The following is a 57,671-nucleotide window of genomic DNA, read 5'->3' as shown; positions in this document are numbered from 1 at the left end:
GCGAAATAGCGAAGATTTACTCTCGTGGCACAAGCCTGACTTTAACCCTGTGCTCACAAATGAACATCATGGTGACCTGAAAGTAACGGAGTGGCGCGACCCATACGTCTGGAAAGAACAGGACGGGTGGAAAATGATCACCGGCGGCATTCATGAGGGTAAAGGCGTTGCGCTGATCTATCATTCCGACAATTTGGAAGCGTGGCGCTTTGACCGGATTTACTATAAAGGCGAAGAGGCGATTTTTGAATGTCCGCATATCTTCCGATTCGATGATAAAGCAGTTCTGTTCTATTCCCCAAGTGCACCGGTGCAATATGTGACTGGCCCGTGGAGCGCCGATGGGCTGACAGAAGTGGAAGGTCGCGGAACCGTAGATCCTGGCGGCTGGGATGGATATTACGCCTCAACAGGCTTCGTTGACGAAGCGGGCCGCCGCATTCTGCTCGGCTGGATGCCGGAGTGCAGAGGAGAGAATTTCCCTGTAGAGCTGGACTGGAACGGGGCGCTAGCGCTGCCGCGAGTTGTTGAGCTGAAGCCAAATGGCCGCATTGCGATGACTCCGGTTCCGGAGCTAGCGTCGCTGCGGGGCGAGAGTGTAACATTTGCCGATGTAGTCATTAGTCAGGAACAGCCGCTCGATACGAGTGTATCCTCGACCACCTTCGAAGCTGCGATTGAAATCAAGAAGCCTGCTGCAGATGCTCCTCAGGTGGTGACGATCTCCGTTCTAGCTTCTGCTGATGGGCGGGAGCATACCGATGTGCGGATTGACTTTGCGGCGGGTACAGTTACGCTGGATCGTTCTCATTCGAGTCTGTTCAGCGGCGTACGCAAAGCCGATCTGGTGTCCGAGCTGAACTTGCAAGAAGATGCGGAAGCATTGCAGCTGCGTCTATTCGTCGATCAATCGGTCGTTGAGCTGTTTGCCGGCGATGAAGTCTGTATTACTGGGCGCGTCTATCCTTCCTTGGAAGACAGCAACCGTATTCGTGTGCAATCCAGTGGGGAAATTCAAATCTCCAGCTTGGAGATTTGGGAGATGCGAGCAGCGAACATCGGCTAGGAATAGGAGATCAAGATGGAATCAGCTGGATTGTTTCGACCTCGGATTCATTTTGCAGCAGAAGCGCATGGCGGGATTGGCGAACGAATTGATTTCTATTACGAGGATGAGCAGGGTCATTGGTGCTTCGAATTCACATATGCGGATGGTTCAGGAGCGGGAGCTGCGGTCAGTAGGGATCTCGTCCACTGGCATGAGGCATCAGTGCAGACGGAGCGAGAGTGGGCTAGCGCAAGGGAGAGTCGCCTAGTCGAGCTGCCGATTGAGAACGAGCCGACTCTTACAAAATGGCTCCGCCTCCACGAGAATCACACATACGTAATCGGTGATTGGGACGGCGAGTCTTTCACCTCGGCTAGCGAGTCTGCTGCTCTGTGGCATGGCGTGGATACGGAAGTGCTGGCTTGCGGGCAAGGACGAGTCATCCTTGCGGGACTTGTTCACGGAAGCAGTGGTGGGCAGCTCGTACTTGCGGAGCTGAGTTTGCTTAGGTCGGCAGAGGGTACTGTCCAGCTTCATGCTGCACCAGTTAGCGCACTGTACAACTTGCGTGTATGGCAAAGAGAATGGATGGTTGCTGATCTGAACGAACAGCATCATTTTGAAGAAAGCTTGCTGTTTCGCATCGCCCCGGGCGAATGGCCAGATATTTGTATTCTGCCTGCGGAGGAGGATGGCGAGCCGAGTGCAATAACATCGGATTTGCTGGACGTTCATCTGGATATTAGCTCGATTGAAAATGAGGGCGATTTGCTCGAGATCACGCTCTATGGGGTCAAGATTGCGGTGGAGATGAGCGAGCGCGCATTATCCATTGCATGTAACGGTGCAGCGGTTTCGTTATCGAAGCGCGAAGGCAGCCTCAAGCTGCGATTGTTGCTGGACCAAGCCTCGATAGTTATATTCGGGGGCGACGGTGAGGCGGTGCTGGCTGTTCCAGTTGCGACTGGTCATGTGCAGCAGCGCTATCTCAAATTGCATGCTCAGAGCGGAATGATACAGTCGGTGGCCGTACTCGTATATGGTCTGCGCGGCACAGAGCCAAGTCCGCCAGAACGGCTGCTTATCGAAGCGGCTCATCCGGCAGAAGACAGGACCATTTACCAATCGGAGAGCTATACGATCTATAGCCATCGTGTTGAAGATGCCGTCTATGGCGAGCCGCCGGCATACGTGCCCGACCGCAATACGATTCTATCGCCGACTCGTGCGGTGGAAGAATTCGTGTGGCGCAAGAATTGGGCGAATGATATGACCCGCGTCATTGATCGCGGGAATGTCTGGCATCCGCAGCCTGAGATCGCGAAGCTTCCGGATGTTCACACCGGACATGCGACGATTGATGCTGCGTACCGGCTCGCCGCAGATGTCTTCTATCGGTGCGGCTCGCCAGAGTTTGCTCGTCCTGGCGAGGAAGGGATGTGGACCGCGGGACAGTTCCAAGGTCCGGGGGAAGGCTTCGGCGTCTGGGTGCGGGATACGACGCATATCGCGATTCGTTCCGGCAATTTGCTGGACCCGGCAGGCGCAAGGGCATCGCTGCTCTTCACGACGAAGGACGGCTTCGACAATGGCGTAGACGGAACGGCGATGCCGATCGTCGGCATATGGGACTATTACTTGGCGACGGGCGATCTGACTTTGATCCAGCAAACATGGCCGAATCTCAAGAGCCGGATTGCGAAGCTTGATGAGAGCTTTGATCCCGAGCAAGGCTTAGTTCCGGCTGATCAGTCGACCTCCAATGATGCGTTCCCCGAACCTGAAGCCGGCGGATTCTGCTTGGCGACGGAAACCTATTTCATGGAGTCGTTCGCGGCGATGTCGCGCATGGGCGTTCTGATGGGAGAATCGGAGGAACAGGTAAAGAGCTGGGCGGAGAGAGGCGAATTGCTGCTTCGAAGCATTCAGCGGCAATATTGGAACGACGAAGCGGGTTATTTCACTAGCGGGCCGATTGGAAGCGAGAGCTACCGTGAAGGCTACTGGGAATCCGCCGGAGCAGAGATGGCGATGTGGCCGAGGTACGGCATTGCCACGCCGGAGCAGCGTCAGCGCATGTTGGATCGACTGCCAGAGGTGGCGATGAACGAGTTCGGCGTGAACGTCTTCCCGTATCGCGAGGAGATCAACCATTTTGCTGGCGCGGCTTGGGTCGTCTGGACGAGCGGGATGGCTGCCGCTGCGGGGCGCGAAGGCAGGCTTGATCTGCTCATGACGCTCATTGCTCAGCAAGTCCGCAATAGCGTAATGACGAAGACATTCTACGAAGTGATCGATTACCGTACGGGAAAAGCATGGCGTTGGCCAGGTCAGCTCTGGCATGCCGCCGGCTTCATCTCTTACTTCTACTTCGGCGTCCTCGGGATTGTGTACGACGAGAAGGGGATGACGATTACGCCTGCCGTTCCGGAGACGCTACGTGACATCCGGTTAGACAATCTGCGCTACCGGGAGGCTGTGCTGGATATTGCCGTTCATGGCTTCGGAACGAAGTTCCGGATGACTTGCGATGGAGAACAAGTCGATGTTATACCGACGAGTGTGAAAGGCAAGCATAGTATCGAGTTGTGGTCTATAGAGTAGAAATGAAGAACCCCTTCGCATGAACGCGAAGGGGTTCCGTTTTTAAGGTGCAAACCATCGAATGGACATACGAACTGACGCGCTTTACCCATCCGCCTACTTCGAATAACGCGCTAACGAATCGTAGAGCGCTTATGTAGCGCATATCGGATTATCAAATCGGCCAAAAGCCCCCTCCGCAATAACGCGAAGGGGGCTCCGTTATGTTCAACTAATTAAGGCGTTACGCTGCGCAGCACAGTCAAATGTCCGTCCAGCTCGTAGCCGCCAAGGCTGGCAGGGAGCAGGAAGCATTCGCCTGCTTTGACCTCTTGCTTGCCGCCGTCCCAGCTCAGAGAGCCGTTTCCTTCGGCAATAACCAGAATGACGAAAGACTCCTGCGTCGTAGACAGCTTCCACGGTGCGCGAACAAGACCTTTCTCTACGACGAAGTACGGCGATTCCGCAATGGTGAGCCATTCATTGTCACCGATTGCATCGGTCTTCATGCGGCTAGCGCCTGCGCCTTCATAAGCCGTTACGTTGAGAGAATCCTCTACGTGAAGCTCGCGAAGCTTGCCGTCCAGGCCCGGACGGTTGTAGTCGAACACACGGTAAGTCGTGTCGGAGTTCTGCTGAATCTCAGCGACGACAACGCCTGCGCATAACGCGTGAACCGTACCTGCCGGTATGTAGAATGCATCGCCGGCTTCGACGGAAACCTCTTGCAGGCAGTCCATTACGCGGCCTTCTTCGATTGCGGAAGCGAGCGCTGCACGGTCTACGCCTTCTTTTAACCCGTAGATGATCTTAGCACCCGGCTTGGCAGCAAGAATGTACCACATTTCGGTTTTGCCAAGCTCGCCTTTTGGCAGCCCTGCATACGAATCAGTCGGATGTACTTGAATCGACAGGTCGTCGTTGCAGTCCAGCAGCTTGATAAGCAGCGGGAATCGGCCATCCTCGGAGTAGCCTTTCGTACCGAAGAACTCGCGACCGTATTGCATGCGAATCTCGTCCAGTCCAAGTCCGGCGAGAGCACCGTTCATGACTTTGGTTGTGCCGTTCGGATGGTCGCCGATCATCCAGCCTTCACCGATTGCGCCTTCCGGCAGTTCAAGGCCGAATTGCGCAAGCGCTTGGCCTCCCCATACTCGTTCTTTCATCTCTGGTTTAAATTGCAGCGGATATGCTTGTGTCAATGTATCTCTCTCCTTACGAGGTAATCGCCGTATATGCGTATTTGTTAGGCTTTGCTTGCAGGCTGGAACATCTCGAGGTACTCGCGGTCCGGGCCGTAGAAGAAGAAGTAGCGCGCGCCGTTAGACAGCGTCGTAATTTCCGTTTCTTTCAGCGGTACGCCAAGGCCTTGGATCCGTTCAAACTCCGCTTCAACATCATCCACCGTAAAAGCAAGATGGTGCGTGCGGCCTTCTTCGGCAAGCTCGCCAGGGTAGCCTTCGATCAGCTCGACTTCGGACTCCTGCCCGTCTGCGCCTGCGAGGAAGCCGAGACGAATAACGCCATTGTTGTGCGTCAATGTGTACAGATATTTGAGTCCAACTACTTCGGTGTAGAACTTGATCGAATTCTCTAGATTGCTAACCATAACGCCAACATGCTCCAATTTACGAACTGCCATGAATAAAGACCTCCTTGGAAAATGAAATTCGTTAGACTGCTCTTACTCTTAACCTACCGCTTCTCAATCGCTAACAAAAAAGGTGCTTCTGCTTTCTGCGCCATTCGGTACAGCACAGCCTGCGCAAGCATCTGCGGCAGCTCGGAAGCGAATCGAGTAACAGCATCCGCTTCTTCACCGCCGCCTGGATGACCAGGGTAGAGGACGACGGTTAAGATACCGCCTTTGCGCAGAAGGGCAATCGCAGCTACAAGTGCGGCAATCGTCCCGTCTGTTGTTGTGATGATGCTCTGATCGGCACCAGGCAAGTAGCCGAGATTGAACATAATCGCAGCGACCTTGCCATGGGCATCGGCAGCAACATGCTTGTCCATCTCGGCATGGCTTGCGTGCACGAGTTGCAGCTTCGCTATGCGATCCGCCTCAGTGTTGTCCCCGGACAGCCGCATCCGCGTACGTTCCAGCGCCTCCGCCTGAATATCGAAGGCATAGACAACGCCGCGCGGTCCGACCAGCTCGCATAGAAACTGCGTATCGACGCCATTGCCGCAAGTAGCGTCAATAACGATATCGCCGCTCGCTGCGCGCTCCTTCACTAGCTTGTGCGCCATGCTGAGCACGCTGAGGAAGCCCATCTTACTGAGCCTCCCACAACCGACCTTGCCATGTCTCGCGCCCAGCCAGTTCATGGTCGATGCTGTTCAGCACTTCCCATTTCTTGAGGCTCCACATCGGGCCGATAAGCAGATCACGCGGCGCATCGCCGGTGAGCCGGTGCACGATCATCTCCGGCGGCAGAAGCTCCAGCGTATCGACGATCAGCTTCACATACTCATCCTGATCGAGGAAACGGAGCAAGCCTGCTTCGTACTGCTTCACCATCGGCGTCTTGCGCATGAGATGGAGCAGGTGGATCTTGACGCCTTGCACATCCATCGCCGCAACCGCTTTGCCCGTATCGAGCATCATTTCGTGCGTCTCTTGCGGCAAGCCATAAATAATATGCGCACATACGCGGATGCCTCTGGCACGAAGCCGCTTGACGGCATCTTCGTAGCAAGCAGTATCATGCGCACGGTTGATGAGCTCCGACGTCGATTCGTGAATCGTCTGCAGGCCCATCTCTATCCATAAATACGTGCGCTCGTTCAGCTCCGCCAAGTAATCGACAACGTCATCCGGCAGACAGTCCGGCCGGGTTGCGATCGATAGGCCGACTACGCCGGGCTGAGCGAGAATGGCTTCATAATATTCCCGCAGCTCCTCTACAGGCGCATACGTATTCGTATAAGCCTGGAAATAGCCGATGTATTGCGCTGCCGGCCATTTCTGATGCTGCAGGTCTCGAATCGTATTAAACTGGGTCACCAGGTCGTCCCGCCGGCTGCCGGCGAAGTCGCCTGAGCCGCGCGCGCTGCAGAACGTGCAGCCGCCCTTCGCGATCGAGCCGTCGCGGTTCGGACAAGTGAACCCGGCATCGAGCATCACTTTAAACACTTTGCTGCCGAATTGCTCTCGCATTTCGTAATTCCATGTATGAAACCGCTTGTCGTTCCATAGCCTAGGCGTAGTGGTAACGGCATCCGTTTCAGGTTGAACCTTCATCATAGTAGCTCCTCTTGCTTGTAGTTCTCGAGATTGACTAAGTACAATCATAACGAAATTCCGAGCAAAACGCCATCTTTAAGGCGTGGACAAGCTGGAAGAAAGAACGAAAAAAAGAGCGGATATTTCTCGAAAAGGGCTTGCAATACCTAACATGACCTGTTATATTAAAAGAGCGACAGATCAATGAAAACTACAATTTTCGACCCCTCTTCATAACACTTTTCATGTAAGGTTTCTATTTGGAAATTCGTTTTTGAAAAAACCAGTTGAGGTGATGAGGAATGAATAATCAAGTAAAGATCCCTAATGGCGACGAGAAGGTAACTGTTGAATTGACGAGAAAAGAGCTCATGTCGCTTGCCGGCATTCGTTTCTACGATAACCATAAAGTCGAGGTATCCGCACGCAAGAAGCTGCATGACCTGCTGGAAGCGCAAGAAGGCACTGCTCGTCAGCTGCTGAACTAACTTTGGAATAAAGATGAAGCTGAGCAGCGTCCATGGACGTCCTCGGCTTTTTTGTTTTTTCTAGACTACTTGCCAGTGCTTACTTTACAAGCAGCACGGAATTCGGGCACAATAAGGACTAGTTAACGCGGTAACCTGCGATCAATACGTGGAGGAATCAATTGATATGCGTCTTAGAGGAAGAAAAGGAATTTTGGAAAGTATCGAAGCACAGCCGGAGCTTGTCGTACTGGATGCAGCGCCGCACAAAGGCCGCTGGAAGGAGTTCTTCGGCAATGACAATCCGATTTATATTGAGCTTGGCATGGGGAAAGGCCGCTTCATCAGCGACATGAGCGTGCGCAATCCGCATATTAACTTTATTGGCGTCGACATGTACGACGAGCTTATCCGTCGCGCCAGCGACAAAGCTAGAGCAGCATGGGAAGCGCAGGGGGTAGACAGCCCGCCGAACCTCGCGCTGCTGCGCGCAAATATCGAAGGCATTGAGAATATGTTCGCGCCTGACGAAATTCAGCGTATTCATCTGAACTTCAGTGATCCGTGGCCGAAAGCGAAGCATGCGCGCAGAAGGCTCACGCACCCTCGCTTCGTGGCCAAATATATGGAGATTCTTAACGAGTACGGGGAAATTCATTTCAAGACAGACTCGCAGTCGTTATTTGAATTCTCGCTCAACAGCTTTGCGGATATGGAGCTTCATATGCGTAATATTGCACTTCATCTTCACAAGGAAACGCTGCGCGATGACCTCGTGCTGACGGAATATGAGTCGAAATTCGTGGAGCGCGGCAACAACATTCACCGCGTTGAAGTCGTTATCGGCGAGAAAGCCATTGCGGCGCATAAAGAAGCGAAGCTCGCTGCTCAGAAGAAGGACCAAGAAGCAGAGATCAATAATGAAGTGGACGAGCCGAGTATGGCGCCGACAGCAACGTCGGAAGGATAATGCAAGCCGAGGTACATCCGTGACCAGCCTACGGATATGCCTAATAAGATGGCGATTGGCAGCAGAATCGGAAGCAGTGCTGCATCAATGAACAACCATGGCATCAGCCAAGCGAATATAGCCGTTGTGTGACCCCATGGGAAAGAGGAGTCGCATAGCGGCTTTTTGCATGCATTCACGCTTGCGAGGGCTTGATAGGGGCGCAGCCGGCTGAACTTGCGTTTCACGATTGCGACAGGAATATGGCTGATTGCGGTAGCGGTTAGGGATTGCCAGCCCGCGGTGCTCCAGGAGCCTGATCCAAGCAGGGCGATTAGCATAGCAGTGGTGAGCGTAAACGTTGCTCCGCCTGTATGCGTAATCGTACCGAGCCATCTGCTAAGCCACACGTTAAGTCCTCGATGCGACGGCCTGCGGTTTGCCCACATTAATAAACGCTGATCATGCGTAAGGACCCAGAACATCATATTGACCATTCTTTTTCCCTCCCAGTTGTAAACGGCTATCGTCATCCTGTGCCTTGGATCCAGTGTAACGGGAAATTGTTTGCGCCATATCAACGGTTTGATAAGCGATTATGAATTCTTAACGATCCCTTCATGAACAATTGATATGGCGGTAATACAGCCTCCATATACTGGTAGTATAAGCTGGCTGCGCAAATCGCGGCATAAGCAAATGGAGGCGATAAGATATGCGTCTTGCCTTGTTTACAGACACTTATGCACCCGATGTCAACGGAGTGGCGCGAACCCTTGAGAAATGGGAACATTTTCTGCGCAAGCGGGATATTCCTTGCCTAGTATTTGCCCCGAATCCTGCAGCCGTCGCCCAGCGGGAATCCTCGCCGTTCGTGGAACGGTTCATGAGCATGCCCTTCGTCCTCTATCCGGAATGCCGCCTCGCGCTGCCGAATCCTCTTCATATGCGTCGAGCGCTGGAGCAATTTCAGCCCACCTTAATCCACGTCGCAACGCCGTTCAACATGGGCCTTTGCGGCGTTCATTATGCCCGAAAACACCACATTCCGCTGGTTGCTTCATATCATACTCATTTTGACCGTTATTTGGCGTTTTACAATATCCATTGGATGGTTAAGATGTTATGGAGGTACCTTGAATGGTTCCATCAGGACTGCAGGCGCATCTTCGTGCCTTCCGCCTCGACTTTGCATGGTCTTGCTGAGCGCGGCTGGGATGAGGAACGTCTCACAGTATGGACACGCGGCATCGAAACGAAGCATTTTCATCCGATTGTTGATCGACCTGCACTGCTCGCGGATCAAGGGATTGCAGGCCATCAGTTTGTCGTTCTCTATGTTGGCAGGATGGCCCCGGAGAAAAATGTGGATACAGCCGTAGCTGCATTCGCAAAGTTCCAGCGTGAGGTGAATCGAGATGCCGTATTCGTGCTGGCCGGAGACGGTCCGCAGATGCAGCAGCTGAAGCAGCAGGCGACGCGCGAGGGCATTAACACGCGGTTCCTTGGCTTTACGGGCATGCCGAAACTTCAACAGTGGTATGCGGCAGCGGATGTATTGCTGTTCCCTTCGCCAACGGAAACGTTCGGTAATGTCGTGCTTGAAGCGATGGCATGCGGCACGCCAGTCATCTGTGCAGACAGCGGCGGTGTCGTCGATACGGTCAATCACGAGTGGAACGGACTGCTCTGCGAGCCGGGTAATGCTGAAGCGTTCTGCGAGGCGTTAGAGCGTGTCTATCTTGATCAAGAACTGAGAAAAAGGTTGGTCGCAAGAGGTCTTGCGCACAGTATGAGACAATCTTGGGACGCCATATTCGAGGAACTGCTATCGAACATGGAGCAGGCGGCACTGCAGCCGGCTATAAGTTCATCAATTCGTCACATTGGCAGATGACTCGGACGAAACCAAATCGCTTTTAAAATCGTTTTATTGAGAGTGAGTGCAGTGAATTAATTGTAAATGTATGAAATACGGGTGAAATGGCAGGAAAGCAGCATTACCTTCCGTTAAAGTCCCAATGCAAGCGCTTTTCTCCGATTTATTGGCGCTTGAAAGGCAATTTCTACTTTTGACAAACAGACGCATTGTGTGGAAAATCATTAAGGTTGCGGTATAAATAAAAAAACAGAGCCGCGGCCACAGTCACCAAGAATAAAGAACGTATACAAAAACTAGAGAGAAGATAAAAATGGGGTCTCAAGGGGGCAGTACAAGTTAATGTTCAACACGATTATTATTATGTTTCAAGTCTTTCTGGCGTTTGTCGGCGTGTATCAGTTTGTTATTTCCTTGTTCGGAATTGTAAGGAAACGGAAGGAAACGAAGCATGATCCGCAGAAGTCGTTCGCGGTTCTCGTCGCAGCTCACAATGAAGCGCAAGTCGTTGGGGCGCTGATCGAGAATTTGAAGAACCTCGACTACCCGAAAGAGCTTTACGATATCTTTGTAATTTGCGATAACTGCACGGACAATACGGCAGACATCGCGCGCAGCATGGGCGTTCATGCGATGGAGCGCAAGAATCCGCATCTTCGCGGCAAAGGCCACGCTATTGAGTGGATGCTGAAGGAACTGTGGGCAATGCCTCGCCAATATGACGGTATTGTCATGTTCGACGCAGATAACCTGGTCGGCAATGACTTCTTGATTCATATGAATAACGACCTGTGCGAAGGCCGTAAGGTCATCCAAGGTTACTTGGATACGAAGAATCCTACAGATTCGTGGGTTACCGCTTCGTATGCAATCACTTACTGGTATTGCAACCGTCTGTGGCAGCTGTCCCGTAGAAACTTGAACATGGCCAACTACCTTGGCGGCACGGGCATGTGCTTCGAAGCCGGCCTGCTTAAGGAAATGGGCTGGGGAGCAACAAGCCTCGTAGAAGACTTGGAGTTCTCGATGCGCTGCGTGAAGCGCGGCATTCATCCTGTTCTGAACTACGATGCGAAAGTATATGACGAGAAACCGCTAAGCTTCAAGGCTTCGTCCAGACAGCGCCTGCGCTGGATGCAGGGTCACTTTACTGTAGCCCGCAGCTATTTCTTCCCGCTGCTCTGGGCGAGTATCAAAGAACGCAGCTTCGTGAAATTCGACGCGGCGCTGTACTCGATATCGGTTTACAATACGTTCCTTGGTTTTATCGTAACAGCGATGCTCTGGATGGATAACATCATTCCGGCAGACAATATATTTACATCGATTTATTATTACGCGCCGAGCTGGCTTGCGCCGCTGGCGATCTTCCTGACGGCGATTATGTTCCCGCTTGTTATGGCGCTCGAAGGCATCAAGTCGCCAAAAATGTACGCGCACCTGTTCTCCATGGTGTTCTTCCAGCTTTCGTGGCTGCCGATCACATGCTATGCATTCTTCACGCAGAACAACAAGCAATGGAGCCATACGCAGCATACGCGTGTGCTTCGTCTGGATGAAGTGCAGAGCAAGCAGATTTAGATTTAGTATGCATGGTGTCGTGCTACGTATCGAACATTGCGATGATCACTCCCGTTGTGCTGCGCACAAAAGTCGTTCCCATTCGCAATTTCGATGCTTCGCCTCATATGCCTAACAAACAGCTTGACAGCTAAATCTACACCGTGCTATATTATTTCAGTAACATCTCTTGAACAACCTCATAAGATGTGTACGCACAAGCAGAAGCACCCGCTTCTCACCTACTCGGCCAATGGCTGAATGGTTCGCGATCATTGATTGTAACCGGCAGCAACATCATGTTGCTTTTGAAAGCCTACGATCTTGGTTATTGGAATGCGGGTCCTCAGCGGATCCGCATTTTTTGTTTTTTGCCTGGCTAATACCCGGCAAAGGTGTTTTTGCTTGATTCATAATTTTTGGAGGTGGCAGGTTATTAGCAGGGAACATCAAATCAACGATGAAATTCGGGCCAGAGAAGTGCGCGTCGTCGGTGCAGAGGGCGAGCAACTTGGCATTAAGCCTTTCCGCGAAGCACTGCAATTGGCAATCGATTTGAACATGGACCTGGTGAACGTTGCACCGACAGCGAAGCCGCCGGTGTGCAGAATCATGGACTATGGCAAATTCCGTTATGAGCAGCAGAAGAAAGATAAAGAAGCGCGCAAGAATCAGAAAATTGTAGACACGAAAGAAGTTTGGTTCCGTGCTAACATTGACGAGAACGACTACCAAACGAAATTCCGGAATGTCGTGAAGTTTCTGGGTGAAGGCGATAAAGTGAAATGTTCTGTTCGTTTCCGCGGACGTGAAATTACACATGCATCAGTCGGTCAGAAGATTCTGGATCGGCTTGCAACAGAAGTGGCTGATTTGTGCGTCATGGAGCGTGTACCGAAGCTTGAGGGCCGTAGCATGATCATGATTCTAGCACCGAAGGCGACTTAATAATCAATCATTGAGGAGGATCATCACATGCCTAAAATGAAAACACACAGCAGTCTTAAAGACCGTTTCAAAATCACAGGTACAGGTAAAGTAATTCGTTACAAAGCTTACAAAAACCACCTTCTTTCCGGTAAATCGTCCCGTCAGAAGCGTGTACTGAACACTCAACCAAACTTGGCTAACGGCGATTACAAACGTCTGCAACAAGGCCTTGCAAACATCAAAGGTTAATTAGAACGATCTAATTTCGTATAAATATTACTCGGGAGGTTTCTACTCATGGCAAGAGTTAAAGGCGGATTCGTCCGCGCACGTCGTCGTAAAAGAATTTTGAAGCTAGCGAAAGGTTATTTCGGTTCAAAGCATCGCCTGTTTAAAACAGCGAAAGAGCAAGTAATGAAATCCTTGCTTTATGCATACCGTGACCGTCGTCAACACAAACGTGACATCCGCAAACTGTGGATCGTTCGTATCAATGCTGCAGCTCGCCAAAACGGCCTGTCCTACAGCAAATTTATGTACGGTTTGAAGCTTGCGGGCATTGAAGTAAACCGCAAAATGCTTGCTGACCTTGCAGTGAACGATATCAACTCGTTCAACTCGTTCGCAAACCTTGCAAAACAAAAAGTAAACGCGTAAGCTACCGCTTATACGTTTCATGATAGAGAGCGCCTTTCTGCTATGCAGAAGGGCGCTCTTTTTTTTGGATAAACGTCATAGGGACAAAGATACAAGCGGAAACTGCTGCTAGCGAATAGAGTATAGGACAACGACATTTACACTCTCGAGACAGATGACAGTAATGGTCAATTGCCGTGGAAGGTCATTGCAGCTTGGTAGTCTAAAGCTGAGAGGAGGGATATTATGCAACGTCAACGTCAACGCCAACGCGTGTCGCAGCAGCAAGTGCAGCAGCTCGTTGGTAAAACAATCTATGCAGTCCGCAAGGACGGCTCTGTCGTAACCGGCAAGCTCGTTCATGCCCATAATAGTAAGCTTCTCGTCAGTCCGCTAGATGCTGATAAGAAAGCAGGAACAAGAGCAATCATCCCGCTCGTTCTGTTCGACCTGCTCGTCATCGGCCTGCTCGCAGGCGGCGGTTGGGGAGGTGGCTGGGGAGGCGGCTGGGGCGGCGGTGGTGGTTACCCAGGAGGGTATCCAGGCGGCTACCCAGGTGGATTCCCAGGCGGAGTTGGTGGAATAGGCGGTATTGGTGGACCAGGAGGACCAGGAGGACCTGGCTGCGATACATGCGGCCCGCAATTTGGCGGCTACAACAATCAGCCTTTCTATTAATCAGAGATGCTTTAACATTTCGTAACAACGAAGATCATGATAAGCTCGAACAGTCTGAAAGCCCAGCCGCGAATAGAGCCGCTGGGCTCTTGGATTGGAATAATCGACGAACAAGGTAGCCGATCTGCAGCCAGCATTGCGCGCAAGCTCTTCGGCTTTGCACAGGAGCTTCGTACCGATCTGTTTGCCCCGATGCTTGGGATGTACGACGAGCATATCGAGCAGCAGTCGGTCGCCTCGCGTATAGAAATGAATGAAGCCTTGCGGCAAGCTGGACTTGAACCGGGAACTGACAAGTGTCACACCATCGCTAAGCCGCCGGGGCAGCTCGCGTATCGTTTGCGCGTCTCGTGGAGAGGCTGTGTGGGAGAGCGGAATGAGCTCGCACTTAATGAGACGGATAATTTCATCGTCATCCATACGAGCGCGTCTGTCTCGAATCATGGGGAACCCTGCTTTCTGACCAATAGGATTCTACATTCTATGCGGATGTCATAAGACGCGCGATTGGGTGGAAGATAAGGGTACATAACTTTTTCACAATAAGTTGATCCTAAGTTTTGAAATATCAGAAAGTAATTAATTTTTGTTCATTGTTTTGCTTGACGAATGAAACCTGTACGCATATAATAAGCGATAAGCTAATAAGTGAACGGCTATGAAGAGGACGAAGTGTTAAGGGCTCTTTTGCTCCAGAGAGCGTTCGGAACTGCTGAAACCGACGCCAAAACCCCTTTCCAACGAGCTCACCTCGGAGCTGTTTCCCTGAAAAGGAACGCATAAGCGAACCGCATTAGGGGAAATCGTAAGGCACACGTTAATGTGCCAAGGTAGAACGATTCTTCGTTCTAACCTTATGAGGTTATGCGCTGTGAGGCGTATAACATATTTGGGTGGTACCACGGAAGCTAAACCTTTCGTCCCTAGGCGATATGCTCGCTCTAGGAACGAAAGGTTTTTTTGTTTTATTCAAACTTAAGCTCTTGCCGTCAGAAGTCGGCGACAGCCGTTTACACTTGGAAGGGAGGACGACTTAATGGACGCTCAACATGCAACGTTAAGGTCAAAAGAAGAAATTAAAGAAAACCTGAAGAAACCGGAGGTCATTACCGGTTCAGAAATTTTGCTTCGCAGCTTGGTGCTGGAGGATGTGGAGTGCGTCTTCGGTTACCCGGGCGGCGCAGTATTGTACATCTACGATGCTATGCATGGATTCTCGGACTTCCACCATCTGCTGACCCGTCACGAGCAAGGCGCCATTCATGCGGCCGACGGTTATGCGCGGGCTAGCGGTAAAGTTGGCGTATGTATTGCAACATCGGGACCGGGAGCTACAAACCTCGTCACAGGGATCGCGACTGCGTATATGGACTCGGTGCCGCTTGTCGTCATTACCGGCAACGTAGCGACTTCGCTGATCGGAACGGATGCATTCCAAGAAGCAGATATTACAGGCATCACGATGCCGATTACGAAACACAGCTATCTGGTGCGCAAGGCAGCGGATCTGCCTCGTATCATTCATGAAGCGTTCCATATCGCGAACACTGGCCGTAAAGGTCCGGTATTGATCGATATTCCGAAGGACGTTTCGGCTGAGCTCACGCTGTTCGAGCCAGCAACCGAAGTGAATATCCGCGGCTACAACCCGACAGTAACGCCGAACAAGCTGCAAATTGACAAGATGATCAAGGCAATCGCAGAAGCAGAGCGCCCGATCGTATTGGCAGGCGGCGGCGTTGTTTACTCCGGTGGCCATGAAGAATTGCACGAATTCATTATTAAGTCGGGTATTCCCGTTACGACGACATTGCTCGGACTTGGCGCTTTCCCAAGCGGCGAAGACCTGTGGCTCGGCATGCCGGGTATGCACGGCACGTACACTTCGAACACAGCCATTCAAGATGCTGACCTTCTGATCAACATCGGCGCACGTTTCGATGACCGCGTAACAGGTAAGCTGTCCGGCTTCGCGCCGAAGGCGAAGATCGTTCACGTTGATATTGATCCAGCTGAGATCGGCAAGAACGTTCCGACGGACATTCCGATTGTTGGCGATGTGAAGACAGTGCTTCAACTGGTGAACAAAGAAGTGCAGTATACGGCGAAAGCTGATGCATGGCGCGCTAAGCTTGCTGCTTCCAAAGCAGAGAAGCCTTACAGCTACACGGATTCGGACGTAGAACTGAAGCCGCAATGGGTTATCGAGATGCTGTATGAGGAATCCAAAGGTGAAGCAATTGTAACGACTGACGTGGGCCAACACCAAATGTGGGCAGCGCAGTATTACAAATTCAAGCAGCCGCGCTCGTGGGTAACATCCGGCGGTCTTGGAACAATGGGCTTCGGCTTCCCTTCGGCAATCGGTGCTCAGATGGCGAACCCGGATCGTCTCGTTATCTCGATTAACGGCGACGGCGGTATGCAGATGTGTGCGCAAGAGCTCGCGATCTGTGCCATCAACAAAATTCCGGTTAAAGTCGTTATCATTAACAATCAAGTGCTCGGCATGGTTCGCCAATGGCAGGAACTGATCTACGATAACCGTTACAGCCATATCGACCTTTCGGGCAGCCCGGATTTCGTGAAATTGGCTGAAGCTTACGGCGTTCGCGGCTTCCGCGCTTCGAACAAGGAAGATGCTCGCGCTGTATGGCAAGAAGCAATGAATCATGATGGTCCGGCAGTTGTGGAGTTCGTCGTTCGCAAGCACGAGAACGTGTATCCGATGGTTACACAAGGCTCCACAATTGATCAAATGTTAATGGGGGATGCGGAATGAAGAGACATACGGTAGCAGTACTCGTAAACGACCAGCCAGGCGTCCTCCAACGCGTATCCGGATTGTTCGGACGCCGCGGCTTCAATATTGAGAGCATCACCGTCGGGACAAGTGAGGAAGCCGGCTTGTCCCGGATGGTCATCGTTACAACCGGCGATGACAACACGCTGGAGCAAGTAACGAAACAGCTGTACAAGCTCATCGACGTTATTAAAGTCGTTGATCTTAGCGCGAATCCGATGGTAGGCCGCGAGCTGGCGCTCATTAAAGTAACGGCTGATCCGACTGCGCGTCCAGAGATTCTTGGCGTGGTAGAGACGTTCCGCGCAGCAGTTGTTGATATCGGCACAACTTCGCTGATGGTACAAGTCGTTGGCGATTCCGAGAAGATTGATGCGATGATCGAGCTAATGAAGCCATATGGCATTCGCGAGCTTTCTCGTACGGGCGTTACGGCGATGGTCCGTGGCAACGCTAGATAGATAACAAGTTCATAGGATAGCAGTCAAAGTTAGCAATAAGTCTTGGCAGCAAGATCAATCATAAGGTTCACACCGCTTTTGAGCGGGGGTTAGAGTGAGGGAATGTCGCAGGAGCAAGGCTGAAGTGAATGCTGATGCTGGTCTTGCTTGAGATATGCCACCGCCGAGCTCCCTTCTGTAACACCCGCTCAAAAGGGTTAAATTAAAGGAGGCTTCATTTACATGGCAGTTACATTGTACTATGAAAAAGATGCAGACCAAAGCGTTCTGCAAAGCAAAACAATCGCAGTTATCGGTTACGGTAGTCAAGGTCATGCTCAAGCACAAAACTTGCGCGACAGCGGTCTGAAAGTCATCATCGGCCTTCGCCCTGGTAAATCCGCAGAGAAAGCTAAGAACGACGGTTTCGAAGTTCTGGCAGTTAGCGAAGCTGTAAAGCTTGCTGATGTTGTTCAAATCTTGATGCCGGACGAGACTCAAGCACGCGTGTACAAAGAAGAAATCGAGCCGAACCTGAAACAAGGCGCAGCTCTGATGTTCTCCCACGGTTTCAACGTTCACTTTGGTCAAATCAAACCTCGTAAAGATACAGACGTATTGCTCGTTGCTCCTAAATCGCCGGGCCACATGGTTCGTCGTACGTACGTGGAAGGCTTCGGCGTTCCTGGCCTGATCGCTATCGAGCAGGACGCTACTGGCAACGCGAAAGCAATCGGTCTTGCATATGCAAAAGGTATCGGCTGTACTCGTGCAGGCGTTATCGAAACTTCCTTCAAAGAAGAAACAGAAACAGACTTGTTCGGTGAGCAAGCAGTTCTCTGCGGCGGTGCTACTGCACTCGTTAAAGCAGGTTTCGAAACATTGGTTGAAGCTGGCTACGCTCCAGAAATGGCATACTTCGAGTGTCTGCATGAGCTGAAGCTCATCGTTGACCTGATGTATGAAGGCGGTCTTGCTACAATGCGCGACTCCATCTCGAACACAGCTGAATACGGCGACTATGTAACTGGTCCTCGTATCGTTACTGACGAGACGAAGAAAGCGATGAAAGCCGTTCTGACTGATATCCAACAAGGTAAATTCGCTCGCGACTTCATCTTGGAGAACCAATCGAACAATGCATTCATGACAGCAACTCGCCGTAACGAAGCAGCTCACCCAATCGAAGTGGTTGGCGGTCAACTTCGTGAATTGATGCACTGGATCAAGAAATAATTTTCCTGAACGTATAATGCCCGGATAAGCGTACCGGTCCCTGCGTCTCCCCTAGGAGGCGTCAGGGCCGTTTCGCTATCCGGGAACAAATAATTCTTGAGGCTCGAGGTGCAGCTAATGCGTAAAATTTATATTTTCGATACGACGCTTCGTGACGGTGAGCAATCTCCTGGCGTGAACTTGAATACGAAGGAAAAGCTTGAGATCGCTTACCAGCTAGAGAAGCTGGGCGTTGATCGGATCGAAGCCGGCTTCCCAGCGGCTTCCCCGGGCGATCTGGCTGCGGTGAACGCTGTTGCCCGCGCGGTCAAGAATGCCTCTGTCATCGGTCTGGCGCGTTCCCGCGAGCAGGACATCGATGCAGTGGTTGAAGCGCTGAAGGGCGCGCAAGATCCTTGCTTGCATCTGTTCCTCGCGACGAGCCCGATCCACCGCAAGCACAAGCTGCGCATGGAGAAGGAACAGGTGCTGGAAACAGCGGAGCGTGCGATCCGGTATGCGAAGCAATATTTTAGCAAAATCGAATTTTCGGCGGAGGATGCAGGCCGTACCGAGCTTGATTTCTTATGCCAAGTAACGGATATGGCGATTCGCGCAGGCGCGAGTGTCGTTAATATTCCGGATACGGTCGGTTATATGAACCCTTCCGAATACGGTCATATCTTCAAGACGCTCAAAGAGCAAGTGCCGGGCATCGAGAAGATCCAACTCAGCGCTCACTGTCATGACGATCTTGGCATGGCGACAGCGAATGCGCTGGCTGCAATTCTGAATGGCGCTGACCAGATCGAGGGTACGATTAACGGTATCGGCGAGCGTGCTGGTAATACGGCGATTGAGGAAGTGGCGATGGCGCTTGCGACTCGCGCAGACTTCTTCGGTGCGACAACGACGCTGAACCTGAAAGAAATTGCGAAGACAAGCCGTCTTGTTAGCAAGCTGACAGGCATGGTCGTTCCAGGCAACAAGGCGATTGTCGGCGCGAACGCGTTCGCACATGAGTCCGGTATCCACCAGGACGGCATGCTGAAAGAGAAGACGACGTATGAGATCATTTCTCCAGAGACAATCGGCCTTCGCGATTCCAAGCTCGTGCTTGGCAAGCACTCCGGCCGTGCGGCATTCCGTGAGAAGCTGATCGATCTTGGCTACGAGTTGGACGAAGAAGCAGTGAACACTGCTTTCGCGAAGTTCAAAGACCTCGCAGACAAGAAGAAGAACGTCATGGACGAAGACATCCGCGCGATGCTCGAAGAGAAGCTGACGGACTCGCCGGAAGTGTATTCGCTTGAGACGATTGAAGTCAGCTATGGCAACAAGTCGGTACCAAGCGCTACAATCCGCGTTCGTACGGCGGAAGGCGAAGTGAAAGAGCAAACTGCAGAAGGCAACGGCTCTGTAGATGCGATTTACAACGCAATCGACGGCTTAACGACGGAGAATGTTGAGCTAGAGGACTACTCCATCAAGTCCGTATCGCACGGCAAAGATGCGCTCGGCGAAGTGCATGTTGTGCTGAAGCAAGATGAAGTATCTGCGCAAGGTCGCGGCCTGAGCACGGATATTCTCGAAGCAAGCGCGCGTGCATACATTGACGCTTTGAACCGGTTAATTGAGAAGCGGAAGTCTCCGGGCCGACGCGACAAAATGAGCCTGATCTAACTGAATGAAACGCTCCGGTCATCCTTATAGGGATAGCCGGAGCGTTTTTTTGCGCTATAGCGGATGTGAACGCCATGGTATAATAATGAAAAATAGCGAACCGGGGGACAACAAGTCAGATGCTATTCGTATGGATCGTACTATGGATTGCCTCGGCGCTGCTAATCGCGGCGAATCGCCGGAATGCCGCCGGACGCTGGCTAAGCTTCGTCTCCTTCTGCGGAGGGATGGGCGCACTTGCATCCGTGCTGGAAGGCTGGATCGTCACGCTGCTTGCAAGCGGCGACATCGACACAGCAGGCGAGCATGTGCTGCGCATCATTCAACGCTGCTGCTCATGGACGAGCTACTACGGCTTGCCGTACGGGTTCCTATGCTTCGGAGCATCATATCATGCGGAGCTGCTGCCGGAGAGGCTGTCACGGCGCATGCCGCTGCTTGCACTACTGCTTCCGCTTGGGATGCTTGCACTGCCGATTGCGGAGGACTATCCGGTGCACTACAACCTGCTCGCGATATGGGCAGTTCCATACTTCTTACTAGGCGCCATATTGCTGCTGACGAAGAAGCATGTTCATCCTGCCGAACGCAGAGCGCATGGCATTCTGCTCGTAGCGGTGATGCCTGCTGTCCTTGCTGCAGTGACGATGAATTACGTGCTGCCGCTGCTCGGTCTGTACCGGATGTGGCGGTACAATGTATATCCGATTGGTTTTGCCTTCGTCATCTTTATCGTTGCGCTGTTCAATTTCGGCTTCCTCGGCGTGCAGCTGCTCATTGAGCGTCGCCAGCTGAACTACTCGCTGCGAGCGATCACGAGCGGGACGGCGATGTTGAACCATGCGATCAAGAACGATATCGGCAAGATGAAGCTGTTCACGGACAAAATAAAGCGAGAAGCCGGAGCAAATGCGGAGCTGCAAGCGGATATCAGCGTAATCAGCTCAGCCGCACAGCATGTCGAGGCGATGATCCGCAGCGTACATGAACGGACACAGGAGCTGCAATTGCAGCTGCGTGAAGTGAGCTTGGCCTCGCTTGTGCAGGAGCAGGTCGCAGCTCTCTCGAACGATGCAGCAGCGAGAGGCATCACGATAACAACACACTATGACGACAAGGCGTTTGCGATTGCGGATGCAGCGCAAACATCTGAGGCGATCCATAATGTACTGCAGAACGCCATTGATGCGATGCCCGGCGGCGGTCAGTTGACGGCAGCTGTTATTGCCGGCAAACGAGGCAGCACGATTGAGATCACGGATACAGGCGTCGGAATCGAGAGGTCGCAGCTGCGCAAGGTCATTGAGCCGTTCTTCACGACGAAGAGCGGCAAGACGATGAACTTCGGACTCGGGCTTGCCTACTGCTATCAGCTGATGCACAGGCAAGGCGGCGAGCTGCGGATTAGCAGCGAAGCGGGAGCGGGCACGATTGTGCGGTTCCATTTTCGCGCGGTAAGAAAGAAGGGGGCGCAGGCGTACGATGGCACATAACGAAGAAACGTTAATCCGCATCATGCTAATAGAGGATGACCCGGATTGGCGCAGAGGACTGTCTGCGTATTTGAATGGGCAGCCGGATATGCAAGTGATAGGTGAAGCCGATAACGCTGAAGCCGCGCTTGCAATTGCGCCGACTGCTGGAGCGGACGTCATTCTACTAGACATCATGCTCGCCGATAGCCCGGATGGACTGCGGCTTGCTTCCGAGCTGTCCGGCAGCGGCGCACAAATAATTATGCTAACGTCGATGGAGGATCGCGCCTTCGTCGTGGAGGCATTCCGCGCCGGTGCCGTGAACTACCTGGTGAAGTCGGACTTCACCGCCATACCTGAAGCGGTGCGATGCGCAGCGGTTGACCGCTCTTCGATCGACAGTTCTGCGGCACGCCAAATGTTGGAGGAATTCCGCCGCCTGAAGAGGCTTGAACGCGAATATGAGACCGATAAGTTCAAGCGGATGCTGACGCCTTCGGAGGTGCAGCTGCTAAAGATGATTCATGAGGGCAACAGCCAAACGCAAATCGCGGAGAAGTCTTTCCTGTCGCTGCGTACGGTGAAGAACCACGTGAATAATATTTTGCGTAAGGTGGGCGGGAAAAGCAGTAAAGAAGCCGCGCAGCGAGCGAAGGACAACGAGCTGTTCTAACAAGAACGCTCCGTCACCTTTATATGCTCAGCCTATAAAAGTCATAGCTATTATATCTTTGTCATACCAAGGCGGTTATGGTACAACTAAGGAAGAGTGAGAATCATAATCAGAGGGTGAAGTAGGCCCTGAATAAAAGGAGTGTCTTTCGACTATGGCAGACGTTAAAAAAATTGCAGTTATCGCCGGTGACGGTATCGGACCAGAGGTTGTTGGCGAAGCGCTTAAAGTATTGAAGAAAACGGAAGAATTGTACGGCTACCAATTCGAAACAACTCACGGCCTGTTCGGCGGTATCGCAATCGATGAGACTGGCACGCCGCTGCCGCAAGAAACGCTTGATATCTGTAAAGCAGCTGACGCTGTTCTGCTCGGCGCTGTAGGCGGACCGAAATGGGACAACAATTCGAAGGAGCTTCGTCCAGAGACAGGCCTTCTCGGTATTCGTAAAGCGCTTGGCTTGTTCTCGAACATTCGCCCTGCGAACGTATTCGACTGCTTGAAGGAAGCTTCCACGCTGAAGCCGGAAGTGCTTGAAGGCACTGACCTGATCGTAGTGCGCGAGCTGACTGGCGGCATCTACTTCGGCGAGAAGTTCCGCCGTCAAGGTGAATTCGGTGAAGAAGCGGTAGATACTTGCGTATACAACGTGGTTGAAGTTGAGCGCATCGTGCGTCAAGGCTTCGAAATTGCGCGCACTCGCCGCAAGAAGCTGGCATCGGTTGATAAAGCGAACGTTCTTGAAACTTCCCGTTTGTGGCGTGAAGTGGTAAACCGGATCGCTCCTGAGTATCCGGATGTTGAGCTTGAGCACGTGCTCGTTGACAACTGCGCAATGCAGCTGCTCCGCCGTCCTGCAAGCTTCGACGTTATCGTAACGGAGAACATGTTCGGCGATATCATCAGCGACGAAGCAGCAATGCTGACTGGCTCGATCGGTATGTTGTCCTCCGCTTCGCTTGGCGAAGGCAGCTTCGGCTTGTACGAGCCGGTACACGGCTCGGCGCCTGACATCGCAGGCCAAGGCATCTCGAACCCGATCGCAACGATTCTGTCGGTTGCGCTTATGTTCCGCCTGACATTCGGCTACCACGAAGCAGCACAAGCGATCGAAGATGCGGTTAAATCCGTGCTTGACGCAGGTCACCGTACAGGCGACATTGCTGTGGATAAGAGCAAAGCGATTGGCACAACGGAGATGGGCGATCTGATCGTTGCTGCAATCAAGAAGTAATCGTATACCTAATTCGATCCCGAAGCCGTTACAGGCTTCGGGTTTTTCTATACACTGGAAACAAAGATAAGCAGGAATTTTGGTTTCTGGGCGCGAATAAGTTATACAAAGTTTCAGATCATTTTAAGATGGGTAATGCACTAAGGAGGGAGACAGGCATGAGCTTTTGCTGTGGAGCTAGTATGATCGGCACGAATGGTACGCTGAAACATTTTCGCACGCATATTCATAATGTTCCTATTCTTTTTTGCCCCGTTTGTCACCGTGTGGAGATTCACCATATGATTGAGAATGAGTATGAAATTCTGGCTGAATATGCACATGGCGACGGCGCATCTGAAGTCGACTTCATTGAATATGTGGAGCAGGAAGAACAGGAATTGTTCGAGAACTGCGTCAATAACGAGAACGAAGATCCGATGGATGTCGTGACGAACCAAATTGATATGGCGCTCGACCTGCTTTGTTTTGCGAAACAAATCGGAGATGAGAGCTGGGAAGCAGAATTGAAACGCCGGCTCAGCGTACTAAACGGGCGGCGCAACAAGCTGATGCAGCGAAGAACCTCTGAAGGGTATTGTTGATGGATAAAACCGCCTCCTGAAGAAGGAGGCTTTTTTTATTGAGTATATTGTTTACACTCGCAAAGAAAGTTCTCGCCGCCCAGCAGCGAAACTTTTTTCGATTTACCCCCTCAATCTATTCAGTCAACACGAAAAATGTAAATGTGAGGTGGAGCGGTTGCTACTGGTACTGTTCAAACGAATTTTCGGCGGCAAGCATGAGAAGTCGGCAGGCACCCAAAGCCTTCATATTGCTCCAGAGGAAGTTGTGGAGCAAATCAGGCGCGGAGAAGCTTCGCGCAGTGATTTTATCGCGGCATACAAACCGTATATCGCGAAGGTGACCAGCCGATTCTGCAAGAGATATATAGATCCGGAGCAGGCAGATGAGTTCAGCATTGCACTTGTCGCCTTCAACGAAGCGATCGAGCAATTCAAAGGTCAGGCAGGAAAATCGTTTCTCGGCTTTGCCGAAACGGTCATTCGGCGTAGGCTTATTGACTATGTCCGAAAAGAGCAAAGGCATCAGGGTACAGTTCCTTACAGCGCCTTCGATCAAGATGACGAAGAGGAAATGACGGTTAATCCGATTGAGACGAAGGAAGCGCTTCATCGTTATTCGATCTCGCAAGAAGCAGAAGCGCGCCGCATGGAAATCGGCGAGTATGACGCAAGGCTGAAGCAGTTCGACATCTCCTTCATGGAGCTATCGGATCTATCGCCTAAGCATACCGACTCGAGGCTGCTTCTAATATCGATCAGCCGGCTGCTCGCATCTAATTCACATCTGTACGAAGTGCTAGAGACGAAGCAAAAGCTGCCAATCAAGGAGCTGTGCGAGATGGCCAGCGTATCAAGGAAGACCATTGAACGTAATCGTAAGTACATCATCGCACTTGCGTTATTACATAATGGAGATTATCCGTATTTGCAGCAATACATAGAACCGCAAGATCATGCATTGCCGGAAGAGGCTGAAGCAAGGGGGGTGAGAGCATGAGTCGTGGAATTGTGATGGAAACAAGCGAGAAATTCGTCGTCGTTCTCATGTCGGACGGACAGTTTCGCAAAGTAAGAACAACGCGTAAGCCGCAGATAGGCGAAGAATTCTCTTTTACAGAACAGAGGCGTTTGCAAAATCCTCGCAAGCTATACAGCGCGAGCGCAGGCGCCGCGGCGATCTTGCTCCTCCTGATTGTACCGTTCCTCGTGAACTATTGGGGAAATCAGCAACCGGTAGTTGCTTACTTAACGATGGACGTCAATCCGAGTATCGAGCTCGGCGTGACGAAGGATGAGAAGGTCGAGGAATTGCGGGCGATCAACGATGACGGCGCTGACGTAACGGACGGCCTCGTGTATAAAGGGCTATCGCTTGAGGAAGTGACCGAGGCGATCATGGACCGCATTAGTGCCGGACCGTATCTGAACACCGGCGAAGGCGATGTCATTATTACGAGCGTGCTCGTCGACGATAAGAAATCGGCTCCTGATTATGAGAACGCCGTTACGACGCATATGGACGCAGCCGTTCATAAGTCGCTCGAGAAGACGGAGAAGGGCCGCAGCTTGAAGGTGGACGTAACAACGCTTTCCGCCCCAATCGAAGTCAGGGATGAAGCGAAGAATGACGGTCTATCGGCTGGGAAGATGGCGTTCTACCTGATGGCGAAGAAGAAGGGCTACGACATCACGATTCACCAGCTGAAGACGGAGTCGATCCATCAGGCCGCGAAGCCGATGGGTGGTGTGGCGGCGGTTGTGAATGATGATGCTTCGTCGAAGGGAGATGCGACTGCCAGGAAGCCTGCTGCTCCATCCGTCAACGATAAGTCGAAGGATACCAAGCAGACTGCCAAAGCGGACGTTAAACCAGATGCAGCCACTGTTACAGGTGCTACTGATGCAAAAGGAGCTGCTGGAACTGCCGAAGCTGCTACGAAAGCGGACAAAGAAAAGCTGCGGGAAGCGCAGAAGCAGCAGCTGAAGGAGCTCCTGAAGAAAGAACAGGAGAAGCGCCAGAAACGCGAGGAAGCGAAGGCTGCGAATAAAGGCAACGGTAATGACAAAGGCAAGGACAGCGGCGGTAAAGGCTTGGATGACCGGCGCGGAGACGACTGGCGCGACAATCACAAGAACGATGGCAAGAAGGAAGATGACGGCGGACCGTCGTCCTCCGGTTCTCCATCTGGGAAAGATCAAGATGATCGTCGCGGCGACAGTGGCAAGAAGCAGGAGCAAGAGCATAAAGCGCATGAAGGCGGCCAGGAAGATGCAAAAAACACTTCCTATGGTCGCCCTAGTGGCGTTCAAGGCAATGATTCAAACGGGTCCGGCTCGGGTAAAAATAGTGGGCAGAATTGGAATAACGGACAGAGCAAGGACGGAAATGGCAATGGAACTGGCAGCAGCGGCAAAGGAAACAGCAAGGACAAAGACGGCCAGCAGCAGAGCCATAGCCAGACGCAAGGGAAGAACGAGAAGGACAACGGCAGCAATAAGAGCAGCGGAGATAAGAAAAGCGAAAGCAGTAAGAATGATGGAAAGAGCAACAATGACAAGAGCAACGGTCAGAGTAGTCGCGACGACGACAAAGACGATCGCAATAATAGCAATAGTAAGGGACAGAAGGACAAAGACCGCAAGGGTCGCGACTAATGTCACCATAAGGGAAGGCGCAGGCACTTATTGCCCGCGCCTTTCGCCCCATTTTGCGTCGAGCCAATTCGACAGTATCTTCGGTTGACAGAAATTACCTATAATCTCTATGATTATTGTAAGCGACCTCAGACTCGGAACCTGCATGATACAAGGCAATAAGAGGGTGGAGGAGAGTATTGAACGTGGAAATGATGCATATACGGGAGAAGTCAGACATTATCCATGCTCGGGAACGAGGCAGGGATATCGCGAAATCGGTCGGCTTTAATCTTGTGGATCAGACGATTATTGCATACACAATTTCCGAACTAGCTCTCAAGCTCATATCCTTCGCAGAGAAGGGTCATATGACCATTCGGCAGCTTTGTAATAGCAAAGGTGAACAACCCAGCGGTATTGAAATCAGATTATTCGATCATTTTCGCGGGCCGAGTCGGATTCAGCAGCAATGGATCGATAAGCTCGCCGCAGATGTGGAGCTGACCCATGATCTGCTTCGCGGGACGATGATTACGTTTCGGAAGTGGATTCATTCGGAGGTGCGTTACAGCTCACCGAACTGCGCGGCAGGAGAGGAGTAGGAGTAATACATGCAGGCCATGCAAGCCATTCGAAAGCGCTACTTCCCGGCACTCGCAGAATATATGCGAAGCGGGAGCGAAGCCTCTTTGTTTGAGGCGACTGAAATCGGCAAGCTGCTCCATGATATTCACCCTGAAGACATTATTGCGATTCATGAAGAATCCATGCAGAAGCTTGTTGCTAACGTGGACTCGGATGAGGCGCTCAGCTTATACAGCCGTTCGTTTATTTTTCTCATAGAGCTCATGGTTGCTTTCCGATTCCGTTTGCAACCCGATCAGACGCCAGAGCAGCGGTTCAGCGATATGCGCGACATGCTGCTTAGCTCGCATCGTTCTGTTCGTATGGTCAAAAATAAATATGAGAACGTGCTGCAGCATATGGACAGCGGCATCGCGATCTTTGACAGCGACGGCATTCTCTCTTTCGTCAATGTGCAGATGGCCAAGCTGCTCGACATTCCGCGCAAGACGCTCATCGGTTGCAATATTGTCGACATGCTATGGCATAGTCAGCTGAACCACAGCACGAAGCGGATTATTCTGCGAGTGTTTAAGGAAGTGCATTTGCGCCGCAGCCGCTACCTAGAGTTCCAGGATGCGAACGGCCGGTTTCTGCTCGTAACCGTCACCTACGGGGATCAGCTGGACGGCGATTATCTGATCAGCGTGAAGGACGTAACCGAGTATAAGCAGATTGAGCAGTCCGCTTATCAGAATGACAAGCTCGCGATGCTTGGGAAGATCGCGGCAGCCATCGCGCATGAGATTCGTAACCCCCTCACATCAATTCGCGGATTTATCCAGCTCCTCAAGCCGCATCTTGCGCAGCTTGGCAAAGAAGAGTATTCGCGCATTATCCTCACGGAAATTGACCGTGCCAACGATATCATCTATGAATTTCTCAATTCTTCGAAGCCTTCCGCGCCGATGAAGCAGAAGGTACCGATTAATTCGCTGCTCAAGGAAGTCATCTTGCTCTCGGATAGCGAAGCGCTGCTGAATGGCTGCCAGATTCATCTGGAATCGTATGATGAGGAGCTTGCCATCTCCATCGACGTCAAGCAGGTGAAGCAGGTCATCTTGAATATGATCCGCAATGCGATCGACGCCATTGGCGAGATGGAGACGCAGCGGAGCGGGCGCATCGACATCGTCACTCGCCGCGACGGACGTGATGCGGAAATAACCATCCGTGACAATGGCAGAGGCATGGATACGATGACGAAGTCGAAGCTGTTCGATCCGTTCTTCACGACGAAGGCGTCGGGCACTGGGCTTGGCTTGTCAGTCAGCTATCGAATCGTCCGCAATCACGGCGGCAAGATTCGGGTTTCGAGCAATCCCGGTGAAGGCACGGAGTTCAATATCTATTTGCCATTGGCGGAATAAAAGATTAGAATCGGGTATGACCCGCGGCTCATGGAACAATGGGCCAAATTGGCTGCAATGAAATCGGGGAAACCCGGTTTTTTTGTGTTGTCAACAGACAGGATTTCGTAGATGATTGAAGTGAAGGAGCGATTAGGAAAATGAGTGTTCAATTTATATATGCAAATGGGTCGGCAGCTAGTGGTGCTGCGGATGTTCTCGTTGTATTCGTTACGAAGGATGAGCTTAAGCCTTCATCAACAACCGGGGCCGGATGGGTGCATCCGAAGCTGGATGAGGCGCTGCGCCAGCATGCCGCGAAGGAGCTGTTCAGAGGAGAAGCGAAGGAAACGCTTGTCATGCCGACGCTTGGTTTGCTTCCGGAGTCGCATGTCCTCTTCGTAGGGATCGCGGCGAAGGGCAAGTTAACGGCGGATAGCCTGCGCGATGCGGCGGCGGTCGCTGCGAAGGCGGCAACGCGCCTCAAGGCAGCAGCGGTGAAGCAGCAGCTGCCGGAGGCTGTACTCGGCAGCGCGGCGGGCGCAGGAGCTGGCGCTTCAGCGTTCACGGTCGGCCAAGCGGCGCAGGCGATGACGGAAGGCTACGCGCTTGGATTGTTCGTTCGCAAGACGGCGAAGAAGGCGGATGCGAAGCGGCAGTCGACCGTGGCGACGGTCACGTTCACGCCGGCTCAGAAGCTGAAGGCCGCGGATGTGGAGTCGCAGTGGAAAGCTGGCATTAAGCGAGGCGTTGTCTTCGCGGAGTCTGTTATCTATGCGCGCGACATTACGAATTTGCCGGGCAACAAGCTGACGCCGCAGGTGCTTGCAGAGGAAGCGGAAGCGTTGGCGCAGAAGTACAATCTCGATTATGAGATTTTCGATGAGATCGCTGCTGCGGAAGAAGGCATGGGCGGACTGCTCGGCGTTGGGCAGGGCAGTATTCATCCGCCGCGCATGGTCGTTATCCATTATGAAGGTGCGCCGGGCAATGACGAGAAGTGGGGCTTAATCGGCAAAGGGATTACGTTCGATACCGGCGGCATCTGCATCAAGCCGAAGCTTGGCATGGAAGAGATGATCTCGGACATGGGCGGTGCGGCGACCGTGCTTGGCGTCGTGCGGATACTTGGCGAGCTTCGTCCGGCGATCAATGCGGTTATTGTCATTCCGACTGCGGAGAACATGCCGTCGGATCGGGCATTTAAGCCTGGCGACGTGCTGACGATGATGAACGGCACGACGGTTGAGATTGTGAACACGGATGCCGAAGGTCGTCTCGTGCTCGCCGATGGTCTTACAACGGCGCTTCGCCGCGGCGCGACGAAGCTGATCGACGTTGCGACGCTGACAGGCGCGGTGCTGGTGGCGCTCGGCGATGTCTCCACAGGCACGGTGACGAATGACGAGCAGCTGCATCAGCAGGTCATCGAAGCTTCGCAATTGACAGGCGAGCGGATCTGGCAGCTGCCAGCGTACCCTGAATTCCGCAGGCAGCTCGACAGCGACGCAGCGGACATGAAGAACGGGGGAAGCCGTTACGGTGCTGCGAGCATTGCCGGCTTGTTCATCGGAGCGTTCACGGAGGATAAGCCGTGGGTGCATCTTGATATTGCCGGAACCGCATGGCTTGAGCGGGATAAGGTATGGGAAGTGAAAGGAGCTACGGGCGTTATGGTCCGTACGCTGGGAGAATTGTTCACGCAGGGATAGTAGCTTGTGCTTTGCTTGGCTGAAGGACATCAAGAGTAACGGGCGGAGGAGTTCAAGTTCATGTCTTTTTGGAATCACATCATCTCGGTGTTTATGCGTAAAGAGCTGTCCGAGCAGCGCCGTGGGCTGTTAACTGCCATTAGGGAAGGAATCCCGGCGGTCATTGTCGCTAACCTGCTTGGCGGTCCGATTCTGACCATCTATATTGTCTATCTAGGCGGGACGGCTTCGGACGTCGGGCTCGTTATGGCCATTCCTGCATTGGCGAATCTGGTGCAGCTCGTTGCAGCGTTCTACATGCAGCGGTTTACGAACCGACGGCTGCTCCTCACGATCTTCGGATCGCTTCACCGGATATTGTGGGTAGCAACCGGATTGATTCCATTCCTCGTGCCCGAAGAGCTGCGCGTAGGCGTCTTTATCGGCTTGTTCCTCATGTCGTTCATCTCAGCTTCGGCTAGCAGCGTCTTCTGGACCTCTCTTGTTGCTGACATGGTGCCGCCGCAAGTGCGGGGCAGATACTTCGGCATTCGCAACACGATTCACTGGGCGGTCGGCAGTATCGTGCTGCTCGTTGGCGGCCAAATTCTAGAACGGATGAACGATCAGACGGGCTTCATCATTCTGTATGCGATTAGCGCGATCTGTGCGCTATGGAACGGCATGGAGCTGTGGCGTTACCCGAATCCACCGTTCCAGAAGTCGGAGGCATCGAGCTCTGCTGCGCTGTTCTTGAAGCCGCTCAAGGATCGGGGATTCATGAAGGCGACGGTGTTCATTGCCATTTACATTTTGCTGCAAAATATGGTTGTTCCATTATTCTCCTATGTTATGCTGGAAACACTGCACATTAGCAAGTGGATGCTTACGCTCATTACGACGGTGCAGATGGTAGTTACGATGTTCAGCTACTATTATTGGGGGAACCTCAATACGAAGTATGATGCGCGGACGCTGCTGCTCTGGGCACTCCCGATTATTGCGGCTTCCTGCGTGCTGTGGGCTGGCATCGAGATTATTCCGGTTATTGCAGTGCTGATGCTGGTGAATATCGTGCTCGGCTTTGGTCTTGGCGGCTATAACTTGCTTATCTTCAACTTTATTATTGGGGATACGCCGAAGTCGGACCGACCGATGTATGTGGCACTATTCGCGGCATTGACGGGCATCACCGGTTTCATAGGCCCGCTTGTCGGCGGGTGGGTCTATAGGGAGATTGAAGATAGTCCGTACTGGCTGCAGAGCTACGGCATTTCGCTGCTTGTGGGTGTAGCGCTGCTCGTACTGGCGCTTGCGATTGGTCCGTTCGTGCTGCGCGAGGAGCATCAAGGATTCGACACCGAGCAGGCAGGGGTAAAGTAGAGGTAGAGGTATAATTTATTCGATGAGAGGAGATTTTTAGTTATGAAGCTAGGTTTTCTCATTATTGATATGCAGCATGTCCATTTGCAGGAGGCAGACAAGAAGGTAATCGACAGAGCCTGCGAGTATATTAACTATAGCGCGGGTATACTTCGGTCGAAGGAACACGTCATCATTCATATTCAAGATGTTGAGGGGATGGAAGAGTCCGATCGGGAAGCGTATCAGACCATTCCTGCAGTTCCGATCAAGGAGAACGACCTCGTTGTGACCAAGGAGTTCTCGAACTCGTTCTGGAAGACCGAGCTAGAGGAGATTTTGCGCAAGCAGGATGTTGAGCTGTTGATTATCTCCGGCAATGCCGCGGAGCACTGCGTACTGGCCACCTATAATGGAGCAAAGGAGCGCGGGTTCAAGCCGGTCATGCTTCAGAATGGTATCGTCAGCGCATACAGCGAGGCCATCACCGCTACATATCGCGACAGGAATGTGATTTCTCATCCTGTCATTTCATACTTAGTGAATCTGTAAGAGCAGCTGGAAGCTGGAAGGAGAAGCTACGATGTTATATGGACCAGGTGCACGCAAGGACAGCGGGAATGCCGGTGACAGTGATCGTGTTCCGCCGGGGCAGCGGGTGACGGCAGGATTCCCTGTTCTGCATCATGGCGAGGTACCCTACTATCGCAACATGGGGCTATGGAATTTGCGCTTGTTCGGACTTGTCGAAGAGGAAGCAGAGATATCGTACAATGAATTCATGCAGCTGCCGCGGCAGCAGTTCGGCAACGACATTCACTGTGTCACCACATGGTCGAAGCTCGATAACACTTGGGAAGGCGTAGCGGTCGCGACTATTATGGAGCGGGTGAAGCTGAAGCCGGAAGCGAAGTTCGTTATGCTGCACGCCGAGCACGGCTGGTCGACGAACCTGCCGCTTGAGGATTTCTTGCGCGACACGTCATTCCTTGCGATTAAGCACGGTGGCGAGATTCTGTCGCCGGAGCATGGCTACCCGGTTCGCATGGTCGTGCCGCATCTCTACTTCTGGAAGAGCGCCAAGTGGCTGCGAGGTATTGAGTTCATGGAGAAAGATAAGGCGGGATTCTGGGAGCGGAACGGGTACCATATGTATGGCGATCCCTTCAAAGAAGAAAGATATGATTTTGACTGAGAAAAGTTTTGGAATACGGTTTATCTCGCCGATTGTAACAACAAGAGAAAGAGCCATCCCATTGCGGGATGGCTCTTTTCTTCGCTTACCCTAACAATTCAACCTCCGCGATTTGCAACGAGTCAGCTCCACAGTTATGCAACACATTCAAACGGTAGAAGCTGAACGCCCCAGCCTGCTTCACGGCGAATGCGCGTGTGTGCTGTCTCCACGTGAAGACTTCATCCGCTCTCGCATCCAGTACGGTCCAGCTCACTCCATCGTTCGAAGCAAGGAGCTCCCAGCTCTTAGGATCCTGCTGCTCGCCATCATTAGCTGAGGTGATGGTGTACATGTGCACAGCTCCTGCTTCCTTCAGCTCATATTGAATCCAGCCAGTCGGCCCCGATGCCTGCCATTTCGTCGAAGAATTGTTGACGAATGCCTGAGCCGCTGTGTGGCCAGCTGCTTCATTCTCTCCGCTTGCCGTAACCTTGCCTCCGTTAGCCAGATCCCGCAACGGCTGCGGCGGCAGCTCGCCTGCAGTCAGTGAAGGCGGCACGTCGTCTTTCCCTGAGCCCCAGCTTGATGGAGATGGCCCCATATCGAACTCTAGAACAGCTCCATTTGCAAGATCCTGGTGCACGAAGTAGTTCTTCGAATAATCTTGCCCATTCACTTTCAAACCCTGTACATAGATGTTCTCGTCATTCACATTCGGAGCATGGATGACAATTGACTTGCCATTCTCAAGCTGAATCGTCATCTTCTTGAAATAAGGCGCACCGATCGCATATTCAGGACGTCCTACGCTTACAGGGTAGAAGCCCATCGCAGCAAACAGATACCATGCGGACATTTCGCCGTTATCTTCATCCCCTTGATAGCCGTTGCCTGTCCCAACTCCTGAATCATACAGACGAGTGACAATATCACGAGCACGTTCTTGAGTCTTCCAAGGTGTACCCGCATAGTTGTACATGTAGATCGTATGGTGAACAGGTTGATTCGAATGCCCGTACTGTCCTCTATCGATATCGTAAGCCTCAACCATCTCATGAATGACGCGGAAGTACCCACCTTCTTCGAAATCCCTAGGCGCATTGAATACATCGTCGATCTTGCCCGACAGTCCATCTCTTCCGCCATACAGATTGGCAAGCCCTTGTCCGTCATGCGGGACAGCTACGCAATAGTGCCAAGCATTCCCCTCTGTGTATTCGAAGCCCCAGCGAATCGAGCTGAACTCTTCATCAGAGGTGCGCCAAGTGCCATCCTCATTCTTGCCGCGGAAGAAGCCAACGGACGGCGAGAAGATGTTCACATAATTCAATGCCCGGTTATAGAAGTATTTGGCGTCATCTTCTTTGCCAAGCGCAGATGCCAGCTGTGCAATACCAAAGTCGTTCAGATAGCTCTCAAGCGACCAGGAGGTCGATTCACCCACTTGATCCTGCGGGGTATAGCCGAGGAACACGGAGCGATCCATGCCTTTGCGCCCTTTGGAGGAATCACTGCTATAGGTTGCTGCATTCCTAATCATCGAATCGTAGGCAGCTTCCACATCAAAGCCCGTAATTCCCTTCAAATAAGCATCTGCAAAAATAACTTCTGAATTTGTACCCACCATGCAATCTACGCAGCCCGGAGCAGACCATCTCGCCATCCAGCCCCCGTCCTTATAGCCCTTAAGGAAGCCCTCCGCCAGCTCTCCAGCTTTACCTGGCGTCAGCAGCGCGTACATGGGCCATGTTGTTCGGTATGTATCCCAGAAGCCGTTGTTTACATAGATTTTGCCTTCCTTGATCGGGTTGCCCTTCACATAAGGCGTTGCATATTTCGGAGTGCCTTCAACATTCTCGTAAGCAGAGTTTGGATAGATAAACAGACGGTATAGGTTGGAATAGAGTGTGATCAACTGATCTGTGGATGCGCTTTCAACTTCGATCTTACTCAAGATGGCATCCCAGGCATCTTGCCCAGCCAGCTTCACTTGCTCGAAGGTGCTGCTGCCGATTTCCTCTAGCAGATTCGCCTTGGCTTGTTCAACGCTGATAAAGGAGGTAGCAATCTTCATGATCACTTGACGCTCTTCATTCGTCTCAAATTCGATCCAAGAAGTGAGGTCACGGTAACCTTCGACTTTATTTGAGCGTACAAAAGGCTTGCTGAACTCCGCATATACGTACATTCTAGGCACCAGACTCAAGAATCCATCCGGGTAATCGACATGTCCTGTAACGACTCCATTCGCTTCATCCCAAGCAATCGAGGCATCCAGATTGTCAAACGTATCGAACAGCAAATAGGAACGATCCGTTGGGAAGCTGAAACGAACACAAGCCGCATGGTCTGTCGGAGCCAGCTCTGTAAGGATGCCGTTATCGAACTTCACGCTGTATACGTGCGCCTTGGCGGTTTCATTCGCGTGATCGAATGAAGCTCCCCTGGCGTCTCGATCCACCGTGACTTGATCGGACATCGGCATGAACTGGAACGTTTGGCGATCGCCAATCCATGGGCTTGGCATATGACTGATCGTAAACGCCTGAATGCTGCTGCTGCTGTACTGGTAGATCCATCTTTGCTCGCTTGCGTTCGTCATAGGCGACCAGAAGTTGAAGCCGAATGGAACGCCTGTGGCAGGAAACGTATTCCCTTTCGAATACGACGAATCCGAATTGCTCCCTCTGAGTGTATTGACGTATTCTGATACTCTTGTGGCTGCAGACTTACGAATCATGAAATGCCTCCCCCTATTAATAACTCTAAGTCACTTCATTATTATACTAAATCGGTAGCCGTTCCATAAACAGGGAATTACAGCCTTGCAAGATGAAATAGAAAACCCGAACGGTTAATCCGTTCGGGTCTAGTCCTGCCCTTTTTATTTGAAGTACGCGCCGATCTGCTCTTGAGCGGCTTTCATGATTGCATCCATGCCAGCAGCCTTCAGCTCCGAAATGATCTTCGGAACCGTCTTCACCGGATCAGATGCGCCTGTCATCAGCTCGTAGCGATATTTGTCCCATACGGCTTTCGAATTGGCTACTTCTGTGCTTAGCTTGCTGATATCAAGCGCAAAGCCCAGGCTCGTAGAAGAAATCGCTTGGTCGTTCAGCTTGCGCACTTGATCCCATTGATCGACAGGAGCGCCTTTGGTAACCGCCATATCGAAGAACGTACCTTGCGTATAAGCAGCGAGCGGCCATGTATCGGATATACGCTCGATTACTTTCTCGCCGTCTACATTCTTATAGTCGACGCCAAGTTCACCGAATGCCAGCATGTTGCGCAGCTTTGGATCTGTATTAACCAATTGCAAATATTTGAGCGCTTCCTTCTTGTACTTGGAGTTCGCGGAGATCGCATTCAAAGAACCTTGAATCGTGCTTGTAGTGTAGATCGGTCCGAAGATCGGGAACATGTCGTACTTCGCTACGCCTTCATTGATCTGCCAGCTTGCTTCAGCGCCCGGGAATGCTTGTGCAGCGAAGAATGGACGTCCTTTGTCCGCTTCGGTCTTCGTCGGCGCATCCGGATTGACAATGCCGTCCTGGTACCACTTATGCAGCAGCTTCAGATCGTTCATGATCTCTGGGTCCTCCAGTACGGAGACCACTTTGCGGGAAGCATCGTCGACTTTAACGCCGATTGGCGGCAGACCGAGCGTCATATCGTCATAGCGGTTGAAGAAGCCGTTGAAGCCATCACCTTGCGTAAGAGGCAATGGATAGAAGCTCTTGCCTTCGCCCGCTTTAATATCGTGCAGCGGCTTGTCCAGGTCCTGCATGGACTTGATGGTTGCAGTGTCGATCTTGTATTTCTGTACATACTTGTCGTCGAACACCCAGTACTGGGTGAGCGAAGAGTCTTTATACGTCGGTACGGAATAGATTTTGCCGCCAACCTTCGTTCCATCCCATACCTTCTGAGGAATGAGCTTGTAGAGATCTGGCGAATCGCTCTGAACCGAATCGGTAATGTCGGCAAAAGCGCCGATATTCACTTGCTGGTTATACTTGCTGTTATTCGTGAACATCATGTCGAAGGGCTCGCCGGTGTTGACGATCGTGTTGATCTTCGTGTCCCAGTCGCCCCAGCTTGCGACCTTGATGTCGACCTTCACGCCGATCTTCTCGGCCGTGTAGTCATTCATGGCTGCAATCGCCTTGTCGAAGTTCGAAGGCGTTTGACCGCCAATCGTCCACCATACCAGTGTAGGCGCTTCGCCGCCAGCTGGATTGTTGCCGTTCTGGTTGCTTGGCGCATTATTCGATGTGTTCGAATCGTTCGTACTCTTCGAACCGCAACCCGCTAGTGAAGTTGTCAGGAGCGCAGCTGTACTAAGGACTAGCAGGTTTTTCAATGTCTTCTTTTTCATATCCATGGACCTCCCTGAGTTGATTTATTTCATCTGGCATTAACCTTTCACTGCACCGACCGTTAGGCCAGATATAAAATACTTCTGGAAGAACGGGTAAGCGGCAGCTACAGGCAAGACAATGATAATCGCTACAGCCATACGAGCCGATTCTTTCGGCATCGTCGCCACCAGCTCAGCGTAGCTGATTCCGAGGCTCGCAGCATTCCTCGCTAGTGCATCTACGTTGCTCATTAAGCTGTTCAGCAGCGCCTGCAGCGAATACAGATCTTGATTGTTGATATACAGCATGGATTGGAACCAGTCGTTCCAATACGAGAAGCAGAGGAACAGACCAATGGTCGCAATAACCGGCAGCGAGATCGGCAGAATGATGGAGAAGAAGATGCGCAGTTGGCTAGCGCCGTCCATCTCCGCAGACTCGATTAACCCATCTGGAATGGTGCTTCTGAAGAACGTTTTGCAAATAATCACGTTGAAGGACGAGACGGCCAGCGGCAGAATGAGAGCCCAAACCGTATCCTTGAGCCCGAGCAGGGTCGAGTTGATGTAGTAACTGGACACGAGCCCTCCGTTGAATACCATGGGAATGAACACGATCCATGTCAGCAGCCCATTCAGCTTATAGTTAGGTCTGGAAATGACATAACCCATTGAAGTGGTAAGCAGGATGCCGAGCACAGTGCCGACTACCGTAACGAGTACGGATACTCCGAGTGCACGAGAGATCAGTCTCCCTTGCTGCAAGATATAGTGGTACGCATCTGCCGAGAGGGCCCTCGGAATAATGTGGTATCCCGTCTGCCGAATGGAATCTTCGCTGGAGATCGAGACCGACAAAACCACTAAGACGGGCACCAGGCAAACCAGCGCGATCAGAATAAAGATGATATGAAAAACGATGTTCATAACACCGCTGATCCGGTTGAACTTATCGAGTCCGGACTCAAAATGCGCTTTCGATGACATGCTTTCGCTCCTCCTTACATCATGGCGCTGTCCGGATCAACACGGCGAACGATCCAGTTAGCGATTAGAATGGTCGCGCATCCGAGCACGGATTGTAAGAAAGCGGAAGCCGAGGCCATCCCTACCGTAGCGGTCTTGAGCTGCTTATAGACGAGCACGTCAACGGTTGTCGTCACGTTAAACAGCGAGTTGGAATCACGCGGCACTTGGAAGAACAATCCGAAGTCGGTGTAGAAAATACGGCCGACCGACAGGATGAACATCATCACGATAACAAGCTTCATAAGAGGCAGTGTAATGTATTTCGTCTGCTGCCACTTCGAAGCGCCGTCAATGACAGCGGCCTCGTAATATGTGCTATCGATGCCGGTAATCGTCGCCAAGTAGACGACCATGCCGTAGCCCAGACCTTTCCACATGTTCATAAATACGAGCAGGTACGGCCAGTATTTGGCCTCCATATACCAGTTGACCGGATCCTTGCCAAGGTCGGCCAGAAACTGATTGGCAATCCCTTTATCGAAGCTGAGGAACGCCCAGATCACCGCGGATACGACGACCCAGGACAAGAAGTAAGGAAGGAACATCAACGTTTGATACACTTTGCCAGCCTTACGGCTATGCAGCTGACCGACCATCAGCGCTAAGGTTACTGGTACTACGATACCGAGAATAATGAACACGATATTGTAGCCCAGCGTATTGCGGATGACGATCCAGGCATCGTTTGACTTAAACAGAAACTCGAAGTTATCGAAGCCGGACCACTTGCTGTGCACAATGTTACTTATGAAGCCTCCATGTATTTTGAAATCCTTGAAGGCTATGATGATGCCGAACATCGGCAAGAAACAGAACAGGATATACCAGACTGTTGTCGGCAATGCCAGCAGAGACAGCTCGGTATCCTGCGTCCGCCATCGTGTATGCAAGCGTCTGCGCTTTCCATTTGTCCCCATGCGATTCAACCCCCTCCCAAGATAAATATCATTCGTGTTCTTAGATAAAATTAACTTTAATGTTTCTTTGTATTCATCATTCTGTATTGCCAAATTCCATGGTTGAGTTCGCTGTGTTTGTCTTATCGAGTTAAACAAGGAATGATTTTGATTAAAAAAGCCCGTTCCTTTAGATACTGTTTGTGAAGTGAGCCAAGGTTTAACAGCGTGTGCCGTCAAAGAGTAATGTCATTTCTGGAAAAAAGAGAGGTATAACGAGACGTGGAACAATTCAGATTACCGAAGATCGACATGCCGCATCTGCAGCTGCCGGGCTCCATTCAGGACGTGCTCGCAGAAGCGGAGAAGAGACTGGCGCACCGGCCTAAGCTGATGCAGCTGTTCAAGAACTGTTTTCCGAATACGCTGGAGACAACGACTAAGCTGCTTGAAGATGGAACGACGTTCGTTATTACGGGGGATATTCCTGCGATGTGGCTGCGGGATTCCGTAGAGCAAGTGATGCATTATGTGCCGTTCGCCAAAGAGGATGCCGAGCTGCAGCGCATCATCAATGGGCTGATTAAGCTTCATATGCGGAATATAGCGATCGATCCATACGCGAACGCGTTTAACGAAATGGCCAACGACTGGCATTGGAGCACAGACGACAAGACCGATATGTCGCCGTGGGTATGGGAGCGTAAATTCGAGCTGGACTCCATCTGCTTCTCGATGCGTCTTGCTTTTGCCTATTGGAAAGAAACAGGTCGTGCGGATATCTTCGATGCGAACTTCAAAACCGCGATGCGTGTTACGGTCGATCTCTGGAAACGGGAGCAGCACCATTACGAGCAATCGGCGTACCGCTTCGAGCGTGACAATGGAATCATGCACGATACGCTCCAGAACGAAGGCCGCGGGATGCCTGTCAACTATACGGGGATGGTCTGGTCAGCCTTTCGGCCAAGCGATGACGCCTGCGATTTTCATTACAACATCCCGGATAATATGTTTGCCGTCGTAACGCTAAGGCAGATGCGGGAAATCGCCGAATTCGTCTTTCGCGACTTGTCGTTTGAACAAGAGATGGCGAAGCTTGAGCGGGAAATCGACTACGGCATCCAGCTGTACGGCATCTACCGTCATCCTGAGTTTGGACCGATCTATGCGTACGAGACGGATGGATATGGGAATTACTGCCTCATTGACGATGCTGGAACGCCTGGTTTAATGTCGATTCCGTATCTGGGTTATGTGAACGGCGATGATCTGATCTATCAGAATACACGTCGGTTCGCCCTCAGCAAAGAGAACCCTTTCTATTACGAGGGTACAGTAGCCCGCGGCATCGGCAGCCCGCATACGCCACCGAACTATGTTTGGCATATGGCGTTGTCCATGCAAGGCCTGACGGCATCCTCGGATGAGGAGAAGCTCGAGATGATCGCACTGCTCGAAGCGACGGATGCAGACACCGGTTATATGCACGAAGGCTTCCATGCGGATGATCCGAGCGTATTTACTCGCAAATGGTTCGCTTGGTCAAACAGTTTGTTCTCGCAATTGGTGTACAAGGCGATGAAAGAAGGGCTGCTCGATGGACGCAAATAAAAAGAGAACGGCGCATATCATCTCCCATACGCATTGGGACCGTGAATGGTATTTGCCTTACGAGAAGCATCACGTCCGGTTGATTGCGCTCATGGATACGTTATTGGACACGCTGGAGAACGATGCCGAGTACCGGAGCTTCCACCTCGATGGACAGACGATCATTATTGAGGATTATTTGCAGGTGCGGCCTGACCAGCGCGAGCGCCTGGAGAAATGGATTCGCGAAGGCCGTATCCACATCGGGCCTTGGTATGTTCTGCAAGACGCGTTCCTGACGAGCAGCGAAGCGAATGTGCGCAATCTGCAGATCGGGCATCAAGATGCTTCGTACTACGGTACGATTGCCAAGATCGGTTATTTTCCCGACACATTCGGAAATATCGGTCAAGCGCCTCAACTCATGCGGCAGGCAGACATCGACAACGCTGTGTTTGGCCGTGGCGTCAAACCGACAGGCTTCAATAATATGGTATCGGATGCTGCTTACGAATCATCCTTCTCGGAGCTCGTATGGGAAGGGCCGGACGGCTCGCGCGTGCTCGGCATTCTATTTGCCAACTGGTACAGCAATGGGAACGAAGTGCCGGTGGACGAGGCGGAAGCCAAGGAATATTGGGAGCGTAAGCTAGCTGACGCTGGCAAATACGCGTCAACAAGTCAACTGCTATTCATGAACGGCTGCGACCATCAACCGATCCAGACGGACCTGTCCGAAGCGATCCACGTAGCGAGCAGGCTATATCCGGATGTAGAATTCGTCCATTCGAATTTCCCGGATTATTTGGCGGCGCTGAAGTCGTCTTTGAATGACACGGAGCTGTCAGTCGTGCGAGGGGAATTGCGAAGCCAGCGGACGGACGGCTGGTCGACACTCGTGAACACGGCTTCGGCCCGGGTGTATTTGAAACAGATGAACCAAGTCGGTCAGTCGATTCTGGAGAAAGTCGCCGAGCCGCTCGCTGCATTCGCTCATGCGATCGGACTAGCCAAGTACCCACAGCATTTGTTCACGTATGCTTGGAAGACGCTCATGCAGAACCACCCGCATGACAGCATTTGTGGCTGCAGCGTCGACGAAGTGCACCGCGAGATGGTCACCCGGTTCGATAAGAGCCGCCATGTCGCGGAGACGATTGTGGACGAAAGTGCCCTTACACTTGCCAGCGCAGTCGATACAAGTGCGTTCACCACGTTCGGTCAGGATGCGCTGCCTCTAATCGTGTTCAACACGACGGGCTGGAACCGCAGCGGCGTCGTGCAAGTCGAGCTAGACGTTGCGCGCGTCTATTTCCGGGAAGGGATTAGCGCAAGCGAAATGATTCGCATGATGAAGGGCATAACGCTCACAGGGCGCACGCTCGTTGATTCGGAAGGCGGGGCCATTGCCTGCACAATGGAGGACCTCGGCCTGCAATTCGGCTACGACCTGCCGGATGACAAGTTCCGCCAGCCGTATTGGGCACGGCGCGTGAAGCTGACATTCGAGGCGGCTGAGGTCCCGGCGCTTGGATCGAAAGCCTATGCCCTTGTGCTTAACTCGGCTAACGCACCGCAGGAGTCGTCGCTCGTAACCGGCTCGCGCTCGATGAGCAATGGAATTCTCGGCGTCGAAATTGCCGAGGACGGCACCTTGACGGTGACGGATTACAGAAGCGGGCGTACTTATCGCGACCTGTTGATTTATGAGGATGTCGGCGACATTGGCAACGAATATATGTTCAAGCAGCCAGATGGAGAGCCAGCGCTCACGACCAAAGGTCTCACCGCGGAAATTCGCGTGACCGAGGACAGCTCTTACCGCGCAGCATTCGAAATCGTACACCGTTGGTCCATTCCAGCCTCCGCTGACGAGCTGTTTGAGCAGGAGAAGCAAGAGGCCGTCTACTATCCGGAACGCAAAGCCGGTCGGTCGAACGAATTCGTACCGTTCACCATACGCACCGTCGTTAGTCTGGAGCGTTCCGGCTCTGGTATCGGCATCAGCGTCACGATGGACAACCAGGCGAAGGATCACCGCGTCCGCGCATTGTTCCCGGCGGATCTGGTTGCTTCTGTACACCGTGCCGATGCGATCTTCGAGGTGGCGGTTCGAGACAACAAGCCGGCGGCCGAATGGGAGAATCCGAGCAACGCTCAGCATCAGCAAGCATTTGTCGATGTCAGCGATGGGACGCAAGGACTCACCATTGCGAACAAAGGCCTGAACGAATACGAAGTATTGCAGGATGACCGCAATACGATTGCGGTTACCTTGCTTCGTTCCGTCTCTGAGCTTGGCGACTGGGGAGTATTCCCAACGCCGGAAGCCCAGTGCCTTGGCATTCAGACGGCCGAGATGCTGATTCTTCCGCATCAAGGGGACGGAGCTGTATCTGGCGCGTATGCTTCGGCCTATCAATTCCAGACACCTTGGACTGCTGTGCAAACCGGCATCCACGATGGAGTGATTTCGCCAATTCATGCCTTCATGACTTGGAAGGGCGAAGGCATCGCCTTCTCCTCGGCGAAGATCTCGGAAGCATCTGGCGATCTGGTGCTGCGCTGGTTCAATATGCGGCCGGATGCAGCGACGCTGCAGGTTACTTCTCATGTCGGCAAGACGGCTATGGCGTACAAGAGCGATGTACTTGAGCGTGCCGGTGAACGTTTGCAGCCGCTTGCGGGCGGCAATTCAGACGCTTTGTTCGCGGAGGAGCTGGGGCCGTGCGAGATTTATACGGCTGGCATCTCGTCCGGGACAAGTTAAAGTAATACTCATGCTTGTATAATGTTTCAGCGAAAATCTTCGCTCAGATAATGTGGGCAGCTTCGGCTGCCCTAGCGTTTAGGGAAATCCAAGTGAAGAGAAACCCCAGTTTAAAATTTAAAACTTGGGTTTCTCTTTTTTTTTTTTTTTGTCACGGCGTCGCGAAGCTGAGAGTACAAAAAATGAACTCTCAGCAAGGAAAACCGCCGATTGCAGCTCTGAGAGAGCAGTTTCAGCACTCTCATTTGATTGTCGAGGCTTTCTCGACAGCCTGGGGGACAGCTTCGGCTGCCCTCTTTTTTGATGGCATGCTAGGGGACATTCATATACTTTTTCTCACACTATAGTCCTTTAGAACTATCCAATAATTGGGACTACCATCTATAGTTTGTTGACTATTCCATAGAATGACCCCGTAGTATAATATGACTTGCAAACTTTAACATTGTTAAAGTTTTACAGTGCTAATAGAGACAGGAGGATAGTGTTTGGTAATCGGCTGTCCGAAAGAACATAAGCAAGCGGCTGTATTCATGAATGAATGGGAAGCGTTGTTTAGTCGAGGATGGAAGGGAATGAGTATATTGTATTTGATACGAAGATTGTTCACGTTGGCGATTATGTTTGTGGCTTCCTGCTTGATTTGGCATGCGTCCGCGCATGCGGCTCAACCGTATTCCTCTTACTGGTTTCCGAAGGACCTGCTGAACTGGTCTCCCGAAACGGACAAGGACGCCGCGTTTAACAAGTCGGGAATACCTCTGGCAAGCCGCTACACAGGCTATCAGGTAAATCCGAATGTGACTTTAAATCCTAAATTGGCAGCGCTTTCATCTATGGCTGAACATACAAGCGGGACGCCATCGCAAGGCTCGGATCAATTTAATACATACGCTTTTCAATATTGGCAGTATACCGATCTGCTCGTCGATTGGGCCGGCTCCTCAGGAGAGGGCATTATCGTGCCTCCGAGCGCAGATGCGACCGATGCCGCGCATAAGAACGGCGTTCCGATTCTCGGTACGATCTTCTATCCGCCGACCGTATACGGCGGAACCCTCGATTGGGTGAACGACTCCTTGGTTCAAAACCCGGACGGCTCGTTTCCTTTTGCGGACAAGCTGATCGAAGTTGCGAATTATTACGGTTTCGACGGCTGGTTCATCAATCAGGAGACGGAAGGCGGGAATTCAGCGACCGCGACCAAAATGCAGCAAATGCTCAAATACCTGCAGGCCAAGAAGCCTGCGAACATGAAATTCATGTGGTACGACGCCATGACCGCAACCGGAAACGTGTCGTGGCAGGGCGCGCTCAATAACAATAACAAGATGTTTTTCCAAGATAGCGAGAAGGTTGCTGACAGCATGTTTCTCGATTTCAGATGGAGGAATAGCAGCTCGAATCTAAGCTCTTCGAACACGACGGCGACGAACCTCGGCAGAAGTCCGTACGAGTTGTATGCCGGCATCGATGTGGAAGCGAATGGATACAATACTTCCCCTAGATGGAGCTACATTTTCCCGTCCGGAGGCACTGCGAATACTTCTATCGGCTTGTACCGTCCCGATTGGGCTTACAAATCTTCCACTGGACAAGCGGACTACTATGCGAGAGAGAACCGCTTCTGGGTCGGGCAGAATGGAGATCCGCGGCGTACGGTTCCTGGTACGACTTGGCCGGGAATCGCGAATTACATCTCGGACAAGACGCCGGTTACGAGTCTGCCGTTCGTCACGAATTTCAATACGGGGCAGGGGCATCTGTTTGCGATTAACGGCGAAGTGCTGCGAAGCACCGACTGGAACAATCGCAGCCTGCAGGACGTAATGCCGACTTGGCGCTGGATCGTGGACAGCGCGGGCATCGCGCTGAAGCCGGATATCGATTTCACAACCGCGTATTACGGCGGAAGCTCCCTTAAAGTATCGGGCGACCTTAGCCCGGCGAACGCCACGACGATCAAGCTGTACAAGACCGATCTGCTGGTCGATTCGAACACGACGCTCGGCATGACGTTCAAATTAGCGGACAAGGGCCTGACCGCCTCGCATATGCAGATCGGGATTTCGTTCTCGGACGATCCGAGCCAGTTCGTATACCTGGATGCGGGTGATGCGCCGGGCGCAGAATGGACGACGAAGTCGATACCGCTCTCCCAATATGCGGGCAAGCGGATTGCAGCCATCGGTCTGAGCTTCGCGAGCGATACGGTCATCAGCGGCTATGCCGTCAATATCGGGCAACTGTCCGTATCGGGCGGAAGCGGGCAGCCTCCGCAAGACCTCCAGCCAAGCGCGCCAGCGATGGAGAACGAGTTTACCGGTGGAATTATCGCGGATGCTCGGTTGAGATGGACGAAGACGGACCCGGCTGCCGCGCTGTACGAAATCTATCGTCTGAAGCCGGACGGAACGCGCGAATTTCTCGGCGCAACGCCGAACGACGCTTATTACGTATCCCAAGTCAAACGGATTGGCAAAGAAATGCAAACGACGTTGCAAATCGTCGGAGTCGATCGCGACTTCAAGCACGGCTCTCCTGCGACCGTCACGCTGAACTGGCCGGAATATCCGAAGCCGGTGGCGGATTTCACTGTTAGCCAGCGGTATGCGGCTCCGGGTCAGCCGGTTAACCTGATCGATCAATCTTCGGAAACGACCGAATCGGTTAGCTGGGATGCTCCTGGTGGCCATATAGATAACAGCTCGGCTCAGCCTGTCGTCACCTATGACCGAGAGGGAACGTACACGATTACGCTGACCTCCTCGAACAGCTCTGGCGAAGACGTGCATACGGAGCAAATTATCGTGACCTGGGCGGTATCGGGCGGCATGTCCAATCTCGCGCTGAACAAGTCGGCTACGGCCAGCTCGGCATGTGCGACAACCGAAGCGGCGAAATACGCTTTTGACGGCAACTTGAAAACCAAGTGGTGCGACAACTCAAGCACGCTGCCCCACTGGGTCATTAGCGATCTGGGCTCCAATTATGCGATAACCGATTTTGCGCTGTCACATGCCGAGCTTGGCGGCGAAGCGGTCAGCATGAATACCTACGATTATCAAATCCAGCTCAGCGACGATAAAGTGAATTGGCGGAACGTCGTCGACGTCCATGGCAATACAAAGGGGCTGACCGAGCATACGATCGACATGTCGGAAGCCAGGTACGTCCGGCTGTGGGTGACGAAGCCGACCAGCACGACCGATAATGCGGCACGTATCTACGAATTTGCAATCGACGGGTATTCGATCAATCCCGTGTTCTTAAGTCTCAATAATGCCTCAACTTCCAGAGATGTGGTGAATCTGCTCGGTTCGCCCGCATCGCAGGGTTTGCATTTGGATTTGACAAAGTTGAATTTGCTTAGCGATGACGGCAAACTTGCCGTTGCTGAGGCGATACTAGGCGGCAAGCCGGCCAACGGTTATTTCAGCAGTTCCGCGGTACAGCAGGTCATCGATCAAGAGGTGACAGGACTGGATCATACGGCTCCGGTAACGACGCTTACGACGCTTCCTTCCGAACCGGACGGTCTGAACGGTTGGTATCTGCAGCATGTAGAACTACAGCTAACGGCTACGGACGAATTGTCTGGTGTAGTCCAAACAGAATACAGCGTTGACGGCGGGGAGTCCTGGTTGCCTTATAACGATCCGATCATGCTTGGTGACGACGCGGCGACGACGATTCTCTACCGCTCGACGGACGCTGCGGGTAACATCGAAACCGCCCAAGAGAGCCTCATTCAACTGGATATGACAGCGCCGACCGTAACCGCTTCGATTAATGAAGGGGATGTGTTCACGGATGACCAAGTAATCAATCCGCAAATTGTCGTCGCGGATACAGGTTCCGGCGTTGATACGAGTACAACGACAATTACTCTAGACGGCGAGCAGATTCAACCTGGGGATAAGCTGGAGCTTAGCCAGCTAACGCTCGGAACTCACGTTCTGGTCGTGGAGGCAAGAGACAATGCGGGGAATGCCGTCACCTTTACGGTTCATTTCCAAACAACGGCAAGCCTTGATTCCTTGCGCGCCTTGATCGACAGCTTCAGAGCGGATGGATCCATTGACAATGGCGGTATCGCAAACAGCTTAATGAAGAAGCTTGAAAAGGGGAACTTAAACAGCTTCGTTAACGAGGTGAGCGCGCAGAGCGGGAAGCATATTTCCAAAGAAGCGGCGGAGTTGCTTCTTAGGGACGCCAACTTCCTCATCCAGCAGAACGATTAAACAGGGAGGGTGAATATTGATGGCAACTAAAAGAGGTAAAAAAAGTACGAAAACAATGGTCTCTTCGGCAATCAGTATTTCGCTTGTGCTTATGTTATTGCCGCAGACCGTGTTCGCAGGCGATACATGGCCTTTTAAAGGGGAGAGCGCCCATGGCGCCAACGAGCCGAACGTTCACGGTTACACGAGCGGCCAAATCGCTAATTGGAATCCGGAAACCGATCCGGATGCAGAACTATTAAGATCTCGCGTGCCTTTGCAGAAACGTATTGATCCTTTTGCCGCAACGCAGGCCAATCCGAATCTTGATCCCAAAACGCAGATGATAACGGTAGCGGGAGATTACGGGAACGCGTTTATTGAGAATGCGCCTTATACGAATAAGTTCGCGCAGTATCATTTTAATTTCTGGCAATACATTGACTATTATGCTTACTGGCATGGCACGGCCACGGCATACACACCACCCGGGTATTATGATAATTTAGCTCAATCGGACTGGCAGCAAAAATGGTTTGAGTTCGGCATGCTGAACATCCCGAATCCAACTTATACGGATGCTGCGCATAAGAACGGCGTCAAGTCGCTTGCATGCATCTTTCTCTCCAATAATGACCGCGGTCAACAAACCTATAAACAAATGATCGTCAAGGATGAGAACGGCAAGTTCCCGGTGGCGGAGAAGCTGATTGAAATGGCCAAGTATTTCGGCTATGACGGGTATTTCGTGAATCAAGAAGAAGCGAGCCCGAATGTCGCCGTAGCGGACATTGCCGACTATAAAGCCTTTCTAAAAACGCTTCAAGACGGCGGGCTGTATGTTCAATGGTATGATTCTCTTAATACGGCTACCGGTTCTAACACGTTTGCAAGAACGTTTAATAACAACAACATTTCACTTCTGTATGATAGTGCGGCAGGAAAGAATGTTAGCAATTCCTTCTTCTTTGATTATGGTGTAGGCAGCACGCAGATCAATAGTGCCAGAACGTATCTGGGCAACTTGAATGCTTCGGCAGGAACGAATTTCAACCTCTATGATGTTGGTTTTGCTGGGCTTGAGGGAGGCAGAGACCGCTTCAAGAGCGCCCAGGGGACCGCGCTGAAGAATAAGTTGGTTAATGGTATTCCTCAGCTGAGCATCGCCACTTTGGGAGCGGATTTTGTTCATGCAGGCTTAGACGAAGACATGGGACTCGCTTGGCCGGTTTCCCACCGCTCCGAGAATAACTACCAATGGATGACGAACTTAAGGGAGCAGCTGTGGTGGTCTGGTCCGAATGTAAATCCGAAGAACACGACGACATCTCAGACAAACACGGTTGCTGATGTTTATGCGGATAACCGCTATTGGCCGGGCATTGATTCCGTGATCACCGAGCGCTCCGTCATTCAGAATGCCAACTTTTACACGAATTTTAATACCGGCCATGGTCTTTCTTACTATAAGGATGGCGTAATCTCCAATGCGGACGAATGGTCCAACTTGAGTTTGCAGGACGTGCCCGTAACTTGGCAGTGGTGGGAAGATACCGAGGGCAACAGGCTGACGGTGGATTTCGACTATGGTCCTGATTATGACACTTCGGGTACGGATCGTATTAAATATCAAAAAATCGGAGGATTTAACGGCGGCAGCTCGCTAGTGATTAACGGCGATCTCGATAAGGAGAACTTCCTGCGCTTGTATAAAAGCGATCTGACTCTTAACGAAAATTCCGAGTTGTCGATCGTCTATGACAAGGTATCCCCGGATGATGAATCCACCATGCAAGTTGGTCTTATCTTTGAAGATCAGCCGGATGCAGTTGTAAAGGTAGCCGTACCGGAAAGCGGCAAGAAGACGGAAGGATGGGTTACCAAGAAGCTGGATTTGAGTTCGTTTGCAGGAAAGAAACTCGCAGCGTTCGGGCTGGTGTTTACACCAGGGCAGGAGACAGCAGTTAATTATCAGATGAATGTCGGACAAATCCGGATCTATGATGGTACTGCAGCCAAACCGGCCGCTCCGACGGGATTGGCAATCACTGAGGCCATAACGAATACAAACGAAATGCAGCTTAACTGGGATCTCGATACGGACTACTCCAAAGTCAAACAGTATAACGTGTATGTGAATGACGTCTATGTGGGCGGCAAATACGACGATGTATTCTATATCAAGAATCTTCCGGCGCGTTCCGGAACGATTAAAGTCGCGGCTGTCGGTGCGGATGGTCTGGAGGGCGAAGCCGCAACAGCAGCCTTTGATCTGGACGCAGCAGCCACGGACATCCAGACGGATTCCAAGGAGAATGGAACCTTTACCGTTAGCTGGTCGAATCCGGCTAGCGCAGAGGGCGAGGCTACAGTGACGGTCCAATCCGTCAATTGGATCACGACGCCTGAGCCTGTCTCCCGGCAAGTTGTCGTGCCGGCGGGCGTGACCTCGGCTGTATTCGATCAAATGCCGATTAACGGCGACGAGTATAGGGTTACGGTGAGAATCGGCCAGTCCGAGACGGTTACGTATAACGGATCCTTTATAGACAAGATTTCCGAGCCATACGCGGAGAATTGGACATCGGCTGGCAATACCATTAACCTCCCGATGCCTAATACGAGAGATTGGCGTTATCTGTATATCTACGAGGATGGAAAAGCCAAATTATTCGCAACTACTTACAGCGTCGGGAATAAACCGATGATTATTCGCGGCCGTTCAACGAAAGCAAGTCTCAGCTTTACTTCTACTGCAAAAGTAGTATCGGCCGTGATGGAAGATTACAGTGGAAACCAGTCGTCCCCTGTTTACCTGAAAGGGTACCAGAACATCACTTTTGATGGAAACGGAGGGAATCCTGCTCAAACCGCAGTACAGACGTTGATTGGCAATAAACTGACCATGCCCACTGTAACGAGGGCCGGCTATATGCTGGAAGGTTGGTATAACGGGGAGACACGATGGAACTTTGACACGATGACGGTTCAGGGCGATCTTACCTTGCAGGCCAGATGGATTCCGGATAATACGGCTCCGGTAACGACGCTTACGACGTTTCCTTCCGAACCGGACGGTCTGAACGGTTGGTATCTGCAGCATGTAGAACTACAGCTAACGGCTACGGACGAATTGTCTGGTGTAGTCCAAACAGAATACAGCGTTGACGGCGGGGAGTCCTGGTTGCCTTATAACGATCCGATTATGCTTGGCAACGACGCGGCGACGACGATTCTCTACCGGTCGACGGACGCTGCGGGCAACATCGAAACCGCCCAAGAGAGCCTCATTCAACTGGATATGACAGCGCCGTCCGTAACCGCTTCGATTAATGAAGGGGATGTGTTCACGGATGACCAAGTAATCAATCCGCAAATTGTCGTCGCGGATACAGGTTCCGGCGTTGATATGAGTACAACGACAATTACTCTAGACGGCGAACAGATTCAGCCTGGAGATAAGCTGGAGCTTAGCCAGCTAACGCTCGGAACTCACATTCTGGTCGTGGAGGCAAGCGACAATGCGGGGAATGCCGTCACCTTTACGGTTCATTTCCAAACAACGGCAAGCCTCGATTCCTTGCGCGCCTTGGTCGACAGCTTCAGAGCGGACGGATCCATTGACAATGGCGGTATCGCAAACAGCTTAGTGAAGAAGCTTGAGAAGGGGAACTTAAACAGCTTCGTGAACGAGGTGAGCGCGCAGAGCGGGAAGCATATTTCCAGAGAAGCGGCGGAGTTGCTGCTTAGGGACGCCAACTTCCTCATCTTGCAGAATCAGTAGATTAGCTGCCGAGAAACGCGAGTGAATTAGCAACGATAGGCTGCCGGTGTATGTCACCCGGCAGCCTATTCCCGTTACCCACCGCATTATAATTAGGCTATAATTTAAGCACAAATAGAACTATGAAACCTTTCATTCCACATTGCCTAAGGAGATGTTTGAGTTGGTGTCCATGAACATCCCGTATCAACTAGAAGAGAATCGTCCCCTGCCAAACTTTCGATTTCAATCGATTTGGAAGGTGCAAGCGAACGAGTCTTATCAGGTCACGAAGCCAAGCGGGTTCGAATGGCCGGGCGTGTTCATTACCTTCGAGGGAAGAGGAACGTTGACTCAGGCGGATCAGAGCTTTTCTCTTGAGGCGGGTACCTATATGATCGTATCGACGGGTACGCCGAGCACGTATAAGACTGAGGACGGCAATTGGAAGTTTTATTTTATCGAATTCTTGCCTATGGATTTGGTTCCATTTCTAAGCTTGACTGCCGAGAAGGTGGTAACCACGGCGAAGATGCCGGATGCCGTTCGATTATGCGAACGATTAATCGATAACTTGATTATTCGTCCTCAAGGATATGAACTCTCCGCACAAATCTCGGCTCAGGAATTGTTGATGCTCTTCGCGAGAGAGGAAGCCGTGAACGTACGGAACCGCCATCCCGAGCTCGATCATATCTTGTTTCTCATGCACAACCATATCGGAAAATCTGTACCGATGGAGGACTTAATTAGGCAGAGCGGATTGTCGCGCACGATGTTCTTTACTCGTTTCCGGGCTAGAACAGGGATGACGCCGAAGCAATACATGCTGGAATTAAAGCTTGCATCCGCCAAGGTGACGCTTGAGACGACGGGCTTATCTTTGAAAGAAATCGCAGCTGCACTGCAATTTTATGATGAGTTTTATTTTTCGAAAATGTTCAAAGCGAAGTATGGCGTTGCTCCTAGCGCATTTCGGCAGAGCTTGATCGATGGGTCTAGCGAGGATGAATAACTGACTATCTGTACGATTCTACATGCTTTGAATATCGTGCTCCATGGAAGAGAGGAAGAGCAGCGGCTACAATTAGAGCATATAGATGCAAAGGAGTATGGTCGAATATGTTCTTAAAAGTAGGTAGTCGCGAGCTGGAGCTGGGTGGACCGCATCTCACGGAGCTGCGTGATTCTAATGATATTCTACATGACTTTGGAGCTCTCAGTAAGCGAATTAAAGAAGAGGGATACTTGCTGCTGCGCGGCTTTCATGACCGTGAGCAAGTGTTGAAGGCAAGACGCGCCATATTGGAAAAGATGCAGAAGCTCGGAAAGCTTGAGAGGGATACGTTGCTCGAAGAGGCCATCATGGCGGACGGCAGCAAGTCGCTCTTCATGGGCGGTACGAATGAGGACTTGCCTGAGTTGCTGGACGTGTTGAACGGCGATCATATTATGCGTTTCTTCGATCAACTGCTAGGTGAACAGTCGCTTACGTATCAGTATAAGTGGCTTCGGGCCGTTGGCAAGGGTGATTACACAGGCGCGCATTATGATATTGTCTACATGGGACGCGGCACCCATAACTTATATACGGTTTGGTCACCGATCGGCGATGTCAATTACGAGATGGGCGGGCTTGCGATTTGCCTGGACTCTCATAACTTCGAAGAATTGAAGAAATCGTACGGGAAGAAAGATTCGGATAACGACGGCATCGGTCATTACACGGATGATCCGCTCGTCATTACGAATAAGTTTGGTGGCAAGTGGGCGACTACTGAATTCCAAGCAGGAGATATTCTCATATTCGGCATGTTCCTGATGCACTGTTCGCTGGAGAACACGACGAACCAGTATCGTCTTAGTGTCGATACGCGTTACCAATCTTCGCTTGAGATTGTGGACGAACGATGGAGCGGGAAGAAGCCTCGCGGGCATTTTAAGGCTGTTGGAACGAATTAATTCGTTCCGAGGTGATGGGGAAATAAATAGCCGACACCGATCTAAGACCCATTATTGGGTCTTTTTTTTCGGCTACAAACCACATTCCTTTTTATGGATATCGCTTGCGTTTTCAGGAAACGTTAAGTGAACAGGTGGTGAGTATAATGGCGTCCTTTTCAAATCCGAAGATTAGTCCCTTCCATGGTTATTTTCTATGCTCGAGCGGCACGTTTGCCTTATCCCAAATATCCGGCATCATCATCTTAATTGAAGACGCGAAACGAGATGCGTTCATCGCTACTGTATTTGCGAGTATGGCGTATTTCGCATATGCCTATTGGATCTATCGGATTGTAAAGAATCAGCCTCCTAATCAGACTTTCCTGGATGTTCTGGAACGCAAGACGGGCAGTTTGGTCGCATGGGCGGTGAAGTGCTGGATTGCCGTGTACTTATTCTTCGAGCTGTTCGTCACTCACAAAAATATCGTCACATGGGTAAAAGCCATGTTCCTCCCTTTCACGCCTGTTTGGGCGATTTCATTACCGATGCTGATCGTTTGTGCCTATTTAGCGGTTAAAGGGATCAAGCCGATTGCCATTACGTATTCCGTTTTGTTTCCAATTATTATTACGCTAATTCTGTTTATGGCTGTGTTTACGCTCAAATACAGACATTATAATCTTCTTCTGCCTTTATTCAGCGAAGGTACCCTGCCAATCTTGAAAGGTACAGTTAACACTTTCCGAGCAGGAATGGACTTGTTTCTGCTGGTATTACTGGCGCCTCATATTCAAGGTCGTTATAGGTGGAAACATCTGGCGGTGTTTATTTCTGTTGTAATCATCATTATCGTCAATACAGCTGCGGGATTGATCTCTACATTTGGCCCTTATGAGGCATCCAGACAGCGGTTCCCTCTCTTTACGCAGTGGAGACTTGTTAGTATCAGCAGTTTCGTGGAGCATCTCGACTTCTTATCGATGAATCAATGGCTCAGCAGTACCGCCATATTTATCAGTTTAGGCCTGTTCTTGGTCGGCGATTTACTGACTTCCAAGAAACCGGCGAATAGAATAGTGATCTTAGCATTCACGGCGGTCTTGTTTCTCATTGTGGAGCTGCATATTAACGATACCGAGTTCCTCGCATTCTGCAAAATGTTCTTCTATCCCCTATCCACAATATCCATTCTCTGTTGGACGCTGCTAGCGTACTTGATCACAAGAAGAAGAGGTTCAACATGAATATCAAAGCTGCTCATGAAGAGGATTATCGAGAATTATTCGCATGCTGCTTCGATGTGAAAGTAGAGATGCGCGGCGGAGCGCTGGTTATACACTGCGAAGGGATAATAGATAACAAGCAGTTAAATGAGAATATACTCCCGCGAATCACTGAAATGATTCAAAATGATGAGTTGAAGCGTTTGGACGAACAAACACTTCTCAGTCAAATTGAACAGCTTGTATTTTCGGGCAGCGTCATCATTCTATTTCTCCATGAGAATGGGACGATTGCATATGAAGCGGAAATTTCAAATCCGCCGAAGCGTCAGCCCGAAGAGTCCATAAGCGAAATTGCCATTCGCGGACCGCGAGATGGATTTACGGAAGAAGTAACGACGAATGTTGCCCTAATCCGCAAACGATTAAAGACGGCTTCGCTTCAATATGAGCAATTTATTGTAGGAAGACGAGGCGGCGTCCCGATAGCCATGCTGTACATCAAAGATATTATTAACCCTGCATTTGTGACGGAAGCCAAACGGCGGATCTCACAGATCGATGTGGACACCGTAATCGGATGTGCGCAGGTTGAAGAGTATTTGAGCGATTCAAGCGACTCCATCTTCCCGCTCGTGGATACGATTGGCAGGCCTGATTTTGCTGCGGAGGCGCTTCTGCGCGGCAGATTTGTTGTTCTGGTAAGCGGGTCGCCGATGGCGATTATCGGTCCATCCGATTTAATGGAGCAATTAAAGTCTCCTGAAGATGTCCATTCGGCTTATTCCTATACCATCTTGCAGCGCTTGCTGCGCCTTGCCGGCTTAGTTTTGGCTATGTTTTTGCCTGGATTCTATATTTCCTTGACCTGTTTCAATATCGACCAAATCCCGTTTCCCTTGCTAGCGACCATCTCGGTTGCCCGTACAGGAATCCCGTATCCCGCCCCGATTGAGAATATGCTCATTCTGGGATTATTCGAACTGTTCCGGGAAGCAGGTATTCGCTTGCCCAAGCCTGTCGGACAGACAGTAACGGTTGTCGGGGGGCTTATTATCGGAGATGCCGCTATTCGGTCCGGCCTTGCCTCGCCTTCTCTTCTTATGGTAACGGCAATGACTGCCGTAGCTTCCTTTACGCTCGTGAATCAATCTTTAACCGGTACCGTCACCCTGATCCGGATCTACATGCTGCTGATTTCCTCCATTCTCGGTGTATATGGATTTTTCATCGGCGTCATTTCCGTGGTGGGCTATACCTCAACACTGACATCCTTCGGCGTATCCTATTGGTCTCCGATTGCAGATCTCAAAGTAGGGTCTGCGATATTGGCGTTATTCAATCGGCCTTTCAAATCGAAGAAAAAGAGACCGGAGATGTTACATCCGACTGATTCTACTTCACAAGGAGAATGAATATGAAATCCGTAATGCTCCTTCTATTCACCATCTTAGGTATGTTGTGTATTTCAGGGTGTTGGGACAATAAAAATCTACAAGATCTGTTATACGCTACGGCCATCGGCATTGATTATAAAGACAATCAGTATGAAGCTTATATTCAAATCGTGAACTTCAAAAATGTAGCTAAAGCGGAAAGTGGCGGAGGCAGCAGCGGTCCTCAAGTTTATGTCGGCAAGGGGAAGGGAAAGACGGTGTCCATGGCGCTAGGCAATATTTACGATACGATGCAAAGAAGGTTGTTTTGGAGCCATGTTCGCGCATTTCTGTTCACCGAAAGTGCCATTAGGGCGGGAGGCGACGAATACTTCGATAATTTGAAACGATATCGGGAGTTCAGATATACCCCTTGGATTTTCGGCACGAAGGGCTCGATTGAAGATGTTATGAAGACGCCTGCTTTTTTTCAATTTTCCCCGATCGCGACCATTCTTGGTACTCCGGAAGAGAATTATATACAGAAGTCATTCGTTAAGCCGATACAAGCGCAAGAATATCAAATCTATCTCAATGAGCCCGGCGATTCGGCGTTAGTCCCTACGCTTGCTATTGATACAACTTCGTGGCAGACCGAGAAGAAAGCGGAGCCTAAGCTTAAGATAGATGGTGTGTTTGTTGTTCGGAAAAACGATTTTCAAGGGTGGATGGGTAAGAATCACATCAGCGGCTTGCGATGGATGAATAAAGCAACTTCAAGATCAGCGGTTGAGACGAGATCCGCTATCATTTCTCTTGAAAAGCCTAGGCCGAAGATATCGATTTCGAAACAAGACGGTAAATCCGTCTTTAATATAACGGTTAAGCTCAAAGGCAATATTGTTGAATTATTGGACAGCCGATCATCAGAGGAAGAGATTGAGAAAGAAGCGGAGGCGCAAGTCAAACAAGAAATCCGGTCGACCTACGAATATGGAGTTCGTATAAAGGCCGATATGTACAACTTTAGAAATGTCATGTTTAGAAACAGGGATAAAAACTGGAGGGGTATTGAGCTTACACCTTCCTCGTTGAATCGAATTGACGTTCATGTGAATATCCAGCATACGGGGGAGCTCAAGAAGGTTTAAGTAATTAAATATAAAATAATGCTATTGGATATGCATGAAATAGATTTTGATTATGACATGTAAAATAATACCTGTTGCAACTCGGTTGCGAGGCATGGTATATTCTTGTTCTGCCGCTGAGACGTAAGCGATTGGCGCAGTGCACGAAACGAAAACAAGTTGAAAAATAAAGCTTGCAATTGAGTTTCGATGTATGATATATTCTAATTCCGGTCGCGAGACTGGGACGAAAAATAAGAAATTTGTTCCTTGAAAACTGAACAATGAGCGACCTGTCAAAAGGTCTTAAATACGTCGAAACGCCGCTCGCCACTTGTTGGCGAAGGAGTTTCTGGCGGAGCTAGTTTTTTGAATGAGCTAACAAGCGAATTCATAAATGATCTTCGGATCACTTTTATGGAGAGTTTGATCCTGGCTCAGGACGAACGCTGGCGGCGTGCCTAATACAT

At 51.4% G+C, this 57,671-nt stretch carries 45 protein-coding genes (1 of these 45 running past the window's edge); 35 read left to right on the top strand and 10 right to left on the bottom strand.

Annotated features, from left to right (window positions below):
- Nucleotides 1–1,066, top strand: the 3' portion of a protein-coding gene (locus AC0YNX_RS22865) for a glycoside hydrolase family 32 protein (protein WP_475818026.1). It extends 338 nt beyond the left edge of the window; only the last 1,066 of its 1,404 coding nucleotides appear in the window; the start codon falls outside the window, past its left edge; the stop codon is at nucleotides 1,064–1,066.
- A 15-nt stretch (nucleotides 1,067–1,081) separates the two neighbouring features.
- The gene (locus AC0YNX_RS22860; protein ID WP_475818025.1) at nucleotides 1,082–3,652 is read left to right on the top strand and encodes an alpha-L-rhamnosidase-related protein; all 2,571 of its coding nucleotides are present in this window, start codon (nucleotides 1,082–1,084) and stop codon (nucleotides 3,650–3,652) included.
- 215 nt (nucleotides 3,653–3,867) lie between these two features.
- Here AC0YNX_RS22860 and AC0YNX_RS22855 read toward each other — a convergent pair whose 3' ends face one another.
- Genes AC0YNX_RS22855 through mnmL form a run of 4 tightly spaced genes read right to left on the bottom strand, consistent with a single transcriptional unit; the run spans nucleotide 3,868 to nucleotide 6,878 of the window.
- Entirely contained in the window at nucleotides 3,868–4,833 is a 966-nt protein-coding gene (locus AC0YNX_RS22855) for a type I phosphomannose isomerase catalytic subunit (RefSeq protein ID WP_475818024.1), read from the bottom strand.
- 44 nt (nucleotides 4,834–4,877) lie between these two features.
- On the bottom strand, nucleotides 4,878–5,273 hold the full coding sequence (locus AC0YNX_RS22850) for a VOC family protein (RefSeq protein WP_475818023.1): 396 nt from the start codon (nucleotides 5,271–5,273) through the stop codon (nucleotides 4,878–4,880).
- A 53-nt stretch (nucleotides 5,274–5,326) separates the two neighbouring features.
- On the bottom strand, nucleotides 5,327–5,908 hold the full coding sequence (mnmM, locus tag AC0YNX_RS22845) for a tRNA 5-(aminomethyl)-2-thiouridylate-methyltransferase MnmM (RefSeq protein ID WP_475818022.1): 582 nt from the start codon (nucleotides 5,906–5,908) through the stop codon (nucleotides 5,327–5,329).
- Nucleotide 5,909: 1 nt separating this feature from the next.
- Complete coding sequence (gene mnmL, locus AC0YNX_RS22840; protein WP_475818244.1) at nucleotides 5,910–6,878, bottom strand: tRNA modification radical SAM protein MnmL/YtqA; 969 nt, start codon at nucleotides 6,876–6,878, stop codon at nucleotides 5,910–5,912.
- Between the two features lie 284 nt (nucleotides 6,879–7,162).
- Between mnmL and AC0YNX_RS22835 the strand changes: the two genes are divergently transcribed.
- Nucleotides 7,163–7,348, top strand: coding sequence for a hypothetical protein (locus tag AC0YNX_RS22835; RefSeq protein ID WP_475818021.1), 186 nt, complete (start codon nucleotides 7,163–7,165; stop codon nucleotides 7,346–7,348).
- A gap of 166 nt (nucleotides 7,349–7,514) precedes the next feature.
- Entirely contained in the window at nucleotides 7,515–8,297 is a 783-nt protein-coding gene (gene trmB / locus AC0YNX_RS22830; RefSeq protein ID WP_475818020.1) for a tRNA (guanosine(46)-N7)-methyltransferase TrmB, read from the top strand.
- Here the strand turns inward: trmB and AC0YNX_RS22825 are convergent.
- Nucleotides 8,216–8,773, bottom strand: coding sequence for a phosphatase PAP2 family protein (locus tag AC0YNX_RS22825; protein ID WP_475818019.1), 558 nt, complete (start codon nucleotides 8,771–8,773; stop codon nucleotides 8,216–8,218). The two genes, trmB and AC0YNX_RS22825, sit on opposite strands and share 82 nt — an antisense overlap.
- 218 nt (nucleotides 8,774–8,991) lie before the next feature.
- On the opposite strand from AC0YNX_RS22825, the gene AC0YNX_RS22820 reads away from it, so the two are divergent.
- From AC0YNX_RS22820 to AC0YNX_RS22795, 6 genes are all read left to right on the top strand, one after another.
- On the top strand, nucleotides 8,992–10,173 hold the full coding sequence (locus AC0YNX_RS22820) for a glycosyltransferase family 4 protein (RefSeq protein WP_475818018.1): 1,182 nt from the start codon (nucleotides 8,992–8,994) through the stop codon (nucleotides 10,171–10,173).
- A gap of 324 nt (nucleotides 10,174–10,497) precedes the next feature.
- Nucleotides 10,498–11,736, top strand: coding sequence for a glycosyltransferase family 2 protein (locus tag AC0YNX_RS22815; RefSeq protein ID WP_475818017.1), 1,239 nt, complete (start codon nucleotides 10,498–10,500; stop codon nucleotides 11,734–11,736).
- A gap of 384 nt (nucleotides 11,737–12,120) precedes the next feature.
- Nucleotides 12,121–12,663 carry a translation initiation factor IF-3 gene (gene infC, locus AC0YNX_RS22810; RefSeq protein WP_475818016.1) on the top strand — a complete coding sequence of 181 codons (543 nt, stop codon included), beginning with the start codon at nucleotides 12,121–12,123 and terminating at the stop codon, nucleotides 12,661–12,663.
- Nucleotides 12,664–12,690: 27 nt separating this feature from the next.
- Entirely contained in the window at nucleotides 12,691–12,894 is a 204-nt protein-coding gene (gene rpmI, locus AC0YNX_RS22805) for a 50S ribosomal protein L35 (protein ID WP_126019090.1), read from the top strand.
- 48 nt (nucleotides 12,895–12,942) lie between these two features.
- Nucleotides 12,943–13,302 (top strand): 50S ribosomal protein L20, encoded by a 360-nt coding sequence (rplT, locus tag AC0YNX_RS22800; protein WP_475818015.1) that lies wholly within the window; start codon nucleotides 12,943–12,945, stop codon nucleotides 13,300–13,302.
- A 225-nt stretch (nucleotides 13,303–13,527) separates the two neighbouring features.
- Nucleotides 13,528–13,959: a hypothetical protein gene (locus AC0YNX_RS22795; protein ID WP_475818014.1), complete on the top strand. Its 432-nt coding sequence runs from the start codon at nucleotides 13,528–13,530 to the stop codon at nucleotides 13,957–13,959.
- On the opposite strand, the gene AC0YNX_RS22790 is transcribed toward AC0YNX_RS22795, so the two are convergent.
- Nucleotides 13,960–14,403 (bottom strand): GNAT family N-acetyltransferase, encoded by a 444-nt coding sequence (locus AC0YNX_RS22790; protein WP_475818013.1) that lies wholly within the window; start codon nucleotides 14,401–14,403, stop codon nucleotides 13,960–13,962.
- Nucleotides 14,404–14,995: 592 nt separating this feature from the next.
- Between AC0YNX_RS22790 and ilvB the strand changes: the two genes are divergently transcribed.
- The 16 genes from ilvB to AC0YNX_RS22710 all read left to right on the top strand — a co-directional run bounded on the left by ilvB (nucleotide 14,996) and on the right by AC0YNX_RS22710 (nucleotide 32,906).
- Entirely contained in the window at nucleotides 14,996–16,741 is a 1,746-nt protein-coding gene (gene ilvB, locus AC0YNX_RS22785) for a biosynthetic-type acetolactate synthase large subunit (RefSeq protein WP_475818012.1), read from the top strand.
- Nucleotides 16,738–17,223, top strand: a complete 486-nt coding sequence (gene ilvN / locus AC0YNX_RS22780) for an acetolactate synthase small subunit (RefSeq protein WP_475818011.1) — start codon at nucleotides 16,738–16,740, stop codon at nucleotides 17,221–17,223. The genes ilvB and ilvN overlap by 4 nt, the downstream gene beginning before the upstream one ends.
- Nucleotides 17,224–17,445: 222 nt before the next feature.
- Nucleotides 17,446–18,438: a ketol-acid reductoisomerase gene (gene ilvC / locus AC0YNX_RS22775; protein ID WP_126019080.1), complete on the top strand. Its 993-nt coding sequence runs from the start codon at nucleotides 17,446–17,448 to the stop codon at nucleotides 18,436–18,438.
- Between the two features lie 117 nt (nucleotides 18,439–18,555).
- Nucleotides 18,556–20,100, top strand: a complete 1,545-nt coding sequence (locus AC0YNX_RS22770) for a 2-isopropylmalate synthase (protein WP_475818010.1) — start codon at nucleotides 18,556–18,558, stop codon at nucleotides 20,098–20,100.
- Between the two features lie 119 nt (nucleotides 20,101–20,219).
- On the top strand, nucleotides 20,220–21,593 hold the full coding sequence (locus AC0YNX_RS22765; RefSeq protein WP_475818009.1) for a sensor histidine kinase: 1,374 nt from the start codon (nucleotides 20,220–20,222) through the stop codon (nucleotides 21,591–21,593).
- Complete coding sequence (locus AC0YNX_RS22760; protein WP_475818008.1) at nucleotides 21,583–22,248, top strand: response regulator transcription factor; 666 nt, start codon at nucleotides 21,583–21,585, stop codon at nucleotides 22,246–22,248. The genes AC0YNX_RS22765 and AC0YNX_RS22760 overlap by 11 nt, the downstream gene beginning before the upstream one ends.
- Before the next feature lie 154 nt (nucleotides 22,249–22,402).
- The gene (gene leuB / locus AC0YNX_RS22755) at nucleotides 22,403–23,482 is read left to right on the top strand and encodes a 3-isopropylmalate dehydrogenase (protein ID WP_475818007.1); all 1,080 of its coding nucleotides are present in this window, start codon (nucleotides 22,403–22,405) and stop codon (nucleotides 23,480–23,482) included.
- Nucleotides 23,483–23,640: 158 nt separating this feature from the next.
- Entirely contained in the window at nucleotides 23,641–24,066 is a 426-nt protein-coding gene (locus AC0YNX_RS22750) for a hypothetical protein (RefSeq protein WP_475818006.1), read from the top strand.
- A gap of 157 nt (nucleotides 24,067–24,223) precedes the next feature.
- The gene (gene sigI / locus AC0YNX_RS22745) at nucleotides 24,224–25,045 is read left to right on the top strand and encodes an RNA polymerase sigma factor SigI (protein ID WP_475818005.1); all 822 of its coding nucleotides are present in this window, start codon (nucleotides 24,224–24,226) and stop codon (nucleotides 25,043–25,045) included.
- Complete coding sequence (locus tag AC0YNX_RS22740) at nucleotides 25,042–26,703, top strand: anti-sigma factor domain-containing protein (RefSeq protein ID WP_475818004.1); 1,662 nt, start codon at nucleotides 25,042–25,044, stop codon at nucleotides 26,701–26,703. Before sigI ends, AC0YNX_RS22740 begins: the two co-directional genes overlap by 4 nt.
- A gap of 185 nt (nucleotides 26,704–26,888) precedes the next feature.
- Complete coding sequence (locus AC0YNX_RS22735) at nucleotides 26,889–27,287, top strand: ATP-binding protein (protein WP_475818003.1); 399 nt, start codon at nucleotides 26,889–26,891, stop codon at nucleotides 27,285–27,287.
- A gap of 18 nt (nucleotides 27,288–27,305) precedes the next feature.
- A complete protein-coding gene (locus tag AC0YNX_RS22730) occupies nucleotides 27,306–28,679 on the top strand; it encodes an ATP-binding protein (protein ID WP_475818243.1) in 1,374 nt (457 codons plus the stop codon).
- Between the two features lie 140 nt (nucleotides 28,680–28,819).
- Nucleotides 28,820–30,370, top strand: a complete 1,551-nt coding sequence (locus AC0YNX_RS22725; RefSeq protein ID WP_475818002.1) for a leucyl aminopeptidase — start codon at nucleotides 28,820–28,822, stop codon at nucleotides 30,368–30,370.
- Between the two features lie 60 nt (nucleotides 30,371–30,430).
- The gene (locus AC0YNX_RS22720) at nucleotides 30,431–31,732 is read left to right on the top strand and encodes an MFS transporter (RefSeq protein WP_475818001.1); all 1,302 of its coding nucleotides are present in this window, start codon (nucleotides 30,431–30,433) and stop codon (nucleotides 31,730–31,732) included.
- Nucleotides 31,733–31,774: 42 nt separating this feature from the next.
- The gene (locus tag AC0YNX_RS22715; protein ID WP_475818000.1) at nucleotides 31,775–32,263 is read left to right on the top strand and encodes a cysteine hydrolase family protein; all 489 of its coding nucleotides are present in this window, start codon (nucleotides 31,775–31,777) and stop codon (nucleotides 32,261–32,263) included.
- Nucleotides 32,264–32,294: 31 nt separating this feature from the next.
- Entirely contained in the window at nucleotides 32,295–32,906 is a 612-nt protein-coding gene (locus tag AC0YNX_RS22710) for a sulfite oxidase-like oxidoreductase (protein WP_475817999.1), read from the top strand.
- A gap of 85 nt (nucleotides 32,907–32,991) precedes the next feature.
- Here AC0YNX_RS22710 and AC0YNX_RS22705 read toward each other — a convergent pair whose 3' ends face one another.
- The 4 genes from AC0YNX_RS22705 to AC0YNX_RS22690 form a co-directional block, all read right to left on the bottom strand.
- Nucleotides 32,992–35,628, bottom strand: a complete 2,637-nt coding sequence (locus tag AC0YNX_RS22705) for a GH92 family glycosyl hydrolase (RefSeq protein WP_475817998.1) — start codon at nucleotides 35,626–35,628, stop codon at nucleotides 32,992–32,994.
- Between the two features lie 144 nt (nucleotides 35,629–35,772).
- Nucleotides 35,773–37,269, bottom strand: a complete 1,497-nt coding sequence (locus AC0YNX_RS22700) for an ABC transporter substrate-binding protein (protein ID WP_475817997.1) — start codon at nucleotides 37,267–37,269, stop codon at nucleotides 35,773–35,775.
- A 39-nt stretch (nucleotides 37,270–37,308) separates the two neighbouring features.
- A complete protein-coding gene (locus tag AC0YNX_RS22695; protein ID WP_475817996.1) occupies nucleotides 37,309–38,238 on the bottom strand; it encodes a carbohydrate ABC transporter permease in 930 nt (309 codons plus the stop codon).
- 14 nt (nucleotides 38,239–38,252) lie between these two features.
- Nucleotides 38,253–39,197 carry an ABC transporter permease gene (locus AC0YNX_RS22690; RefSeq protein WP_475817995.1) on the bottom strand — a complete coding sequence of 315 codons (945 nt, stop codon included), beginning with the start codon at nucleotides 39,195–39,197 and terminating at the stop codon, nucleotides 38,253–38,255.
- A gap of 261 nt (nucleotides 39,198–39,458) precedes the next feature.
- Between AC0YNX_RS22690 and AC0YNX_RS22685 the strand changes: the two genes are divergently transcribed.
- The 9 genes from AC0YNX_RS22685 to AC0YNX_RS22645 all read left to right on the top strand — a co-directional run bounded on the left by AC0YNX_RS22685 (nucleotide 39,459) and on the right by AC0YNX_RS22645 (nucleotide 57,222).
- The gene (locus AC0YNX_RS22685) at nucleotides 39,459–40,790 is read left to right on the top strand and encodes a glycoside hydrolase family 125 protein (RefSeq protein WP_475817994.1); all 1,332 of its coding nucleotides are present in this window, start codon (nucleotides 39,459–39,461) and stop codon (nucleotides 40,788–40,790) included.
- Nucleotides 40,777–43,539 carry an alpha-mannosidase gene (locus tag AC0YNX_RS22680; RefSeq protein WP_475817993.1) on the top strand — a complete coding sequence of 921 codons (2,763 nt, stop codon included), beginning with the start codon at nucleotides 40,777–40,779 and terminating at the stop codon, nucleotides 43,537–43,539. Before AC0YNX_RS22685 ends, AC0YNX_RS22680 begins: the two co-directional genes overlap by 14 nt.
- Before the next feature lie 488 nt (nucleotides 43,540–44,027).
- On the top strand, nucleotides 44,028–47,783 hold the full coding sequence (locus tag AC0YNX_RS22675) for an endo-beta-N-acetylglucosaminidase (RefSeq protein ID WP_475817992.1): 3,756 nt from the start codon (nucleotides 44,028–44,030) through the stop codon (nucleotides 47,781–47,783).
- Nucleotides 47,784–47,802: 19 nt separating this feature from the next.
- Complete coding sequence (locus AC0YNX_RS22670; protein ID WP_475817991.1) at nucleotides 47,803–51,546, top strand: endo-beta-N-acetylglucosaminidase; 3,744 nt, start codon at nucleotides 47,803–47,805, stop codon at nucleotides 51,544–51,546.
- A gap of 172 nt (nucleotides 51,547–51,718) precedes the next feature.
- Entirely contained in the window at nucleotides 51,719–52,540 is an 822-nt protein-coding gene (locus tag AC0YNX_RS22665) for an AraC family transcriptional regulator (protein ID WP_475818242.1), read from the top strand.
- A gap of 107 nt (nucleotides 52,541–52,647) precedes the next feature.
- The gene (locus AC0YNX_RS22660) at nucleotides 52,648–53,487 is read left to right on the top strand and encodes a phytanoyl-CoA dioxygenase family protein (protein ID WP_475817990.1); all 840 of its coding nucleotides are present in this window, start codon (nucleotides 52,648–52,650) and stop codon (nucleotides 53,485–53,487) included.
- Between the two features lie 146 nt (nucleotides 53,488–53,633).
- The gene (locus AC0YNX_RS22655) at nucleotides 53,634–54,716 is read left to right on the top strand and encodes a GerAB/ArcD/ProY family transporter (protein ID WP_475817989.1); all 1,083 of its coding nucleotides are present in this window, start codon (nucleotides 53,634–53,636) and stop codon (nucleotides 54,714–54,716) included.
- Nucleotides 54,713–56,110 (top strand): spore germination protein, encoded by a 1,398-nt coding sequence (locus AC0YNX_RS22650; protein ID WP_475817988.1) that lies wholly within the window; start codon nucleotides 54,713–54,715, stop codon nucleotides 56,108–56,110. The genes AC0YNX_RS22655 and AC0YNX_RS22650 overlap by 4 nt, the downstream gene beginning before the upstream one ends.
- Entirely contained in the window at nucleotides 56,107–57,222 is a 1,116-nt protein-coding gene (locus tag AC0YNX_RS22645) for a Ger(x)C family spore germination protein (protein WP_475817987.1), read from the top strand. The genes AC0YNX_RS22650 and AC0YNX_RS22645 overlap by 4 nt, the downstream gene beginning before the upstream one ends.
- The last annotated feature ends 449 nt before the right edge of the window (nucleotides 57,223–57,671 follow it).

It is taken from the genome of Paenibacillus sp. J31R98 (genome assembly GCF_056269245.1).
The sequence above is the reverse complement of the archived record's forward strand: the minus strand, read 5'-3'. Positions and strand labels throughout refer to the sequence as shown.

Coding starts and splice junctions, on each gene's coding strand:
- AC0YNX_RS22710 (WP_475817999.1), top strand. CDS start 32,295: ATGTTATATGGACCAGGTGCACGCAAGGACAGCGGGAATGCCGGTGAC.
- AC0YNX_RS22740 (WP_475818004.1), top strand. CDS start 25,042: ATGAGTCGTGGAATTGTGATGGAAACAAGCGAGAAATTCGTCGTCGTT.
- leuB (WP_475818007.1), top strand. CDS start 22,403: ATGGCAGACGTTAAAAAAATTGCAGTTATCGCCGGTGACGGTATCGGA.
- AC0YNX_RS22770 (WP_475818010.1), top strand. CDS start 18,556: ATGCGTAAAATTTATATTTTCGATACGACGCTTCGTGACGGTGAGCAA.
- AC0YNX_RS22660 (WP_475817990.1), top strand. CDS start 52,648: ATGTTCTTAAAAGTAGGTAGTCGCGAGCTGGAGCTGGGTGGACCGCAT.
- AC0YNX_RS22655 (WP_475817989.1), top strand. CDS start 53,634: ATGGCGTCCTTTTCAAATCCGAAGATTAGTCCCTTCCATGGTTATTTT.
- AC0YNX_RS22860 (WP_475818025.1), top strand. CDS start 1,082: ATGGAATCAGCTGGATTGTTTCGACCTCGGATTCATTTTGCAGCAGAA.
- ilvN (WP_475818011.1), top strand. CDS start 16,738: ATGAAGAGACATACGGTAGCAGTACTCGTAAACGACCAGCCAGGCGTC.
- AC0YNX_RS22670 (WP_475817991.1), top strand. CDS start 47,803: ATGGCAACTAAAAGAGGTAAAAAAAGTACGAAAACAATGGTCTCTTCG.
- AC0YNX_RS22690 (WP_475817995.1), bottom strand. CDS start 39,197: ATGGGGACAAATGGAAAGCGCAGACGCTTGCATACACGATGGCGGACG.
- AC0YNX_RS22700 (WP_475817997.1), bottom strand. CDS start 37,269: ATGAAAAAGAAGACATTGAAAAACCTGCTAGTCCTTAGTACAGCTGCG.
- AC0YNX_RS22795 (WP_475818014.1), top strand. CDS start 13,528: ATGCAACGTCAACGTCAACGCCAACGCGTGTCGCAGCAGCAAGTGCAG.
- rplT (WP_475818015.1), top strand. CDS start 12,943: ATGGCAAGAGTTAAAGGCGGATTCGTCCGCGCACGTCGTCGTAAAAGA.
- AC0YNX_RS22650 (WP_475817988.1), top strand. CDS start 54,713: ATGAATATCAAAGCTGCTCATGAAGAGGATTATCGAGAATTATTCGCA.
- AC0YNX_RS22835 (WP_475818021.1), top strand. CDS start 7,163: ATGAATAATCAAGTAAAGATCCCTAATGGCGACGAGAAGGTAACTGTT.
- AC0YNX_RS22645 (WP_475817987.1), top strand. CDS start 56,107: ATGAATATGAAATCCGTAATGCTCCTTCTATTCACCATCTTAGGTATG.
- trmB (WP_475818020.1), top strand. CDS start 7,515: ATGCGTCTTAGAGGAAGAAAAGGAATTTTGGAAAGTATCGAAGCACAG.
- AC0YNX_RS22820 (WP_475818018.1), top strand. CDS start 8,992: ATGCGTCTTGCCTTGTTTACAGACACTTATGCACCCGATGTCAACGGA.
- mnmL (WP_475818244.1), bottom strand. CDS start 6,878: ATGAAGGTTCAACCTGAAACGGATGCCGTTACCACTACGCCTAGGCTA.
- AC0YNX_RS22825 (WP_475818019.1), bottom strand. CDS start 8,773: ATGGTCAATATGATGTTCTGGGTCCTTACGCATGATCAGCGTTTATTA.
- AC0YNX_RS22715 (WP_475818000.1), top strand. CDS start 31,775: ATGAAGCTAGGTTTTCTCATTATTGATATGCAGCATGTCCATTTGCAG.
- AC0YNX_RS22695 (WP_475817996.1), bottom strand. CDS start 38,238: ATGTCATCGAAAGCGCATTTTGAGTCCGGACTCGATAAGTTCAACCGG.
- AC0YNX_RS22730 (WP_475818243.1), top strand. CDS start 27,306: ATGCAAGCCATTCGAAAGCGCTACTTCCCGGCACTCGCAGAATATATG.
- AC0YNX_RS22765 (WP_475818009.1), top strand. CDS start 20,220: ATGCTATTCGTATGGATCGTACTATGGATTGCCTCGGCGCTGCTAATC.
- rpmI (WP_126019090.1), top strand. CDS start 12,691: ATGCCTAAAATGAAAACACACAGCAGTCTTAAAGACCGTTTCAAAATC.
- AC0YNX_RS22815 (WP_475818017.1), top strand. CDS start 10,498: ATGTTCAACACGATTATTATTATGTTTCAAGTCTTTCTGGCGTTTGTC.
- AC0YNX_RS22680 (WP_475817993.1), top strand. CDS start 40,777: ATGGACGCAAATAAAAAGAGAACGGCGCATATCATCTCCCATACGCAT.
- ilvC (WP_126019080.1), top strand. CDS start 17,446: ATGGCAGTTACATTGTACTATGAAAAAGATGCAGACCAAAGCGTTCTG.
- AC0YNX_RS22705 (WP_475817998.1), bottom strand. CDS start 35,628: ATGATTCGTAAGTCTGCAGCCACAAGAGTATCAGAATACGTCAATACA.
- AC0YNX_RS22725 (WP_475818002.1), top strand. CDS start 28,820: ATGAGTGTTCAATTTATATATGCAAATGGGTCGGCAGCTAGTGGTGCT.
- AC0YNX_RS22750 (WP_475818006.1), top strand. CDS start 23,641: ATGAGCTTTTGCTGTGGAGCTAGTATGATCGGCACGAATGGTACGCTG.
- AC0YNX_RS22665 (WP_475818242.1), top strand. CDS start 51,719: ATGAACATCCCGTATCAACTAGAAGAGAATCGTCCCCTGCCAAACTTT.
- AC0YNX_RS22790 (WP_475818013.1), bottom strand. CDS start 14,403: ATGATTCGAGACAGACGCGCTCGTATGGATGACGATGAAATTATCCGT.
- AC0YNX_RS22850 (WP_475818023.1), bottom strand. CDS start 5,273: ATGGCAGTTCGTAAATTGGAGCATGTTGGCGTTATGGTTAGCAATCTA.
- AC0YNX_RS22720 (WP_475818001.1), top strand. CDS start 30,431: ATGTCTTTTTGGAATCACATCATCTCGGTGTTTATGCGTAAAGAGCTG.
- mnmM (WP_475818022.1), bottom strand. CDS start 5,908: ATGGGCTTCCTCAGCGTGCTCAGCATGGCGCACAAGCTAGTGAAGGAG.
- ilvB (WP_475818012.1), top strand. CDS start 14,996: ATGGACGCTCAACATGCAACGTTAAGGTCAAAAGAAGAAATTAAAGAA.
- AC0YNX_RS22760 (WP_475818008.1), top strand. CDS start 21,583: ATGGCACATAACGAAGAAACGTTAATCCGCATCATGCTAATAGAGGAT.